This window comes from Trichocoleus sp. FACHB-591 (assembly GCF_014695845.1).
Lineage (GTDB): Bacteria > Cyanobacteriota > Cyanobacteriia > FACHB-46 > FACHB-46 > Trichocoleus.
Genome location: NZ_JACJPA010000018.1, coordinates 1 through 57,671 on the forward strand (window position 1 = coordinate 1; position 57,671 = coordinate 57,671).

52 protein-coding genes (1 of these 52 running past the window's edge) are annotated in these 57,671 nt (G+C 48.5%); 20 read left to right on the plus strand and 32 right to left on the minus strand.

The window, feature by feature from the left end; genetic code table 11:
- Window positions 1-380 precede the first annotated feature (380 nt).
- Window positions 381-797, plus strand: a complete 417-nt coding sequence (locus tag H6F90_RS02170; protein ID WP_190549835.1) for a response regulator — start codon at window positions 381-383, stop codon at window positions 795-797.
- A gap of 1,017 nt (window positions 798-1,814) precedes the next feature.
- Here H6F90_RS02170 and H6F90_RS02175 read toward each other — a convergent pair.
- Window positions 1,815-2,630, minus strand: coding sequence for an SDR family oxidoreductase (locus tag H6F90_RS02175; protein WP_190549836.1), 816 nt, complete (start codon window positions 2,628-2,630; stop codon window positions 1,815-1,817).
- Between the two features lie 381 nt (window positions 2,631-3,011).
- Complete coding sequence (locus H6F90_RS02180; protein WP_190440185.1) at window positions 3,012-3,596, minus strand: dual specificity protein phosphatase; 585 nt, start codon at window positions 3,594-3,596, stop codon at window positions 3,012-3,014.
- A gap of 421 nt (window positions 3,597-4,017) precedes the next feature.
- Here H6F90_RS02180 and H6F90_RS02185 point away from each other — a divergent pair, with 421 nt between their 5' ends.
- Window positions 4,018-5,496, plus strand: a complete 1,479-nt coding sequence (locus H6F90_RS02185) for an SLBB domain-containing protein (RefSeq protein WP_199295666.1) — start codon at window positions 4,018-4,020, stop codon at window positions 5,494-5,496.
- A gap of 47 nt (window positions 5,497-5,543) precedes the next feature.
- Window positions 5,544-7,889: a polysaccharide biosynthesis tyrosine autokinase gene (locus H6F90_RS02190; protein ID WP_190549839.1), complete on the plus strand. Its 2,346-nt coding sequence runs from the start codon at window positions 5,544-5,546 to the stop codon at window positions 7,887-7,889.
- Window positions 7,890-8,003: 114 nt separating this feature from the next.
- Here H6F90_RS02190 and H6F90_RS02195 read toward each other — a convergent pair whose 3' ends face one another.
- Window positions 8,004-9,347, minus strand: a complete 1,344-nt coding sequence (locus H6F90_RS02195) for a glycosyltransferase family 4 protein (RefSeq protein ID WP_190549841.1) — start codon at window positions 9,345-9,347, stop codon at window positions 8,004-8,006.
- 514 nt (window positions 9,348-9,861) lie between these two features.
- Here H6F90_RS02195 and H6F90_RS02200 point away from each other — a divergent pair.
- From H6F90_RS02200 to H6F90_RS02215, 4 genes are all read left to right on the plus strand, one after another.
- Window positions 9,862-10,167: a hypothetical protein gene (locus H6F90_RS02200; RefSeq protein ID WP_190549843.1), complete on the plus strand. Its 306-nt coding sequence runs from the start codon at window positions 9,862-9,864 to the stop codon at window positions 10,165-10,167.
- Window positions 10,168-10,212: 45 nt separating this feature from the next.
- Window positions 10,213-10,545: a cytochrome c6 PetJ gene (petJ, locus tag H6F90_RS02205; protein WP_190549846.1), complete on the plus strand. Its 333-nt coding sequence runs from the start codon at window positions 10,213-10,215 to the stop codon at window positions 10,543-10,545.
- Between the two features lie 203 nt (window positions 10,546-10,748).
- Window positions 10,749-11,021 carry a hypothetical protein gene (locus H6F90_RS02210; RefSeq protein WP_190549848.1) on the plus strand — a complete coding sequence of 91 codons (273 nt, stop codon included), beginning with the start codon at window positions 10,749-10,751 and terminating at the stop codon, window positions 11,019-11,021.
- A gap of 349 nt (window positions 11,022-11,370) precedes the next feature.
- On the plus strand, window positions 11,371-12,687 hold the full coding sequence (locus H6F90_RS02215; RefSeq protein ID WP_190549850.1) for a serine hydrolase: 1,317 nt from the start codon (window positions 11,371-11,373) through the stop codon (window positions 12,685-12,687).
- 108 nt (window positions 12,688-12,795) lie between these two features.
- On the opposite strand, the gene H6F90_RS02220 is transcribed toward H6F90_RS02215, so the two are convergent.
- From H6F90_RS02220 to H6F90_RS02235, 4 genes are all read right to left on the minus strand, one after another.
- Window positions 12,796-13,089 carry a hypothetical protein gene (locus H6F90_RS02220; RefSeq protein ID WP_190549852.1) on the minus strand — a complete coding sequence of 98 codons (294 nt, stop codon included), beginning with the start codon at window positions 13,087-13,089 and terminating at the stop codon, window positions 12,796-12,798.
- Window positions 13,071-13,937 carry a 2-succinyl-6-hydroxy-2,4-cyclohexadiene-1-carboxylate synthase gene (menH, locus tag H6F90_RS02225; protein WP_190549854.1) on the minus strand — a complete coding sequence of 289 codons (867 nt, stop codon included), beginning with the start codon at window positions 13,935-13,937 and terminating at the stop codon, window positions 13,071-13,073. Before menH ends, H6F90_RS02220 begins: the two co-directional genes overlap by 19 nt.
- Window positions 13,938-13,988: 51 nt before the next feature.
- Complete coding sequence (locus H6F90_RS02230; protein WP_190549857.1) at window positions 13,989-14,807, minus strand: S-adenosyl-l-methionine hydroxide adenosyltransferase family protein; 819 nt, start codon at window positions 14,805-14,807, stop codon at window positions 13,989-13,991.
- Between the two features lie 123 nt (window positions 14,808-14,930).
- Entirely contained in the window at window positions 14,931-15,440 is a 510-nt protein-coding gene (locus H6F90_RS02235) for a hypothetical protein (protein WP_190549859.1), read from the minus strand.
- Between the two features lie 382 nt (window positions 15,441-15,822).
- Here H6F90_RS02235 and H6F90_RS02240 point away from each other — a divergent pair, with 382 nt between their 5' ends.
- Window positions 15,823-18,066, plus strand: coding sequence for a PAS domain-containing protein (locus tag H6F90_RS02240; RefSeq protein ID WP_190549861.1), 2,244 nt, complete (start codon window positions 15,823-15,825; stop codon window positions 18,064-18,066).
- Window positions 18,067-18,139: 73 nt separating this feature from the next.
- On the opposite strand, the gene H6F90_RS02245 is transcribed toward H6F90_RS02240, so the two are convergent.
- From H6F90_RS02245 to H6F90_RS02280, 8 genes are all read right to left on the minus strand, one after another.
- Window positions 18,140-18,541 carry a peptidoglycan-binding protein gene (locus H6F90_RS02245; RefSeq protein ID WP_190549863.1) on the minus strand — a complete coding sequence of 134 codons (402 nt, stop codon included), beginning with the start codon at window positions 18,539-18,541 and terminating at the stop codon, window positions 18,140-18,142.
- A 113-nt stretch (window positions 18,542-18,654) separates the two neighbouring features.
- On the minus strand, window positions 18,655-20,622 hold the full coding sequence (locus tag H6F90_RS02250; protein ID WP_190549865.1) for a response regulator: 1,968 nt from the start codon (window positions 20,620-20,622) through the stop codon (window positions 18,655-18,657).
- Complete coding sequence (locus H6F90_RS02255) at window positions 20,615-22,783, minus strand: ATP-binding protein (protein ID WP_190549867.1); 2,169 nt, start codon at window positions 22,781-22,783, stop codon at window positions 20,615-20,617. Before H6F90_RS02255 ends, H6F90_RS02250 begins: the two co-directional genes overlap by 8 nt.
- A 1-nt stretch (window position 22,784) precedes the next feature.
- A complete protein-coding gene (locus H6F90_RS02260) occupies window positions 22,785-23,804 on the minus strand; it encodes an ATP-binding SpoIIE family protein phosphatase (RefSeq protein ID WP_190440158.1) in 1,020 nt (339 codons plus the stop codon).
- 7 nt (window positions 23,805-23,811) lie between these two features.
- Window positions 23,812-24,192, minus strand: a complete 381-nt coding sequence (locus H6F90_RS02265; RefSeq protein ID WP_242024290.1) for an anti-sigma regulatory factor — start codon at window positions 24,190-24,192, stop codon at window positions 23,812-23,814.
- A gap of 4 nt (window positions 24,193-24,196) precedes the next feature.
- Complete coding sequence (locus H6F90_RS02270) at window positions 24,197-24,619, minus strand: STAS domain-containing protein (protein ID WP_190549871.1); 423 nt, start codon at window positions 24,617-24,619, stop codon at window positions 24,197-24,199.
- A 13-nt stretch (window positions 24,620-24,632) separates the two neighbouring features.
- On the minus strand, window positions 24,633-25,478 hold the full coding sequence (locus H6F90_RS02275) for an STAS domain-containing protein (protein ID WP_190549873.1): 846 nt from the start codon (window positions 25,476-25,478) through the stop codon (window positions 24,633-24,635).
- Between the two features lie 463 nt (window positions 25,479-25,941).
- Complete coding sequence (locus tag H6F90_RS02280) at window positions 25,942-27,153, minus strand: AbrB family transcriptional regulator (RefSeq protein WP_190549875.1); 1,212 nt, start codon at window positions 27,151-27,153, stop codon at window positions 25,942-25,944.
- Between the two features lie 473 nt (window positions 27,154-27,626).
- Here H6F90_RS02280 and H6F90_RS02285 point away from each other — a divergent pair, with 473 nt between their 5' ends.
- Together H6F90_RS02285 and H6F90_RS02290 are read left to right on the plus strand one after the other, a co-directional pair.
- On the plus strand, window positions 27,627-28,730 hold the full coding sequence (locus H6F90_RS02285) for an AI-2E family transporter (protein ID WP_190549877.1): 1,104 nt from the start codon (window positions 27,627-27,629) through the stop codon (window positions 28,728-28,730).
- A gap of 11 nt (window positions 28,731-28,741) precedes the next feature.
- Window positions 28,742-29,506, plus strand: a complete 765-nt coding sequence (locus H6F90_RS02290; protein WP_190549879.1) for a TIGR04283 family arsenosugar biosynthesis glycosyltransferase — start codon at window positions 28,742-28,744, stop codon at window positions 29,504-29,506.
- On the opposite strand, the gene H6F90_RS02295 is transcribed toward H6F90_RS02290, so the two are convergent.
- The 3 genes from H6F90_RS02295 to H6F90_RS02305 all read right to left on the minus strand — a co-directional run bounded on the left by H6F90_RS02295 (window position 29,488) and on the right by H6F90_RS02305 (window position 32,520).
- The gene (locus H6F90_RS02295; protein WP_190549881.1) at window positions 29,488-30,198 is read right to left on the minus strand and encodes a DUF547 domain-containing protein; all 711 of its coding nucleotides are present in this window, start codon (window positions 30,196-30,198) and stop codon (window positions 29,488-29,490) included. The genes H6F90_RS02290 and H6F90_RS02295 overlap by 19 nt on opposite strands.
- Window positions 30,199-30,228: 30 nt before the next feature.
- The gene (locus H6F90_RS02300) at window positions 30,229-31,230 is read right to left on the minus strand and encodes a cation diffusion facilitator family transporter (RefSeq protein ID WP_190549883.1); all 1,002 of its coding nucleotides are present in this window, start codon (window positions 31,228-31,230) and stop codon (window positions 30,229-30,231) included.
- A gap of 63 nt (window positions 31,231-31,293) precedes the next feature.
- Window positions 31,294-32,520 carry a patatin-like phospholipase family protein gene (locus H6F90_RS02305; protein ID WP_190549885.1) on the minus strand — a complete coding sequence of 409 codons (1,227 nt, stop codon included), beginning with the start codon at window positions 32,518-32,520 and terminating at the stop codon, window positions 31,294-31,296.
- 609 nt (window positions 32,521-33,129) lie between these two features.
- Between H6F90_RS02305 and H6F90_RS02310 the strand changes: the two genes are divergently transcribed.
- Together H6F90_RS02310 and H6F90_RS02315 are read left to right on the plus strand one after the other, a co-directional pair.
- Window positions 33,130-34,536, plus strand: coding sequence for a sugar porter family MFS transporter (locus tag H6F90_RS02310; RefSeq protein ID WP_190549887.1), 1,407 nt, complete (start codon window positions 33,130-33,132; stop codon window positions 34,534-34,536).
- Window positions 34,537-34,657: 121 nt separating this feature from the next.
- Window positions 34,658-35,002 carry a hypothetical protein gene (locus tag H6F90_RS02315; RefSeq protein WP_190440127.1) on the plus strand — a complete coding sequence of 115 codons (345 nt, stop codon included), beginning with the start codon at window positions 34,658-34,660 and terminating at the stop codon, window positions 35,000-35,002.
- 12 nt (window positions 35,003-35,014) lie between these two features.
- Here the strand turns inward: H6F90_RS02315 and H6F90_RS02320 are convergent, their stop codons facing one another.
- The 3 genes from H6F90_RS02320 to H6F90_RS02330 form a co-directional block, all read right to left on the minus strand.
- Window positions 35,015-35,344: a hypothetical protein gene (locus tag H6F90_RS02320; protein WP_190549889.1), complete on the minus strand. Its 330-nt coding sequence runs from the start codon at window positions 35,342-35,344 to the stop codon at window positions 35,015-35,017.
- A 78-nt stretch (window positions 35,345-35,422) separates the two neighbouring features.
- Complete coding sequence (locus tag H6F90_RS02325; protein ID WP_190549891.1) at window positions 35,423-36,247, minus strand: zinc-dependent peptidase; 825 nt, start codon at window positions 36,245-36,247, stop codon at window positions 35,423-35,425.
- 34 nt (window positions 36,248-36,281) lie between these two features.
- A complete protein-coding gene (locus H6F90_RS02330; RefSeq protein ID WP_190549893.1) occupies window positions 36,282-36,890 on the minus strand; it encodes a DUF4126 family protein in 609 nt (202 codons plus the stop codon).
- 221 nt (window positions 36,891-37,111) lie between these two features.
- Here H6F90_RS02330 and H6F90_RS02335 point away from each other — a divergent pair, with 221 nt between their 5' ends.
- The 3 genes from H6F90_RS02335 (at window position 37,112) to H6F90_RS02345 (ending at window position 40,723) form a co-directional block, all read left to right on the plus strand.
- Window positions 37,112-38,533, plus strand: coding sequence for a serine/threonine-protein kinase (locus tag H6F90_RS02335; protein WP_190549896.1), 1,422 nt, complete (start codon window positions 37,112-37,114; stop codon window positions 38,531-38,533).
- Between the two features lie 196 nt (window positions 38,534-38,729).
- Window positions 38,730-39,545 (plus strand): phytanoyl-CoA dioxygenase family protein, encoded by an 816-nt coding sequence (locus H6F90_RS02340; RefSeq protein WP_190549898.1) that lies wholly within the window; start codon window positions 38,730-38,732, stop codon window positions 39,543-39,545.
- Window positions 39,546-39,676: 131 nt separating this feature from the next.
- Window positions 39,677-40,723, plus strand: a complete 1,047-nt coding sequence (locus H6F90_RS02345; RefSeq protein ID WP_190549900.1) for a glycoside hydrolase family 43 protein — start codon at window positions 39,677-39,679, stop codon at window positions 40,721-40,723.
- A 5-nt stretch (window positions 40,724-40,728) separates the two neighbouring features.
- Here H6F90_RS02345 and H6F90_RS02350 read toward each other — a convergent pair whose 3' ends face one another.
- Window positions 40,729-41,157 (minus strand): hypothetical protein, encoded by a 429-nt coding sequence (locus H6F90_RS02350; RefSeq protein WP_190549902.1) that lies wholly within the window; start codon window positions 41,155-41,157, stop codon window positions 40,729-40,731.
- A gap of 103 nt (window positions 41,158-41,260) precedes the next feature.
- Here H6F90_RS02350 and H6F90_RS02355 point away from each other — a divergent pair, with 103 nt between their 5' ends.
- A complete protein-coding gene (locus H6F90_RS02355; RefSeq protein WP_190549903.1) occupies window positions 41,261-43,456 on the plus strand; it encodes an AAA family ATPase in 2,196 nt (731 codons plus the stop codon).
- Here H6F90_RS02355 and H6F90_RS02360 read toward each other — a convergent pair.
- From H6F90_RS02360 to H6F90_RS02385, 6 genes are all read right to left on the minus strand, one after another.
- Entirely contained in the window at window positions 43,449-43,739 is a 291-nt protein-coding gene (locus tag H6F90_RS02360) for a hypothetical protein (RefSeq protein WP_190549904.1), read from the minus strand. The genes H6F90_RS02355 and H6F90_RS02360 overlap by 8 nt on opposite strands.
- Before the next feature lie 122 nt (window positions 43,740-43,861).
- Window positions 43,862-44,608, minus strand: a complete 747-nt coding sequence (locus tag H6F90_RS02365; RefSeq protein WP_190549905.1) for a lycopene cyclase domain-containing protein — start codon at window positions 44,606-44,608, stop codon at window positions 43,862-43,864.
- 187 nt (window positions 44,609-44,795) lie between these two features.
- Complete coding sequence (locus H6F90_RS02370) at window positions 44,796-45,596, minus strand: hypothetical protein (protein ID WP_190549906.1); 801 nt, start codon at window positions 45,594-45,596, stop codon at window positions 44,796-44,798.
- The gene (locus tag H6F90_RS02375; RefSeq protein ID WP_190549907.1) at window positions 45,593-46,717 is read right to left on the minus strand and encodes a DUF3419 family protein; all 1,125 of its coding nucleotides are present in this window, start codon (window positions 46,715-46,717) and stop codon (window positions 45,593-45,595) included. Before H6F90_RS02375 ends, H6F90_RS02370 begins: the two co-directional genes overlap by 4 nt.
- A complete protein-coding gene (locus tag H6F90_RS02380) occupies window positions 46,692-47,441 on the minus strand; it encodes an iron-containing redox enzyme family protein (protein ID WP_199295667.1) in 750 nt (249 codons plus the stop codon). Before H6F90_RS02380 ends, H6F90_RS02375 begins: the two co-directional genes overlap by 26 nt.
- A complete protein-coding gene (locus H6F90_RS02385; RefSeq protein WP_190549908.1) occupies window positions 47,435-48,460 on the minus strand; it encodes a fatty acid desaturase in 1,026 nt (341 codons plus the stop codon). Before H6F90_RS02385 ends, H6F90_RS02380 begins: the two co-directional genes overlap by 7 nt.
- A gap of 202 nt (window positions 48,461-48,662) precedes the next feature.
- Between H6F90_RS02385 and H6F90_RS02390 the strand changes: the two genes are divergently transcribed.
- The 3 genes from H6F90_RS02390 to H6F90_RS02400 all read left to right on the plus strand — a co-directional run bounded on the left by H6F90_RS02390 (window position 48,663) and on the right by H6F90_RS02400 (window position 51,005).
- Window positions 48,663-49,304, plus strand: coding sequence for a hypothetical protein (locus H6F90_RS02390; RefSeq protein ID WP_242024293.1), 642 nt, complete (start codon window positions 48,663-48,665; stop codon window positions 49,302-49,304).
- Window positions 49,301-49,600: a hypothetical protein gene (locus H6F90_RS02395; RefSeq protein ID WP_190549909.1), complete on the plus strand. Its 300-nt coding sequence runs from the start codon at window positions 49,301-49,303 to the stop codon at window positions 49,598-49,600. Before H6F90_RS02390 ends, H6F90_RS02395 begins: the two co-directional genes overlap by 4 nt.
- Before the next feature lie 334 nt (window positions 49,601-49,934).
- Window positions 49,935-51,005, plus strand: coding sequence for an agmatinase family protein (locus H6F90_RS02400; protein ID WP_190440093.1), 1,071 nt, complete (start codon window positions 49,935-49,937; stop codon window positions 51,003-51,005).
- A 176-nt stretch (window positions 51,006-51,181) separates the two neighbouring features.
- Here the strand turns inward: H6F90_RS02400 and H6F90_RS31350 are convergent, their stop codons facing one another.
- Window positions 51,182-52,831, minus strand: a complete 1,650-nt coding sequence (locus tag H6F90_RS31350; RefSeq protein ID WP_199295668.1) for an AAA family ATPase — start codon at window positions 52,829-52,831, stop codon at window positions 51,182-51,184.
- Between the two features lie 126 nt (window positions 52,832-52,957).
- Between H6F90_RS31350 and H6F90_RS02410 the strand changes: the two genes are divergently transcribed.
- Window positions 52,958-53,449 (plus strand): hypothetical protein, encoded by a 492-nt coding sequence (locus H6F90_RS02410; RefSeq protein ID WP_190440090.1) that lies wholly within the window; start codon window positions 52,958-52,960, stop codon window positions 53,447-53,449.
- 10 nt (window positions 53,450-53,459) lie between these two features.
- Here the strand turns inward: H6F90_RS02410 and H6F90_RS02415 are convergent, their stop codons facing one another.
- From H6F90_RS02415 to H6F90_RS02425, 3 genes are all read right to left on the minus strand, one after another.
- Window positions 53,460-54,959, minus strand: coding sequence for a S10 family peptidase (locus tag H6F90_RS02415; protein ID WP_190549910.1), 1,500 nt, complete (start codon window positions 54,957-54,959; stop codon window positions 53,460-53,462).
- 389 nt (window positions 54,960-55,348) lie between these two features.
- Window positions 55,349-57,079: a glycosyltransferase family 39 protein gene (locus H6F90_RS02420; protein ID WP_190549911.1), complete on the minus strand. Its 1,731-nt coding sequence runs from the start codon at window positions 57,077-57,079 to the stop codon at window positions 55,349-55,351.
- On the minus strand, window positions 57,076-57,671 hold the 3' portion of the coding sequence (locus H6F90_RS02425; protein WP_190549912.1) for an NAD-dependent epimerase/dehydratase family protein. Its footprint extends 337 nt past the window's final position; only the last 596 of its 933 coding nucleotides appear in the window; its start codon lies off the right edge, out of view — the gene reads right to left on this strand; the stop codon is at window positions 57,076-57,078. The genes H6F90_RS02420 and H6F90_RS02425 overlap by 4 nt, the downstream gene beginning before the upstream one ends.

The window sequence follows — 57,671 nt, forward strand, 5'->3', positions numbered from 1 at the left end:
GCGACAACCGTGCTCGGAGCCTGCCTAGGCGAGGTGGTTGTTGCCCTGTTGCTTCAGGAAGTTGAGCAAAAGCGCATGCTGTTACAGCAGCAGGGGTGGGAGGTTCAGATTACGAGGTGCAAGATCTGAGAAAAGCTACAAATCGATAGATGCTGACAGATGCTCTGCCTCGAAATAGTTTGTAGAAGCGAATTGGGCATCTCGGTTTATAGTTGAGTTACGCGATCGCAAAGCCTATTGGGGCAAGTCAAGCAACTCAAAACAAGGGTTGAAATTTAGTCCATTTTTAGTCCAAACTGCTTAAGACAGCAAACAAAAGCCTTATCTACAGGTAACTCTGGCTTTTTGAATAATTGCGTACACCGCAACACATCAACCCGATGAGTGAAGCGCCAAGTACTCTAGAACTCCTCAACGACTTGTCAATCTTGGTCGTTGAAGATGACTCGGACACAGCAGAATTGTTCAGTCTGCTTTTGAGTCAGGCGCGAACTCAGGTGAGGGTAGCAGGCACAGCCCGCGACGCTCTAGAAGTACTGCAATCTTTTGAACCCGATATTCTCATTACTGATATCCAACTTCCCGATGGCGACGGTTACGATCTGCTCAAGCAAATCAGAAACTTGCAGAGAAATTCTCCTAAGATTTTGCCAGCGATCGCGATGACGGGTTACAGTACCAAGCTTTCAGAGCGAGCCTATAACGAAGGAGCATTAGTATCCGGTTTCCAGAAATATATGGTCAAACCATTAGACATTTATGAACTGCTGGATGCGATTGCCGAACTCACAGCATGAGTTTAAAGAGATTCGCTTTGCCAGAAGTGCTTGGAGAAGGTTCTGATGACAAACCACAAAGCTAAACCGAACAATTCCACGCCGACTAAAAAAAGAATCTCAGGTAAGCAGGGAGGAGCGACGTTAGAGGTGAAGTAGCCAAATAAGGTTGGTCACTAAAAACGAGGTTTAGTTAAACCTCACACGGACATAAGGCAATGCGATGTTTAACCAGACCACCAGAAGCCCAATATCTAATACCAATTCCTAAAAATCGGGCTTCAAATGATATTCGTAGGGGCGAACGGACGTTTGCCCCTACGAATATCTGTAAATAGAATTTAGAGAATTGGGATAACGCTAAACAACCGCCAGGCAAGTTCCTTCTTCCAAAATGGAGCTGCAGCAGTTATCCGCCATCTCGAAAAACACTTGTCTCTTTTGTGGATTTTGAGTCTCGCCATGAGTCTATTTGCGAGTCTTATCGAGCCTACTTGAGACCAAGCTTTCGTGTCATGCAGCACGCCCTGAAATAAAAAACGAAACAAAAAGGTATAGCTCAATCCTGCTTGGAAAATGCTGACTGAAATTCAATGCCAGTTCCTAGTTGGTAATTCATAATTTGGAACCCTAGAGTTCATCCGAGTTTTTTAGTTTCAATCCATAGCACAGGTGCAGGGAACTGATATAACCCTGTAAGTTTGTTCTTTCTTGGACTAAGAGTCTCACCTTTGGTCTAGATGTAAGTCTTGAAAATCAATTATGAGACCAAGACCTGACTAATTAGTCTCATCCTGAGAATCATCTATCAAGTCCGCTCACAAGCGGCTTATAACAGTGACGCTACTGCCTTTAAGTTCGTGATTGCTGTGACTAGCTCCGCCAGGTCAATGGGTTTAGCGAAGTGCGGTTTGAAGCCAGCCGCTACTAGAATGGCGTTCTGGCCATGTAGCGTTATAGCCAGAACGCCATTCTTTTAATTCAAGAAGCAGCGATCGCCTCAAGTGCTTGACTAGTGCCTGACTTTAACTGTTCACCTCAAGCTAGTTGGGCGAACAGTTCTGTCCAACTGAGAGCTGGTGGTCTCGTGCCTTGATTCACAATTTCAAATACTTTCCTGACTGTTGCTGCACTGCTCAGACATTCCACACAAGCAGCCGCCACATCAATCCGACTCGTCTGCCCCGATAATCGATCTCCTGTTCCTAGTACCACTCCCTGCTTACCTCCGGTGGTTGCCTTCAGCAAGGTATTGAGATCATAGGAAGTATAAGGACCATCAATCAGTCGTCCCGGTCGGATGATGGTGTAGGGTAAACCTGATCGGGCGATCGCTTGTTCTCCCTTATCCTTCGCATCCAATACGCCATAAGCATTCAATAAGTTGTAGGGCGGTTTATCTTTATGCTCTACCCCACAAGAGGAAACAAAAACAAATCGCTGGAGGTTTTTAGGGGCCGCATTAACTAGATGGCCAACCCCTTCAGCATCTACTTTTTCAGGATTGTTTTTGGCTTTGGTATTGCGATAATTGGCATCGAAATAAATCTTGCCCCAGGCTTGTAGGCGCTGCAACTGATTTTGTGGAGGCAAATCAAATTCCCAGCGAGCCGAAGGAAAAGCGGTGGTTCCAGTACAACAAATGATGTGAGTAACATCTGGCATTGCCGCAGGCAGCGTTTCTGCTTGACGAATATCGCCCACTGCTGTCTCCACGCGATCGCCAAAAATTTTCTGAGCTTTGGCAGAGTTACGAGTTAGGGCTCGCACAGAGAATCCTTTCTCCAGTAGTTTGGCTACAACTAATTGCCCAACTCCTCCTGTGGCTCCAACAACCAGTACTCGCTCCGACATTCTTGCTCCTTGTCTGCCAAAACATTTCCTGCATCAGCCTTAGGATACTTGAGAAGGCCAATAATGCTGAACTGCTGAAAGGAGTAAAGCGTAACTAAAACTTAGTGAAGCTTTTACCTACACATAGGTAAAAGCCAAAAACTATGTGATTAATCAAACAAGTAGCAATTAAAACATATCGCGATCGCCCCTGATCAACTGATCAAAAATAACCCCGAAACTGAAGTTGCATTACTTTGCTCTCAGGGAAAAGTTTAAGGACAATCAAGAATTGCATCTCTACAAAAATGCTTGATTTAAGCGATGCCAAACTTAGCAAAAATTTAATAAAAATAATTTTTAAATCTAGACTGAACAAGTTAAGACTTGTTAAAAAACTTGTTAATTCTGCCTGACTTGCAAAAACTCCCGGAGGGTTCGCAGTTGTGACTCATTAGGCATAGTTGAAGGGTGCACCTGCTTAAGCCAATTTAACGCTTCCCACAGCTCCAAATTTTGGTAGAGGCAGAGATAGGCCAGACAGACGGTTGGCGATCGCTCGATTCCCGCTAGACAGTGGACATAGATGGGGAGCTGGTTCTGCACACTCTGATGCACAATCTCTACTGCCTTAGCTAGTTGATGCACCTCTAACTGAGTGGTGTAGTAGCGATCTGGCAAAATGAATCGCAGACAATTGAAATCTTGAATAATCTTTTCTGGTAAGCAACCTTCAATCTCAGCACAGAGAGACAGAACTACCTTGATGTTGGCCGCAACCAAGCGGGGGTGATCTTCTGCTTGTGGCAAACCTCCGACGGCTAGTCTACCGGGGATCACCCAACTAAAGGGAGTCTGGCGCTGGTAGAAAGAGCGTTGTCGGGGTTTTCCTGACAACCAGCCTTGCAACCGGAACCAGATGGTCTTGATGAGCCGTTGAACCTGCCGTAATACTTGTCTCACCTGATTTTCTCGATGCTGACCCAATTGCTGTTCTCAGTGATCCAGGGACTACTGCTAGGAATCCGGATTTGCCTTGCCATGCCCGAACTAGTAACGAGTATAGGGGAGCTAGATCCGAAGATTCACTAGGGATGTTTAACTAATTCTAAATAGTTGAACTATTTCTAAATAACTCATCTAGTTTTGCAAAAGTATGCCATTGTTTATTGAAAAGTCTTGATGCTGCCAAATCGTCTGCTATCCCTCTGCCCTAATTAAGCGACAAAGCTTAAGCACCAAAGCCAAGGCAACCCCTCAAAATTTGATTACTGGTAGCAACTGGTTAACCATTACAGCACTTTAGGGCAGCGTCATGATTAACTAAGTCCAGACATTTACTAAATATTTATCAGGTGCGATCGCTATCTCATATAAACCATGAAGGAAAAAGGGCAGTCGGCTTCCAATGGGTCAAAACGACAATAACATCAGTTTTCCGCTAAGTCAGATTACTTTTAGCTTGTTGCTGCTCAGCAGTGCAGCAGCTCCAGGATGGGCCCAAATGTCCCTCCCCATACCTGCAACGGCTTCTCCGAGCTTAGCTCCTGCCAGTCTAACCCCCGCCAACGCGGCTCCTCCGAGCCTAACCCCTACCTATTCCACCCCTGATGGCTACCAGTTAGGAGCAGGGGATCGCGTTCGTTTAGATATTTTCCAAGTTCCGGAGTATAGCGGAGAACACCAAGTCCTCTCGGATGGTTCGTTGAATTTACCGCTGATCGGCACCATACCCGTTCAAGGCATGACTCTGAAGCAAGCCTCTGCCGTCCTTTCGGCTAAGTATGCCCCAATTATTAAGCGGCCCATTGTCACAATTACTCTCCTAGGAGCGCGGCCCTTAAAAATTGCGATCGCGGGAGAGGTCAGCCATCCCGGTTCCTACACAGTGTCTCCCAGTGGGGAGCAAGGGGTGCCTACGGTCACTCGCGCGGTGCAATTGGCGGGGGGGATCACTCAAGCCGCTGATACCCGCCAGGTACAAGTGCGACGGGCTCGTCCGCTCAATGTTGGTGGGGAGCAAGTGTTGACAGTCGATCTTTGGCAACTCCTGCAAACAGGAGATTTACGGCAGGACCTGCTGCTGCAAGACGGAGACACCATTTTTATCCCCACTCAAAAAGTTGTCAATTTAGCGGAAGCCAACCAATTAGCGGCTGCCAGCTTTGCGGCCAGTAAAGCCGAGCCTTTACGCATTGCGGTTGTGGGGCAAGTGAATCGTCCCGGACCTTATACCTTGACTGGAAACATGGATGGGCAGGTCGAGGCAGGTGGTGGCGTACAAATGCCAACTGTAACGCGAGCCATTCAGGTAGCCGGAGGGATTACCCAGTCAGCAGACATTCGACGGATTCAGCTACGACGGTTGACCAAAACGGGGGCCGACCAAGTCATTGATGTTGATCTCTGGAAGCTATTGCAGGCTGGAGATGTGCGTCAAGATATCCCCCTGCAAGAAGGAGATACCATCGCGATTCCTACCGCGACCGCCATGACTCCCACGGAAGTAACAGAGCTAGCTTCGGCTAGTTTTTCGCCTAACAAGATCACAATCAACGTTGTGGGTGAAGTGGTACAGCCCGGTGTGGTAGAAGTGCCCCCCAATACTCCCCTTAACCAAGGACTGCTCGCCGCAGGTGGCTTTAACCGCCGAGCCAAAAAGGGATCGGTAGAACTAATTCGGCTAAACCCTAACGGCACTGTGTCCAGGCAGCAAGTTGCGATTAACTTTTCCAAGGGATTGAACGACAAAGACAACCCGCCTCTTCGGAACAACGACACCATTGTTGTGAAGCGCTCAGGCATTTCTGGAGTTTCAGACGCGATCGGGACTGTACTTTCACCCCTTACTGGTGGTTTTGGTTTATTTCGGCTCCTCGGCTTGTGATTTCGGCTTGATTCATTTCTAGGGTAAATAGTAGGCAAATTATGCAGATGGAACCATCCCCCTATTCTTTAGTACCAGGAAATCTCCAGCCACCTGGCGAACTACAACCTCAGGCTCTGCCCCTGACATACTACGCTCCCCAGCCCTACTATGCCCCCAAGGACGAGCTTGATCTTAAAAGCTTTCTAGAAGTTTTACGCCGTAGAGCGTTGATTGTGGCGAGTGTGGCGATCGCAGTCACAGCAACTACTTGGGGATGGACTTGGAGTCAAACCCCGATCTACAAGGGTGACTTTCAAGTTTTGGTGGAACCTGTCACCGATACGCCATCTCCCCAGCAGTTATTACAAGAGAATCAAAACGCCCTCCAACCCACCTTTGACTACGCGACTCAAATTGAGGTGCTGCGCAGCCCTGGATTATTAGCTCCGGCAGTATCAAAGTTGCAGAAGCTATATCCCGACCTCAACTATGGTTCCTTAGTGAGTAATCTCACCATTACTCAGCTCAGCAACACCAAAATCCTTCTAGTCAGCTACCGCGACTCCGATCCCAAGAAGGTGCACACGGTCCTTGAAAGCTTGTCAGATTTGTACCTCAACTATGGTGTGCAACAGCGACAAGTTAGCTTGCAGCAAGGCACTCAGTTTGTCGATGGACAATTGCCAAAGCTGCGTAAACGAGTTAGTAGCCTGCAAGAAGAGCTGGAAAAATTTCGTCAAAGATACAGTCTCATTGATCCAGAGTCACGAGGCAATGAACTATCTGAACTCATTAGTGATGTAGAAAAACAACAACAAGAAGCTCGCACGCAACTCATTGAGGCTCAATCCCTCTACGGCACCTTACAAAATCAAGTAGGATACCGCCCGACGGAGGCGATCGCTGCTGCCTCTTTGAGTGAATCTCCCCGCTACCAACAACTGCTCAATCAAATTCAGGAAGTGGAGGCTCAAATCGCGGTTGAGTTAGCTCGGTTTCAACCAACCAGTCCTAATATTCAAATCCTAGAAGACAAGAAGCAGCAGTTAGAAGCCCTTCTGGGCGAAGAATCCCAAAAGGTCTTGGGCAACCAGGCGCGACCCAGCGGTGCGGATGGTAATTTAACCTCTATCTCTTTAGACCTCAGTAAGCAGTTGGTGAATACAGCCAATCAAGTGCAAGTGCTGCAAATGCGGAATTTGGCCCTTGCAGAAGTAGAGCGCAACCTAAAGCAAAACTTTGAGCTTGTACCAGCGCTGGCCAGACAATACACTGACTTACAGCGAGAACTAAAGGTTGCCACCGAAAGCTTGAATCGCTTCTTGGGCACAAAAGAAACGCTGCAAATTGAAGCATCCCAGAAAGCAATTCCGTGGCAAGTTATTTCGGCCCCTCAAGAACCACAGCAACCGATTTCGCCTAATACTCCTCGCAATTTAGCTTTGGGTGTTGTCGCAGGCTTACTTCTGGGAACTGGAGCCGCGTTACTCACCGAAAAGCTAGACAACGTTTTTCATTCTCCCACCGACCTAAAAGATTTGACCCGGTTACCACTGCTAGGAGTCGTGCCGTTTCAAAAACGTTTACCCGAACCTGCGTATGGTGTTGTGGCTCCTCGCTTCACCTTACCAGAGCAGAACCTTGCTCCTGAGTTTAGTGACCAATCGCAATTAGAAACCTTCAATCTGGAAAATGCCCCCATTGCCAGTCCTAGCCATTACACCACTTCTCCTTTCTTAGAATCCTTCCGATCGCTTTATACAAATGTTCGTTTATTAGGATCAGATACTCCTATCCGCTCCCTAGTCGTAGGGTCGGCAGTTCCTGCGGAAGGCAAATCCACGATCTCCCTACAACTGGCAAAAGCAGCCGCAGCGATGGGTCAGCGAGTCTTATTGGTCGATGCTGATATGCGCCGCCCCCAAGTCCATACTTACTTGGGCCTAGCCAATATGCGAGGGTTGAGCCACCTAATCGCTACCAATGTGACTGCTGAAGAGGTGATTCAGCGATCGCATAGTGACGAAAATCTCTTTATCATCACCGCAGGACAAATTCCGCCTGATCCTACGAAGTTGCTCTCCTCCAAAAAGATGCAAAACCTGATGGAAGAGTTGCAGGAGAGCTTTGACTTAGTGATCTACGATACCCCTCCCGTCTTAGGGCTGGCAGACAGTAGCATCTTAGCCACCTATACCGATGGAATTATCATGGTAGTAGGACTCGGAAAAACCGATCGCTCAACCTTGGTCATGGCTTTAGATAGTCTCAGGATTTCTTCCACCCCCGTCTTAGGCATTGTGGCGAATGGCATTAAGGGCTACACCACTCAATCCTATGACTACTACAATCGCTACTACACCCAAAAGCGCGATTCTGTCCCCCTAGAAGTTCCTGCAAACCTAAGTTAGGCATCGTGTAGATTACAGATCTCCATTTAGGGGCATAGTATTCAGCTCAGAGAGTTACTGGCTAGATACTATGCCCCTAAATGTTTTTGCACTTTTTCATTCTTCATCCTTCCATCAAGCTTTTCTAGAGAATCCTAGTCTAGATAACCAGCTATGATTCAGCTTGAAAGATAAAGAGAGAGGAGCTTTTACGGTTACCGGGCAGGAAATCTTCGTTTGAGCCTTGATCACATTAGAGTATTGCTTGGCAATAATCTCTGGCGTAAAGTGAGTTAAAAGATAACGCCGCCCTGCTGCCCCTAACTTCGCTGATAGTTCGCGGTTCTGAACCAAGTCACGAATAAAGTGAGCTAAACCGCTACCATCTCCATTCTCAAACGCTTGGCCACAATCAGCCGCTGCTAGCATCTGACGGAGATAGGAGTGGGGTTCACAAATAATGGCGACAGGACGCCCAGCGGCCAGCGTGCCATAAAGTTTACTAGGAGCGACTAATCCTTCCATTCCAGGACTAATGCTCACCAAGGACAAATCGCAAGCAGTTAAGGAGTAAGGCAAGGTCTGCTTATCTTGATAAGGCAGAAACAAGCAATTATTGAGACCTAGGCTTTGAGCCTGATCAATGCAACCTTGATACTGGGCTCCACTACCAATAAATACAAATTGAACAGCCTCATTTTTGAGCTGATCTGCCGCCGCTAAAATTGTTTCCATATCATGGCAGCGACCAAAATTGCCCGAATAAAGCACTGTAAATTTTTCAGTTAAATGGTGCTGCGTTGCAAACCAATTATCTTGCTTGGCGATCGGCACAATTGTATTAGGATTCGCCCAGCTATGAATCACTGAAATTTTATCGCTTAAAGCTGGGTACCGATCAGCAATCCGCTGCTTCATGGTAGGACTCAAGACAATAATCTGCTGCGATCTACTCCAAACAGCCCAATTAATTGCATGCCAAATTTGAGCTAACCAGTGTTTTTGCGAAACAACATTCAGCTGAATCGCGACGTCAGGATATAGATCATAAATTAGACAAATATAAGGCAGCTTAAAGCATAAGTTAGCAAAGAGACCTAAAACTGGCAAATACGGAGGTGCTGTGGTAACGAGAAGAATATTTCCTCGTCGAGAATTCTTTAGTAAATGTAGTCCAGAACGCAGACAAAATAGCAAACCACTAACTACTTTTCCCCGGATGCGCTGCGGCCAAATTTGGGTAGTTCGCGATCGCCGAACTAGGACCCGCTCAACCTTCTCAGTCGCTGGAGCCGATTTAGCTTGAAAAGCGTATCCCGGTTGACCCGTAAAAACCTGAACTTCAATTCCTTGATGGCTTAATTGAGAGGCCAGTTCTTCAATCAGTTGTCCGGTAGCAGCATAATCGGGGGGATAAAACTGCGTAATAATCGACAAATGCAGCGATCGATCAAGGTCTAAAGGGCTACCGTTCTTCATGTCTGGCTACTACTAGGGAGCTGATACAGTGATTGCTTGCTCAACCGAATTCCCTTTCAACTCTGGACATTAAACTCTCAAAATCCTAAATTTGTTAATTTCATCTGAGAATTATACTCACCAAAATCTAATACTAATCATTTATCTCCAAGACTCTGGTAGATGTCAAGGAATATTTAATATGATTAAAGCAATGGGAACCCTTCATAAAAATTTCACTTTTTTTGATACAGATCGCAGCCAATATATTGATTTGCTCCTTGGTTTATACCATTTTTCAATGTTTAGGAGCTACTAAAACAGCTCTATTTTGAGTCAATCCATACTGTATTACTAGAAAAATTTGCTTTATCAGAAAAATTAGAAACTTTTTTGGGAACGCACGATAAAAATTTGCATTTATTTACAATGAGCGCGAAATGAATGAAAGTATTGTTGGTGATAAAACCTTGCTTAATCTAAGCTCAAGTGAGGGATACTAAATTAATGCAGGTGCTTAAAAATACTAAGTGTGATGTTCAAAGTTGTTACCCGTAACTTCTCTCAAGAGTTTGGCCGTTGGACAGATGCCTTAAACACTGCTAAATCTCTGCAACCGCAATGCAAAAGCCTATTGCAAGATATCCGAATTTTTGAGGGAGAAGACTTGGTCTGGGTTTATAGTCGCTCCCATACTTATCCACAATTTGTGGGGCCTGGTGCTTACAAACGTTTAGCCATACGCTTTCTCCAAGAAGCGATCGAGAATGGAGAAGCATGGGCAATGGGAGAAGTAGCCGAAACAAGCTCAGAAACTAGCTCGGAAACGGGTGATGACTAAAACTTTCTTCTCTTGCTTAGCCCAGATTGTAGGAAAACTTGATTTATGAGGCAACTAATAGCTCTCCTTATAGTGATCCTCATTATTTTGAGTGGTGCCCCTAGCTCCGCTGCGGCTGCGGATTTGAATCAGGGAGCAGAACTTTTCCAGATTCACTGTGCTGGATGTCATGCCAATGGTGGCAATATTATCCGTCGCGGTAAAACTCTGAAGCAGAAAGCACTGAAGAAATATAAAGTAGACTCCTTGGAGGCGATCGCGGCTCTCGTAACTAATGGCAAAAACAACATGCCTGCCTTCCAAGAGCGTTTAAGTGAGCCGCAGGTTCAAGCCGTATCAGCTTATGTTTTAGAGCAAGCAGCTCAAGACTGGCCTTGAAGCGAGAAGCGATCGCCATGCAACTTATTCCTCAAAAGCGAAAAAATACTTAAAGATTTTTGAGAGGAAAATGTTGGGCTGAGTACTTACGCACTTTTGCCGTATTCTTCATCAAAAATCCCTAATTCTACTGAACTAAATGCGCTATGAACTGTGAGACAACTATGAAGTAATCGTGAAGCAAGCATGAAGCAAAGGATTTTATGAAGATTGACTTCAAAAAGCAAAACATCAAAGTGACTGCAACTGCACCTGGCTCCTGGCATTTTCAGGTTAGTACCGCGACTCAACAACAATTTGCCATTGAAGTCAGCGCTGCTTCTACGGGCTTTTGGCAATCAGAAATTCGTGACAGCCAGCAACGCCTGCTCGGATGCACCTGCGATCGCGCCCCCGAAAATGTGTTTGCTAAAGCGATCGCGCTCCTCCAAGCATTTCTCACTGAGCCAGGTCTCACAGCCAACGCAGTAGTTTAAGCCTAGAGCTTATAACTACTACTAACTACAGTCGCAACTAGTTAATTAAGATTTCAGTTCCAGTGATTTAAACCTAGCGGGTTAAAACTTCCGGTTTATTCAGATTTTTTGATCAGATTTTTTGAGATTCCTGGTTCGCTGCATCTATTACCAGGAGCATAATTGTAGATTAAAGATTTAGTCGAGACGGTGGAACAAACGAGGAACGAGATACGACTCATAGGCAGTTCCTCCAATTTATTCAGGGATGCGATCGCGCCACAATCATTGTTCAATAGCTAGGGGGATGGCTCCTTCGCTTTCACCTTGATTTTCCTCGCTCCTGCTCACACGTTTTCCTACCCTCGACATGCAAACAGTTGCCAAGTTTCCCTGGTTTGTGCCCGGTTTAGTCGGTACGCTTTTACTTTCAGCTCCTGCCCACGCCGATGTTTTGCAATCTTGGCGGTTTGACGCCCGCCAGAATCAGTTAGAGATTAGCACTGATGAAGGAGTGCAGCCAACGGCTCAACTGATTGCCAACCCTAGCCGTGTTGTAATTGATCTACCTGGTATCCGCTTGGGACGACCCAAAACCAGCCAAGTGATTGGAGGTACCGTACAAGCAGTGCGGACGGGTCAGTTCAATGCCCAGACAGCCCGATTCGTCGTGGAATTAGCGCCGGGATATACGGTGGACCCGCAGCAAGTTCAGGTTAGAGGCAGTTCCTTAACCCGGTGGACGGTGAAGTTGCCCACGCCTCAACCCACGACTGCGATCATCGCCAATCCTCCGAGTAATGTGCCACAGGCGATCGCCACTGTCGCCCCGCCTCCTGACACTTTCGGTGGTCTGATCCCGGCAGGGAGACCTCTAACTTGGTTACAACAGCGAGTATCCTCGCTCCGTACCTCTAAATACTCATCTCTTCGCTCCGGAATTTCATTTCTGGATATGGAGACTGGCAATTATTTGGATTTGAACGGAGACAAAGTCTACGCGACTGCCAGCATTATTAAATTGCCCATCTTGATCGCCTTTTTTCAAGATGTAGATGCTGGCAAAATCAAGCTCAACGAAACTTTGACCATGACGCGAGATATGGTTGTTGGCGGTTCAGGAGAGATGCAAGATCTCCCTGTGGGCAGCAAATTTACGGCGTTGGAAACTGCCACGAAGATGATTACCATCAGCGACAATACCGCGACCAACATGATCATCAAGCGCATGGGTGGCATCCAGATGCTTAACCAACGTTTCCGCAGTTGGGGCTTGGAGAAAACTGTGATTCGCAATTGGCTCCCCGACTTACGCGGGACCAATACCACCACGGCCAAAGAGTTGACTCGCCTGTTGGCTATGCTAGATCAGCAGAAGCTGCTCTCTTCTAAAAGCCAGGCCCAAGCGATCGGCATTTTGCAACGAGTCAAAAACCGGAAACTCCTGCCTGTTGGCTTGGGACGAGGAGCCACGATCGCGCATAAAACCGGAGATATTGGCTTCCTTCTAGGAGATGCTGGAATTGTCGTCATGCCTAATGGCAAACACTATCTCGCCGCTGTCTTAGTGGAAAGCGCTTACGACGACCCAGCCGCTAGAGACTTTATCCAGGATGTGTCTCGCATTGTCTACAGCTACTTAGATCAGGCACCTCGTACTGCTTCGGTCAATCAACCCAATCCCTAAACAAAGCAGATATCCTTTAAGAATGTTAGTAGGGGTTTAGCATTCAGGCGTTGAGCTAGGGAAAGCCTAGTAGCTACGCCCCTACTAATATTCAATAGAACAGAATCCTTAGGATCTTCTGAGATCCTTAGTGCCTTGAGTAACTAAATAGGCTACAACTGCTCCTACCAAACCGATCGCAAGAAAGCTGACTTGGTCTTGAGAACTTCGGAATGTTTCTGAAGCAATTTTATAACCAATTGTGGTAATTCCAGCCAAAAACAGAAGTCGGAGGAGATCTACATACCAACGGCTACGGCGATCGCGGTGTTTTAGGTCTCGAAAAAAATCAATGGTATCGGTGAGCAAGAAAGAACCAACGCCTGCAAAAACAATCAATCCGGCTAAATATTGATATTGCATAGATTTTGTCTCTGGGTGTCCTTGCTAGCATCAGGTGCGATCGCCAAAAATTGTCTCAGTTGCTGAGCAAATCGGTGGGGATTTTCCCAGTGGATATTATGACCGCAGTTGGGCAAGATGCTCAATGTAGTTTTAGGACATAAGTTTGCCATTTCTGTATTGATAGCTCTAAATTTCGTATCCTGTTCACCTACTAGCAACAGCAACGGCAGTTGATTCTCTGGTAAGCGCTCCCACAAAGAAGGTTGCTGTCCTGTACTCATATAACGGAGAGATTGAGCCAGTTCCTGAGGATGATTGGCTAAGCGACATTCTACGATCTGCTCAAAATCTGGGTGCTGCTTGAGGGAGGTGAAAAGCGGCTGGTTATACCACCACCTCAGGAAATCGAAAAAATCTTCTGTTTCTAATTGATCGGCAAGTCGGGCATCATGGTCGCGGCGTTGCGATCGCTCGGCAGCAGTTTTGAGCCCGGGCGAAGCTGACTCTAACCCGACTCGATGAAAAAATTGAGGAAAATTGAGGGCTAGATATAACGCCAGCCGTCCACCCATCGAATAGCCAACTAAGGAACACGTAGAAATCTCTAATTGCTCTAAAAGCTGAATTAACCCTTGAGCAGTCTGCGGCATGGCGTAAGATTCATTTCCACCTCTGACTTTCGTTTTGCCATGTCCTGGCAAGTCCACAGCTAAGCAGCAAAATTGATTGGCTAGCAAGGAGATAACAGAGTCAAAATCATGACAGTCGCCCAAAAAGCCATGTAAAAACAAAACTAATGGTTGGCTGGGATCACCTTGGAGAGAGTAATGCCAGTGATAGTTACCCAGTGTGGTCGTTTCTGCCATGATTCGCGGCTCAGCGATCGCCTGTTCTCGGCATTATAGTGGCTTTTCGATTCAAGCCGGACTGCTATTGCCAGCCAAAATTCGCTCTCGAATTTGAATCTGTGACCCGACTGCTGGTCGGCCAAATGCTTCCCAAGCACTGTGCCCGCGCAAAAATAACTCCATCCATTGAGTTTCTTGACCTGCCGAATCTGTCCAACCGCTACTGCCTGGCGCAAAGGCGATCTGTCCTGGTTCTACAGCAAAACTACCATCACTGGCGATCGCGGTTTGCTCTGTGTCACCAATTCGCACAGAAATTGCAGAGCCAACTTCAGCTTTGCGATCGCTCTGTTTAATAGTGGTCTTTAAGTTGCCGTAACCATCAATGTAAGCGATACAGTTCTCTGGGATATCAGGAATATCCGTCGGCTCTAGAACATCATCTAGTGCTTCTGGTTGCCCTAGAGCGATCGCAGCAGCGGCTTGAGGAAAGAGATCCCGCGATCGAAACTGGGAGCCTTCGGCGGCTACTGCGGCCCAACACAACTCTGCTGCCGCATCCCGCACAAAGGAGAAAGCGTGCCCTGCATTGACCCCCATGACCCGTACTCCATTCGGCAGGCGGGCAAAAGCCAGCCTCTCCCCAGCATTTTCCGTACGAGCTTGCTCATCATCCTGGCGAGGCGCAACGTTGTGATAAATGATGGTGCCAGCGGGAGCTTCATTGAGACCTAGCTGAGCCACACAAAAGCCCGCTGCTAGCGTAGAAAAGGCGGGAACAGGGGTAAGGATCGGTTCAGCGTCTGGTAAGTAGAGTCTGATGCGCTGCACGACTTCCGCAAAAGCGAGGTCGCCTTGTCCATAATCGGCAATGATGTGGATCAGCATAGGTTTATTACGAGCTGTTTTTCAACCTTAATGCTGCGGCTAAGTTTGATCCTCAATCTAGGGGTGAGTGCTGAAGATGAGCGATCGCTACCTTCTCACCCTTCGCTCCTGACTCCTTACCTTTCATGGCTGTAATTGCTGCAATTTCTTCTGAGCTGATTGTGACAGCGCCTGGGCTTCAGCATAAGCTGTTGTTCCAGGCTGGACCTTGCCTAGCTGATCCCTAATGCCTTGCAGTTCGCTGAGGAGATAGCCCCGATTGGTAGAGAAGTTTTCCCTTGGAGCAGACGCTAAAAACGAGCGAGTCGTCCTTTGTGCTGCTTCTAGGGCTGCGGCAGAGTCTCGTTCTGCCTCTAGTCGAATCCGCACGATCGCCAAGTTTTTCTTGTAGTCTGCCAATAGAGACCGGGAGGCTACATAGCCGGGATCGGCCAAACCAGCCTGCTCCACTTGTGTAACTGCATCTTCCCACAACGCTACTATCTGCTCCCATTTTGCGGCTTGATGGGGAGAATTTTGGCCAAGCTGGGCGGCTCTCAAGGCTAACTGCATTCCAGCATTCATTAATGTATCGGTGCGGGCACTACCAGCAGCAAAACCTGTAACTTGCTCAAAATCCCGTTGACTGGCCACCAATTTAGTTTCAAAACCACTGAATTACAGTTTTCCCGATTCTGGCCAATCTACTCCAATTTTTCTCTACAGATGGAAAGGGATCTTGAAAGCTCATCACACTCTAGATCGCTCGGCTTCAACTGGACTCTAGGCAGAATTGATGAACCTGCGTGGCGGCTAAGCCCTGCCAGGGCTAGGTAACCGTAAAAATTTATAGTGCCAAAATAATTGCGAATTAATTCTTGCTCAAATCATCATAGATTCCACGGATGTTTACCCTTCTCCAGCCGTGATACTGATCAACTGTCTGCCCATCTATGGTCAGGCTGACTACGGATAGATAGAGATGCTGTAGCTACAACAGTTGTGATTAACCTAGCCTCAGAAAAAATTATTTAGCATGCCTCAGAACCTCTCTGCCCCCAACCACTTACAGCGTGAGGAACTCTGCTATCTATTTGTTGAGAATCTCCCCTTTGCTGCTGCTCTGCTCGATCGCGACATGAACTATCTCATCACCAGTCAGCGGTGGTTGAGTGACTTGGGGTTAGATCAGCTAGATATCACAGGGCGATCGCATTACGAATTTTTTCCTCAGCACTGTCATCCCTTGAGTGCTGCTCACCAACAGTGCTTAGCGGAAGTCACTGAGCTTTGTGTCGAAGAACAGTTTCAACGATCAGATCGGGCGATCGCTTGGCGACAATGGAGAATTTGCTCTTGGCAAGATCGATCGGGTGCCATCGCGGGCGTCATGCTACTGGCTGAAGACATTACCCAACGCAAGCAAGCCGAGGCAGCCCTGCGCGAAAATGAAGCAGAGTTACAGGCTATTATTGACAACTGCCCTGCCATTATTTACCTCAGGGATACACAAGGTCGGTTAACCCGTGTAAACCGCCAGTTTGAAATTTTGACAGGGATGAGCGCCGAACAGATTTGCGGCAAGAGCAGTCATGATCTCTTTCCCCAACATGTCGCTGATGAGCACTGGAGAAACGATCAAATCCTATTGACCTCTGGCAAGGCAATCACGGTAGAGGAGTTGGCACCACAGGCTGACGGGTTACATACTTATCTCTCCGTCAAGTTTCCTATTTTTAACGCTAAGGGCGAAGTTTCTATAACGGGTGGTATTTCAACAGATATCAGCGATCGCAAGCAATTTGAATCAGCTCTGAGGCAATCAGAGGCCAAGCTGAGAGAAAAAGCCCAGCGCGAACAACTGCTCAATCAGCTCACGAATCAAATTCGGAGTTCCTTAAACCTCAACCAAACTCTAGAAACGGCGGTAAGGGAAATTCAATCTTTGTTGCAGCTCGATCGCTGTTTGTTTGTCCGCTACTGTCAAGATACTACGCCTCCTTATTGGGAGATCACTCAAGAAGCGAAAGATCCTGCCTTCGACAGCTTATTAGGATTTAAAAACGTCGATGCAGACATTCTGCCCTTAGCTGAGAAATCTTTAAGACGAGAGGGTGTTCGCATTGATGATGTGCAAAGGGAGCCTGACCCAACTACTCGGGAATTCTTTACCTTTTTAGGCTACACTTCCACGCTGACGCTCCCTGTTCATACTCAATCTGGTGAGATTGGTGTTATCTGTTGCGCCATGACTCAAGCGAACCGAACTTGGGATGATTCAGAGGTGGCCTTACTGCAAGCAGTGGGCGACAATTTGGCGATCGCCATCGATCAAGCCAAACTGTACGAACAAAGCCGTGCGGCTGCGGCGACCGCCCAAGCGCAGACCAAACAGCTAGAGCAAACACTCCGCGCACTCCAGCAAACCCAAGCGCAGTTAGTTCAAACCGAGAAAATGTCTAGTCTGGGGCAACTCGTGGCGGGTGTGGCGCATGAGATCAACAATCCCGTAAATTTCATTTATGGCAACCTCTCTCATGCCGATGGGTACATGCAGGACTTGCTGCATCTGTTAGCTCTCTATCAACGACATTACCCTCAGCCTCATCCGGAGATTCAACAGGAGATGGCCGACGTTGATATAGAGTTCCTCTCAGGAGATCTGCCCAAACTACTGTCATCTATGAAAGTAGGAGCAGACCGCATTCAAAAGATTGTGCTAGCGCTGCGCAACTTCTCCCGCATGGATGAAGCCGAGGTTAAGTCAGTGAATCTCCATGAAGGCATTGATAGTACCTTGATGATTCTCCATAACCGTATTAAGGATACGCCTAACCATCGCGGCATTGAGATCATCAAAAACTACGGTAATCTCCCTCTATTGGAATGTTACGCCGGACAGTTAAATCAAGTCTTTATGAATGTGCTCTCGAATGCGATCGATGCGCTCAATGAACGAGACAGCCAGCGATCGCCTCAAGAAATCAAACAAAATCCCAGTACCATTACGATTCAGACTCGTAAGCTTGATGCTCAGCAAGTGCAAATTAGGATTGCAGATAATGGACCTGGCATCCCAGAACCTGTCAGACTGCGCTTGTTTGAACCCTTCTTTACCACCAAACCGATTGGCAAAGGCACAGGGTTAGGTTTATCCATCAGCTACCAGGTGGTCGTTGAGAAACATTTGGGTCAGCTTGAATGTATCTCTGCTCTAGGGCAAGGTGCTGAGTTTTTGATCACTCTCCCTCTCAGGCTTCAGGGGATAGAGCGGGTATAGATGTGTAGGGGAGAATGGCGATCTCCCCTGTAGAAATTTCATCTATAGCAATCCAGCTCTTAATGGAGAAAAACTAAACAACAGCACGGGCTAAGTCATTGAGACGCTGACGAACTACAAGATTGGCAACGCCATCCACGTTGTAGGCATAGCGGCGCTCAAACTCTTTAACCGCAGCGACGGTTCTAGGACCATAGAACGGTTGATTCTGAGGAATATTGGCTCGGATCACCCGGTTGAGATTATCTTGCAAAATCCGCATCGCTTGTTCTGCTTTTGCCATCGTGAGCGGGCCAGCAATGCCGTCTACCTTAAGTTTAAAGTAGGTTTGGAAGGCTCTAATAGCTTCTACCGTAGTTCTGTCAACGAGTGGTCCTTCGTAGCTGGAGATGGGGAAGTTTGGATCGGGTTCGGGAGAGGAACCGAAACCGTAACCATTCAAAATACTGCGGAATTGGGCATTGGTGTAAGCCATGATGAACGCTCTTCTCGAAGGTGTGTGGGCTTGATATTGCGATCTACAAGCTCCAAAATTGCGTTTTCGGGAACCTAGCAATAGATCACCCATCTGGGCGAATGGCGTTTGGCTTAAAGTTTTCGATTTCTTGCCGCGAGGCTAGCAATAACAGTGGCTAGTTCTGCTGGCTCGACTGGTTTAGGGATATGAATTTGAAATCCAGCCGCAATCACTCGCGTGCGGTCTTCAGTGCGGGCATAAGCTGTCAAGGCTACAGCAGGAATTGAGCCTCCTTGCTCTACTGGTAAAGCCCTAATCCGGTGGATTAAGCTGTATCCATCTTCTTCCGGCATTCCAATGTCACTAACCAGCACATCGGGTTTTTGAGCTAAAAGGAGTTCTATGGCTTCTTGAGCAGATGTTGCTGCTAAGGTTTCGGCTTCACATTGCTCTAGCACTGCTAAGAGGTAGTTTCGTGCATCTACTTCATCATCTACAATCAAGACCCTGACGCCTTTTAGAGAAGGAGGATTATTAAAAGGAACTGCTTGGGCAACGGTGGGATGAATGCGTTCTGTATTACTTTCCTCAATCCGCACCGGAATGAGGGGCAACTTGACTGTAAAAGTTGAGCCTTCTCCCGGACCAGAACTATAAGCCTCTACTGTACCGCCGTGCAACTCAACTAGATGACGGACGATCGCCAACCCCAAGCCTAAGCCGCTATAGGAACGGGTGATAGAGCTATCCGCTTGACGGAAGCGATCGAACACATAAGGAACAAAATCTGAGCTAATTCCCTGACCTGTATCGCTAACAGCAATTTCAACATGAGAATGCACTCGCTCTAAACGAATTTGCACCCGTCCACCCTTGGGTGTGAACTTGATAGCATTGGATAATAGATTCCAAATAATTTGTTGTAGACGATCTGAATCTCCTGCGACGCACCCGCTCCCTGGGTCAAGGACAGATTGCAAACGGATTTCCTTTGCTTCTGCGGCTGGCCCCGCTGTTTCTAGGGCAGTTTCAATGATTGCCTTCAGCTCAATGGGACGGACATTTAACCGCAGCTTGCCCTGAATAATCCGGGAGACATCCAACAAATCTTCTACGAGTTGAGCTTGGGAGCGGGCGTTCCGTTCAATGGTCTCCATCGCTCGTGCTGTAGTCGCTTCATCGAACTTGCGCGTATTCAGCAAACGGGTCCAGCCCAACATCGCATTCAGGGGCGATCGCAATTCATGAGAAAGTGTTGCCAAGAACTCATCTTTTACCCGGTTGGCTGCCTCTGCTTCCGTCCGTGCTTTCTGTTCTCGATTGAGTAATTGAATTCGTTCTGCTTCGGCTCGCTGACGCTCTGTGATATCTGTAAGGAGATAAACTGCGCCTGTAAAGCTATCCTCGGAGTTAAATACTGGATCGACCGTAACTAAAAACCATCGAGAATCAAACTGAACTTCTTGAATTTCTCGCTGTTGAGTCACTTGGACCCGAGCGAAAGGAGTGATGTCTGTGTAGCCTAAAAACTTTTCAATTAGGGTTTGTTGAGAGTATCCAATGATGTCTTCTACGGGTCTGCCTAAAAGTTGAGCCAGCGCCCGATTACAACGGAGAAAATTTCCCTCTCGATCGAGTAAGCCAACGCCATCACTGATCGAGTCAAAGGTGATTTGCCATTCCTTGGCCAAAGCTAGAGCGGCATCTTCTGCCCGCCGGATGCGTAACAGCGACCGAATGGTGGCAAGTAGCTCAATAGGTTCCACCGGCTGGGCCAAGTAAGCATCCGCACCACTGTCTAACCCTTGAGCCTTATCTCGGCTTTCGATAAAGCTAGCAGATAGATGCAACACGGGAATAAAAGCTGTTTTAGAGTTCGTTTTAATCTGGTGACAAACTTCAAAGCCATTGAGATCAGGAAGCTTCACATCCAGAATTACCAAGTCGGGAGATTGCTCTGTGACGACTTGCAATCCCGCATAGCCGGTTTCGGCTTCTAGGGCGATAAATCCAGCATTTCGCAGAATCCGAGAGACAATATACCGATTAGATTCATTGTCATCTACATGCAAAATCTTGATCAATGACTCCTCAGTCATGCTCGATTCCCCCCGCCTCCAGCACTAATCCCGCTTTGATCAGCGCTTCTTGGAGCTTGGCGATCGCAACCTCGGCTGAGGAATTTTCTTTAGAGAGAATAGCCACCGTCTGCTCAGCTAAAATCTGGGTCTCTTCAGCCTCTAAGAGCTGCGATGTGTTGATGATCACCGGAATACTACTCGTGGCAGGCTGCTGCTTCAGTTGGTCTAGCACTTCAATGCCACTCATCTCTGGCATGACTAAATCTAAGATGATTGCCTGAGGCTGTTCTGACTGCGCTAAGCGAATTCCTTCGTATCCATCGCTGGCTTCTAGAATCGACAGTGGTATGTGAGGCAGCAGTTGAGACAACTGTTGTTTCAACAGATAACGAGCCACTAGATCATCATCGATCAGCAACAGTTTTTGTTGTTGGTTTTGATTAATTAACATATTTAGTTGCTTGAGCAATGACAGCCTATCTACAGGCTTAACCAGGAATGCGTCCGCGCCCAGATTCCTAGTTTGTCTCTCATTATCTACCACACTCATTACCAAAACTGGAATAGATCGAGTCGCGGGATCTTGCTTTAGCTGCGTCAAAAGGGACCAAGTGTTTTCTCCTTCCAAGAGAATATCCAAAACAATAGCTATGGGTTGCACTTGGGCTAAGACCTGGCTGGCATGCTCTAGTGTACGCGCTGGAATTAGCTGGTACGTTGAACCTTCGAGATATTTTTCGTAGGTAAAAAGGGTTTCAGCATGATCTTCCACCACTAGCACGGGCGATCGCTGCGGGTCAAATTGCCAATCAGGTTGGGCGATCGGCACCCCTTCAGGCATATGAGGATAGACCAGAGGAATGGTGGCTGAAAAGGTAGAACCACTCCCTGGAGTGCTTGCTACCGCGACATCACCCCCCAAAAGTTCTGCTAATTTTCGCGAGAGTGGTAAGCCTAATCCAGTCCCCTTCACCCGTTTCTGTAAGTGCGACTCGATCTGAATAAAATCCTCAAAAATTCGTTCTAGATCCTGTGGACTGATGCCAATCCCTGTATCAGCGACCGAGAGCACCACGCGATCGCCAGCCCTCACCGCAGACACTCGCACTTCTCCCTGCTCGGTATACTTCAGAGCATTCGAGATGAAATTTCTGAGAATCTGCGCCACTTTGCCTTCATCGCTATGGATTGCCGGAATATCTATAGGTTCTTCAAAAATCAGGGAAACAGAAGAGTTATGTTCTAAAAGCGGTCGCAGCATCCCCCGCAGCGTCGCAAATAGTTCATCAACTTCAAATGTAGAGAGGTGAACAGCCGTCTTTCCCGCTTCTACCTTGGCTAAATCTAGGAGGTCATTGACCAGATCCGAGAGTCCCGCCGCTGATTTACGGATAAAAGTGACTTGTTTCTCTTGCTCCGACGTTAGATCGCCATCTGTTCGATCCATCAGCAATCGCGTCAAAGACATAATTGAGTTCAAGGGAGTCCGGAACTCATGACTCATGTTCGAGAGAAAGCGGGTCTTTAGCTCATTGGCTCGCTTCAGAGAGTCTGCCTTCTCATCTAGCTCTGTATACAGAGCTACGACTCCTCGATTGGTATCCTCTAATTCTCGGTTGAGTTGCGTTAACTGCTCTTCTCGTTTGCGGAGTTCCGCTAAGGCTTGGAGGAGTTCTTGGTTTTGCTGCTGCACCTCTTCATAGGGGTTTTGCGGCGATCGCTGGACCAACTCATTAACAATGTTTGTGATCTGCTGGCTGTTGAGAGCGGTGACTTGCCGGGGAAGCTGCTTAGCTAGAACCACAGTCGTGCCTCGTCCTGGCAAAGACTCAATTTGAAACTGATCCATCAGTTGCCGTGCCCCGACAATGCCCCGCCCTGCTCCCGTTTCAGACTGATAGCGTCCTTGCAAAACGTCCTCAAGCTGAGGGATACCTTGTCCCTGGTCGCGGATGATGATTAAGAAACTCTGGGGCGACTGACCTTCCAGGCGAAACTCAACTCTGCCACCTCCCGTATACTGAAAGGCATTGCGAGCCATTTCTGAGACAGCGGTAGCAATTCGAGTTTGGTCTTGTGCGTCAAACCCAATGAGCGCTGCAATTTGTCGAACTCGTTGGCGGGTTAGGACCACATCTTGTTCATAGCGAATTTCGAGAGTTAGCAGCACTGTACTCATCTCAGTTCACCTCACGCGCAACCAGCACGGTCACATCGTCTCGTCCTCGGTTAAAGTCTCGATAGAGAATTCCTGCAATCAGGCTGGGATGCTGGTTGACCAAGCCAGGATAGCGATCTAAGCGCCATTTTGTTCCCAAACCATCGGAATGCATAATCAGTATCCCTTTCGGCTTCCACGAGTAGGTAAAGGTCTGATTTTTTCGCATTTCGCAGCCCACAGTGCCGTTGTGAGACACCATATTGGTAGTGCGCTCAATCGGCTGGTCAGTCGCCAAAAGGCTACCCACGATATTGCCAACTCCAACGTACTGCACCCTCTGTTCCTGCAAGTTCACTTCTGCGATCGCCACTGCTGCGCCCCGCGTGCTCCGCAAAGCTGCATGCATATCCGCCATCAGCTCGGATGGAGTGCGATCGCCTGCCTCTTGAAACACCTTCACTGCTTCCAAGGAAGCTTGGGCTGCCATCGGTCCATGTCCTAACCCATCGGCAATCAGTAAGAGATGGCGATCGCCGACAAATTGGCTGCAATAGGCATCTCCTGACACCTCTTCACCCTGCATAGGCAAACAAACTACCCCAATCTCTAACTCACCCGCTGCATAGACTGGGCAGGCAGAACCCGCCCACAGTCGGCAGAAAATAGCAGTTCCTTCGGGGGAAGCAGAATAGATCTCAAACTGATCGGAGAGACGTTGGATTGCGCCTAACCCAGTTCCAGAAGTGCCACCCGTGGAGAAGCCGTCTCTGAGGCACTCGCTCACATCCCGCATTCCTGGTCCCCGATCGAGAGAGAGAATTTCTAGCCCTGCCACACCTTGTCGCTCTAGCGATCGCAGCAGCAAAGCCCCCTCTTGAGCATGTTTAATCAGATTGTTGGCTATTTCAGTCACGACAATTCCCACCTTGCCTTGCTCTACCTCACTAAAGCCGAGCTGCGTTGCTAGAGATGCGGCTCTGCGTCGTGCTTCTCCAACCTGACTCGGCTCTACCATCGAGAGAACAATGGGGTGGGTCATACTCGTTTTATTTCCATTTTGTTACCGTCACCGTAGTTCCTTTCCCAACCTGAGAAACAAGCTCAAACTCATTCACCAGGCGCTTAGTTCCGCTCAAACCCATGCCCAATCCACCTCCTGTGGTGTAGCCGTCTTTCAGGGCAAGGTCAAGATCAGGAATGCCAGGCCCTTGGTCTGCAAAGGTTAAGCGCACCCCTCGTCGGGCACCGACTTGCACAGTTTCTAAAGTCGCAGTGCCGCCCCCACCGTAGTCCAACGTGTTCCGAGCCAATTCGCTGGCTGCGGTCACAATTTTGGTTTGGTCCACCAAGCTGAGCCCGATCTCAATGGCCACCTGCCGCACTGCTTGCCGCACTAGCACTACATCAGCCGAGGATTGGATACTCATGATTTCACATTTCTCCATAGATGCCTGTAGGCTCCTCTGGCAAGACGGGTCTCTCGTCTCCATTCAAATCTTGATGCACAGCCGCTCGTAAAAGAGCCATGCCTTTTTCGACATTCAAAGCAGTGCGAATGCCAGTCAATGACAAGCCCAACTCGACTAAAGTAATTGCAACCGCTGGCTGCATCCCCACGACCACGGTTTCTGCATCTAAAACTTGGGCCATTTTGGCAATATTGCCCAAGACTCTGCCAATAAACGAATCCACAATTTCTAGGGCAGAAATGTCAATCAGGACGCCACGAGCATCAACTTGACTAATGCGCGTAGTTAGATCATCCTGCAAAGTCATAGCTAGGCGATCGTGCATATCAACTTGAATCGTCACCAACAGCAGGTCGCCCATTTGGAGAATTGGAATGCGTTCCATAGCACCTCCCTCCCTAACCTTGAGTGCGAATAATCTTCCTGCCTGTGCGCTCAAGCGCTAGCTTAAAAGCGTCGGCCAAACTAGATTTGGTCGTCACACCTGCCAGATCAACTCCTAAATAGACAATAGTTTGAGCAATCTGAGGCCGAATGCCACTAATGATGCATTCTGCTCCCATGAGGCGAGCTGCTGTAATCGTTTTGAGTAAGTGCTGAGCTGTGAGCGTATCTACGGTAGGCACACCAGTAATATCGATGATGGCAAAATCCGATCCTGTCTCGACAATCTTTTGTAGCAGCGACTCCATCACCACTTGCGTCCGAGCGCTATCCAACGTCCCAATAATGGGCAAAGCTAAAACGCCCTCCCAGAGTTTGACGACTGGAGTTGATAGCTCTAGCAGCTCTTCCTGTTGTCGCAGAATTACCTCTTCTCGGTTCTTCTGATACACCTCTGTCGTAAACAGCCCCAACTTGTCGAGGAGAGCAGTCGCGGTCCAGACATTCTCCAACAACTCTTCTCCGTCCTGGACTAGTTCCTGGCGCAGACGAGCAAACAATGGCTGCTTAAAGGAGAAGACAAAGCTAGCAGTTTCTGAGGGAGTAAAGCCTTTTTGGGAACGCATCCGAGAAATGTTACTCAACAGCCCCCGAACCTCATTCCAAGGCGCTGAATAAACGTCGCTCAAGCTATTTTGGCGTACGGCTTCACGAAACAAATGAATAAACTCTCGGCATTCCTCGCGCAGCTCTCCTTCTTTAAGCAGCCCCCGCCGATGGCTGGCCGTGATGACTTGCAGCCACTCGGTTAGTAGCTCAGCCCCATGCTGATCGAGAATGTCATGAATTTTGCTACCCATTCCTCTTTACCACCCCATCTCCAGTGACAACTCCATTCCAGGTTTTAACCTAGCTCCTTGAAGCAGCGACTGAAGAATAACGAATAGGCCTGAACTAAAATTTGACTAAAATTTTGAGTCCTATCGTTTAGTCCTTGAAGAAGTGGCCTTCGTTAGGGGAACTAAGGTAGCTTGATGCAACATCAAGCCTCACTCATTATAGAGGAGCTAGGTTCCGCTCAGAGTGACCCTCGGTGCTAGAAACCTTAAGCTATTCCCTATAGACGATTTGTCTGTTTGGTAATTAGGCAGAAACTATACCTTTAAGTAGAAATTGAGCCGCCTCGACTGTAAATTTTTGCGATCGCCACCTATTTGGGCTAGCGATCGCTTGGACACGGTTTTACTCAGGGGTTCACTATCCGAGCGATATTGTGGCAGGCTGAATGGTTTCCATGAAGTATTGGCTACGCAGGAATGAGCTTTAGCGTTGTTTGGAGGTTGGATTAGCGGCTGGAATAGATTCTAAAACTGGGGCTGGGTTGTTAACACCGTTGCTCAAGCGCTCTTCTAGGTAGCACGCTAGGGAAACTAAAGCGGGCAGGGAGAAGTTAATGGCGATCAATCTGACTAGATGACCCGCTGTGACAATCTCAACATCGTGATGTAAGACCAAAGCAATCCAAATCATTTCTGGAGAGCCTCCCGGAGCCGTCACCAACAGACAAGTGAGCCAATCCCAAGGCGTCAGCAGCATGGCAATTCCTGCCGAGAGTAAGCCTGCGAAGAAGGTCAGTATCACAGGCACCAAAGCATAGGCAATTGTAGCGCGACTAAACTTGGGATTAAGTCCCCAATATTCCCCAATTGTGATCCCTAAAAGGATTTGACCGATCACCTTAAATAAAGGTGAAAAGCTGAAGTCCATTTGGGCAGTTAGTGGCAGAGCAGCAAACGAGAAATTTAGAGCTATACCCACCACAATTGAACCTAAAAAAGCAGCTACAGGAATCTTCAGTTTGCCTGCCGCAGAAACAACCAAAGCTGTCAAGCTAAGCACCAAAACCAATAGAAGTAAGTAAGTTAAATTCAGCTTAAATAAGTCTTGAGTGAGAGTCGCGATCGCTGTATGAATGTCATAGGGATGAGAAACGTTGGCAATGAGCGGAATCGCTGAAATTAAAGTGGTAAAACGAATGAGCTGCACTAAGGAAACCAGGGCAGTGCTTTTGCCATAGTCTGCTGCTAGACTCGCCATAATCCCAATGTTGCCAGGTACAGTGGCTAGGGTAGCAGTGAGTAAATCTGTTTTCTGTAAACGAGAATAGATATAAGCAATTAAGCCCCCGCTAGCTAACAAAAATAAAGCAAGAAAAACAAAAATTGGTAGCTGAGCTGTAATGGCTTCTAGGTTATGCGGCTGAATCGAAAAACCCACCGTTAAGCCGACAATCATTTGGCCCAGCTTTCTCAAATTACGGTTAGGTTCTAGGCGATCGCTGAATCGAGCTCGGTAAATATAAAAAGCTAGGGCTCCAGCAGCAATTCCGCCCAAAATCCAAGCTCCACCACCAATGCCTAAAGCAATAAACCCAAAGCCAGCCGCGAAAGCCAGAATCGTTTCAACTAAGACTAATGAATAAGTAACAATATTTTTAGTGGCTATATTAAATTTCGCAGCAATTACTTCTATCACGAAGGCTCTCTTAACTTTATTTTTAAGCCTATCACTTCTCCCAAAAAGTGCTAAAGCCAAGGGAGAGATTTAGGAGGATTCAATGAAAAGAGAAATACGGTAACTCCGCTCGCTATTTATCTGATACTGATATTGCCTAACGATCCTTACAGATTAGTCAATCCGTAATCAATAACTCTAGTCCTCAATACCATCAGCGACAAGTCGGCAAAGTTACCAGGCCCTCTAAGAGGCGTGAAAATTCACGCTGATGTGGTTGCCCGTTTTTTGAAATCCTCAACTGCTCAATCTGTCCCTAGATAGAAAACTCCAGCTCAACCTTGCTAACTTATTTTTATCTTTGAAAGTTGATTTTAACCTTAGAGTGATATAAGGAATGGCTAGGAAGCCCGACAATACACCATAGGAAGGCTCTCACATTTCCACTTCTCACCCTCCTCTAAAGCGGTCAGCCAAAGGACTCAGCCAAAGCTATGAAAATGGGACAATGGATCGGCTTAATTGCCCTGCTAGTTTCGATGTACATCTTATGGCAGATCCGGCAGGTGCTGTTGCTGGTCTTTATGGCGGTGGTGTTTGCGACCGCTTTGAACCGTTTGGTGAGGCGATTGCGGCGATCGGGAGCGAAGCGAGGGCTTGCAGCTTTGTTAGCTATCACTTGTTTCGTAGTCTTCTTCATCGTCTTTGCTGCGGTGACAATTCCACCCTTCGTTGAGCAGTTTCAAGAACTGACCGAACTGGTTCCACGAGGACTAGAACGCCTGCGGATCTGGGTAGAAGCTTTACGAACCCAGTTACCTGGTCAGCCGCTGAGATACTTGCCTAGCGCCAATGACTTGACCCGCCAAATTCAACCTTTTGCTAGCTGGGCCTTTAACAATTTCTTTTCACTATTCTCAAATTTCTTAGCGATTCTGTTGAACCTGCTACTGGTAATGGTTTTGACCATTATGCTACTGGTCAATCCTGCTCCCTATCGGCATGGATTTGTGCTGCTGTTTCCTTCGTTTTACCGCAGACGTGCCGATGAGATTTTGGCAAAGTGTGAAATCGCTCTAGTCAATTGGATGGGCGGCATTCTGATTAATATGGTGGTCATTGGTTTGGTCAGTGCCGTGGGTCTGTGGCTTTTACGAGTGCCCCTAGTGCTAGCCAACGCCGCGATCGCCGGACTCTTGGAAGCCATTCCTACCGTAGGCCCGACGCTGAGCTTGATTCCCCCAATGGCGATCGCGCTTTTGGATGCTCCTTGGAAAGCAGGGGCTGTATTAGCGTTCTATGTAGGAATTCAGCAGCTAGAGCAATTTTTGCTGGTGCCGTTTGTCATGTCTAAACAGGTGGCAATCTTACCCGCTGTGACGTTACTCTCGCAGGTAATTTTCGCCATCTTCTTTGGCTTCCTCGGCTTGTTCCTCGCCATTCCCTTAGTCATTGTGGGTCAGATTTGGGTAGAAGAAGTTTTAGTTAAGGACGTGCTCGACCAGTGGGGTGCAGAGTCTAAATCTAGTAAAACTTCAGCGCCTGTAGAAGTGGTTAATGGTCCAGTCGAAGTGATTGATCATGCGGCGGAGTCTTAAACTTCAGTTGCATGCAAACTCGTGTTTCAATTGTGATTCCAACCTTGAATGAGGCCAACAGTCTAGAGCGCACGTTGCGTCACTTGGCCTTGTTGCATCCCCCTGCCGCCGAAATCATCGTCGTAGATGGCGGCAGTGAAGATGAGACAGTCGCGATCGCTGAAGCAGTAATAGCCTCAGGTTGTATGCCTCCTGGGACGCAACTACGCCTTCTAGAAACCGAGCAACGAGGGCGATCGCTGCAAATGAACTTCGGCGCGGAAGCGGCTACAGGAGATATCCTTTGCTTTCTCCATGCCGATACTTGGGTGCCAGACGACTTAGTTGAAGTCATGAGCCATACTTTGTCAGATGCCCAAATCGCCTGTGGTGGATTTGTTTGTTTATTGGCAGGACCGCAAACCACCCGCTGGGGCATCTCCTTACATCACTACCTCAAAACCTATTACGCACCACTGTTATTTCGACCCCGTCTCTTTTTTAAGGGATTACGTCTTTTGTTTGGCGACCAAGTTATGTTTTGTCGTCGCCAGGACTTTTGGGAATGTGGCGGCTTTGATCCAGCTTTACCCATCATGGAAGATGGGGATTTGTGTCTCAAATTAGTCCAGAAAGGACGTATCTGCATGGTTAACCGAGTCGTGCAAACTTCCGATCGCCGGGTAGCCCATTGGGGTTCGCTGAAAGCCACTGCCATCTATTCCTACATTGGTTTTCTCTGGGGATTGGGTGTTTCAGCGACCTATCTCAAGAAGTTTTATGCCGATATCCGCTGATTTAGTTGCCAATCGTAATCCAGATATTGGATTGGAGTTTCAGCATCCAGGGGTCGATCTACTTTGAGATAACGACGGATGTAGTCTGGAATGGAAGGGGCCACCTGGAGAAAGTCTTGCCGATACCACTTGAAAATTTGACTGCAATATAGCGTTTGCGTTTTTGAGTCGTAGTACACCTTATCCTCGTTGTTGATAAAACGGCTGACATCCGCCTCCAATTGCTGCTCCACGCGATCGGGCCAGTAAGCTTCATTGCGTAGTAAGGGACAACCAATCGAGGCACAAACCAAGGCAAAATGAATCCGGGGTTCCTGGAATTGCGATCGCAGAACTTTATGTTCAATATCTGCCAAGCTGTAGCGCTTCCCTGCCACCACATGAGCGGGACGAGAGAAAAACCACAGAAAAGCGGCCCAGTTCGGTAACCCCAAAATCTTCGGTTGAATCGATGGAATCGGGTAACGCTCTAAAATTCGCGCGATCGTAAAGGCATTGTAGAGATTAATCCATAATGCCAACTGCTGGTCTCGCGGCAACTCCAGACTGAAATCAGGAGATTGAAAAGTTGAGAGCCATTGATTCAGGCTATCTGGCTGGTCCCGCTGCCAAGTGCGATAGTCTACTCGGCCCTGCTCATCCACATATTGCTTGAGTAGGGCATCCCAAGGCGCAAAAGCGATCGCGACCATAATCTACTAGAGTTCTATTACCTCTATAGGTTAAACCCTATGATCTGGCTCCAAAGCACAAGCTTGGCAAGAGTTGCCCGTCTCAATTTGCAGCGTCGTATGCTCAATGCCGAAAAAATCGTGCAATTCCTGAGACATTTGAGCTAAGAAAGCATCTCCAGGATGTCCTTGTGGCATCACTAAATGCGCCGTTAAAGCGGTCTCCGTCGTGCTCATGCCCCAAATATGTAAGTCATGAACTTGAGTCACCCCTACCCGCTCAGTTAAATAAGTCCACACCGCCTGCTCGTTAATCTGGGTGGGTACAGCATCCATACTAAGGCTGAAAGCCTCCTTAAGTAATTGCCAAGTACTTGTAATGATGATTGCACTGACCACCAAACTAAAGACAGGGTCTAACCAAAACCATTGAGTCAGCAGAATTGCTAACCCCGCCAACACCACACCCAAAGACACAATCGCATCCGCCACCATATGTAGAAATGCCGCTCGAATATTCAGATCATGTTTACGGCCTGCTAAGAACAGAGCCGCTGTAGCAGCGTTAATCACAATTCCTAGGGCTGCTACCCCGATCATGGTGCTGCCTGCAACTTCCGGGAGCGGCGCTGAGCGAACCAATCGGGCGATCGCTTCCCAAGCAATACCACCCGTCACGACGAGTAAGAAAATTGCATTAAAAAATGCAGCTAAAACCGAAGAACGCCGCCAACCATAGGTATACCGTCGCGAAGGTCTCCGCTGAGCTAAGAGACTCGCTCCCCAAGCCAAAGCTAAACCCAACACATCGCTTAAGTTGTGCCCCGCATCGGCAAGTAGAGAGACAGAGTGGGCGAAAACTCCAAACACAGCCTCCGTTAGCACGAAGCCCAGATTTAAGCTGAGACCAACGACAAAGGCGCGGTTATAGTTAGCGGGGCCATGATGATGGCCAAGAGAGTGGTGATGACCGTGATGGCCAGGAGAGTGGTGATGGCCGTGATGCCCCTGATGCTGCTGATGGTCGCGATGGTGGGGAGTATGCTCAGACATAGCACCATGATAAACATTCAGACTCTGGGAACCCACCCTAAACAGGACCCAGTTCTTAGGCGATTAGGATAACCAATTGGTTTTAAGGAAATGAGTCAGTCGTCCTTGCACTTGGCTCAGGCACGCTTCCGCATCGCGCCGTAGATTTGCCAAGTTCTCCTGGCTAGCATTATCAATGCCTTCCTTTGAGTAATTCAGTTTGGGCTGAATTCTCAAGTAGTGGTCGTCAGCGATGATTTGCTGGGAGACGTAGGCATGAATGCCGGAAGGGGCATCCATCGTCACACCAATAATGCGAGCGTTCCAAGCCCAACGCAGTATCCCCCACTGTCTTGCTTCCACCCAAGGAATTGAGCCTTCGGGCTGCCCAGTCCCAATAGAGAGTACCTGAATATCTTGTGGCGCATGACCTAATCTTAGAGCTTCCGCGATCGCACAGGCGGTCGGGTTATTGGCTCCCACTCCACCATCAATGGTAGAAAACTCACCGATCAGACGGTACGTAGAAGTAGCATCGGGCACCACAGACCAATGTTGCGCCATAGTTGCCGTCTGGGTGGCAGCATCATAGCGCTCAATTGAAGCTCTTTGCCCTTTTCCTGGCCCTGCTAAGATTTCAATTTGCATCTTGTAATAATCATCTGCATCTTGCCAGGGAGTCGCTGCTAAGGTAAGCGTCTGAGGAGTGGCACCTTTAGCAGTTCCGTCTGCCCGTACTAGGAGACGATGGGCAGGAAAATAGGAGGGGGCTGAAGCAGAGCAAGCACAGATCTCCCATAAGGGCACATTGGCATACCACTTGTCATGCCGCCAACTCTTAAACACCAGTGGCATGCGCCGGATCGTGTCGTAAGTCGTGACCAAGAGTTTTTGAGATTCGCCATTAGATATCTGGGCAGAACTGATTTGGCAGAATTTGCGATCGCCTAATTCTGTTTGCAGCACTTTCAGCAAGCCTGCATCAGAAAACTTGGGCACAGAGAGAGAAGGGGGGAAACTGGTCAAACCATATTGCGCGATCAGTTTTAACCGCTGCGGCATCAAATAGCCCCACCAATCCCCATAGGGAAAGATAGTTTTGCCGCGCTCTTGATAAAGATTGATTAACCTCTCACTGCTAAAGCCTAAAGTTACACCAGCGGCCAAGAGTGAGCCTGTGGAAGTTCCAGCGATTAAATCAAAATGCTGGCTCAGAGGGCCGCCTAACTGCTGCTCCACTACTTGCAGAATGCGTGCTGCAATAACTCCCCGAATTCCACCTCCATCTAAGCTGAGAATCCGAAATGTCATAAAAATTTCCCTTAAAAATCCTAAAATCTAATGGCAGAGTACTACCTGCCTAGCCTGCCAGAGTCCGGAAAGTGAGCCTTTAACTTTAGATTCACTCACCGATCTCCGAAAAAACTTTAACTTACGATCAGGCAATATTTTGCAGTTCTGCTGTTTAGTAGGCCAAACCTATGATTCGGGTATCGCTCCATCGCCTGTTATTTGTCACCATGTTGGCTGCAACCTAGCCTGGATGCCCACTGCATAACTGAGCGATCGCAACCGTTGCAGTATGAACTACAAAAAATAGGCAACTACTATGTCTTTGGCTACGGTGGCCCAGGCAATCATTTCTACGACTTCAGGGTTCGAGTAGATTAGCTAAACCATATGTGTATCAACTGCTACTACGCCTTCGGAGGGGCAAATCTCCTTTCAACGGGGGATGTTCGAAAAAGAACATGTTCGCTAAGGCAGATGAGCAGCGAGTAGAAAGCAGGATAAGGTCAAGATCCAACAAAGAATATTAGAGCTAAGAGCGCAACGATCCTGTCAGAGGCTGGCTCCTATTTTCTGTTGGCTAACTTTGTGGCTGACCGACTTAACGAAAATTATTTAACAAGTATAGTCATGCTTTCAACAAAACAACCTACTGCTCAGAACAATCGCTCCTATATTCTGCTGATCTGTGGAGCGGCGGCACTGGGTGGCTTTTTATTCGGGTTTGATACTGCGGTCATCAATGGTGCGGTTGCGGCTTTGCAAGCTCACTTTCAAGCAAATAGTGTGTTGATCGGCTTAGCCGTTTCTTTAGCACTGTTAGGTTCTGCGATCGGAGCTTTCTTTGCAGGCCAAATCTCGGATCGCTTTGGTCGAGTCCGAGTCATGATCATTGCTTCAATATTATTCACAATTAGCGCGATCGGCTCTGGCTTACCATTCGGCATTTGGGATTTTATTTTTTGGCGAGTTTTAGGCGGTGTAGCCGTTGGTGCTGCCAGTGTGATTGCCCCAGCCTATATTGCTGAAGTCTCCCCGGCACATTTACGAGGGAGAATGGGCTCTTTGCAGCAGTTGGCAATTGTGGTTGGGATTTTTCTGGCTTTGCTTTCTGACTACTTTATTGCTGTTTCTGCAGGTTCTGCGACTGCCCCTTTCTGGTTTGGCATTGCTGCTTGGCGATGGATGTTTTGGACAGAAATTCCTCCCGCTATTCTGTATGGTGTAGCGGCATTAAGAATTCCAGAGTCTCCCCGTTACTTAGTGGCGCAAGGGCGAGAATCCGAAGCGGCGGCTGTCTTTGCCAAGGTAGATAGAACCATTGATGTAAGAACCAAAATCCAGGAAATTCGCGATACAGTGCTTCGCGATCGCACTGCTGAGTTCTCTGATCTTTTGAGTCGTAGAGGTGGTTTAATTCCGATTGTTTGGTTGGGGATGGGATTGTCTATTTTCCAGCAGTTCGTGGGGATTAATGTCATCTTCTACTACAGCAGTGTCCTGTGGCGCTCGGTTGGGTTTAACGAGGCGAGTTCGCTCTGGATTACCGTGATCACTTCAGTCACTAACATCGTCACTACCCTAGTCGCGATCGCCTTTGTGGATAAATTTGGCCGCAAACCCCTATTGGTTTTGGGGTCCATCGGCATGACACTGACGCTAGGCGCAATGGCAACTGTTTTTAGCAATGCGGCGGTAGATCCGGCGGGCAATCCAGTACTGGCAGGCTCTCAGGGCATTATCGCGTTACTGGCCGCTAACCTATATGTGTTTTGCTTCGGCTTCTCTTGGGGGCCTGTGGTGTGGGTGCTACTGGGTGAAATGTTTAACAACCAGATTCGTGCGGTTGCCTTGGCAGCTTGTGCAACGATTCAGTGGGTAGCCAACTTTCTTGTTTCAACTACATTCCCACCCTTGCTAGAATCCTTTGGTTTGGGGACTGCGTACGCTCTCTATGCTACAGCAGCAGCCATGTCTTTCTTCTTTGTGCTCTTCCTAGTCAAAGAAACTAAGGGCATAGAACTAGAAGATATGTAATCACGCAGATACTACTCAGAGGAGCGGGCAAACGCAAAGAGATTTGAAATAATAGAAGTAGGGAACCATATGAATCGGCCCTGCCTACAACTTCAAACTTTTCGATGTCTGAGGCCAACTGATGCAACGTTTAATTGCTGGCGTATTAGTAGTTTTGGGGTTAGAGCTATCCAGTGCCGCAGCGGTTCAGGCTCAGGCTGCCATTGATAGATTGGGAACTTTTAACTTTCCCAATACCAGAGACAGCCAACCCAACTACCCCAATAGTGCCCGAGTTTATTCTAATGGTGCCATCCGTTCTCCACGGGGCCAAGTGGCCTCTCCTGCCGCAACCATTAGACACAGTGACGGGTCTACGAGTTTCTATTATCGTGATGGAACTCAGATTAGGGTAGACAAAAAGGCGATCAGCCCCGTTGGCACTCCTTTGAGGTCAAGTGTGATCAATGAAGGAATGAGAAGATAGAGGGCGATCGCTCTATGTCTCAGGTGGCGCGTTCTGAAAGCATCCGATCGAATTACGATCGCACCTAGAGGGCGGATCAGAGAGCCCAAAGCGATCGAGCAGAATAGACACCCCAACTGCTAAAACCGCTCCAATCGACAGACCAACGGCAAGCAAGATCAGGTAAAGGCGCTTAAAACTTTGTTGAGTAGCTCGGAGCCGTTCTTGCTTCGCCTGTTCCGCTTCTGGTGAAGGAGAGGTAGGGGGAGCAGGCGTTGGTGGGGTTGATGGAGGTGTTTTCTGGCCTGAGCCATTATTATCATTGAGATGAGAATCGGACGGGTCGGAGGGATGCTGATTCATACCCCTGTCTTGCATACTCCCTGATGCGGCATTGTCGATCACTAGCCTCAGTCTAAACCCTTTCAGCGATCGCCATAATTAAACCCATTTCACCGGATCGAGTTGATAGTAGTGTTGTAGCTGCTCGTAAAGGGCGGGATGCGTTTTTAACAATTGCTGGGGTTTTTCAAAAAATGTTTCGGTTGCCACAGCGAAGAACTCAGCAGGATTTAGAGTGCCATAGCTATCCATCACCGTTTTGGCTCCTCGTTGCACATTCTGGCAGAGTTGTTGATACTCCTGCGTCATCACCTTTGCCCAGACTGCATAATCTAGATTTTTGGGCAAAAACGGTACTCCCTCGGCGTTGCCATCCTCTTGATCTAGCTGGTGAGCAAACTCATGCAGCACTACATTATGTCCGTCTCGCCAATTACTCGCGTCCCGCTGCACCTGCTCCCAAGACAACACCACTTGGTCACGGCTCCACGACTCCCCTAGCCGCGCGGCTCGTCTTTCCTCCACCACATAATTTCCTGCGATCGCAGTTTCATTCACAAAGTAAGTGCCGGGATACACCAGAATCGATCGCAACTTGAGAAAATAGGTTCCTCGCTCATTCAACAACAGCAAACAGGCCATTGCTGCGATCGCCAGCTTCATCTCCTCCGTGACTTGCAACCCCCCACAGCCAATAAACTGCTTCTCTTTCAGAAAGACTTGGATATGTCCCTGTAATCGTCTCCTTTCAGTAGCAGAGAGACTGGAATAAATAGGGAGATAATTCTCTACTACCGCATCCCAAAGGGGTGGAAATGGGCGTTCTTTGAGGCGATCGCGGCGTCGTTTTACCAAGAGAGGACTGGCAAAAATCCCAACCACAACCAGGCCGATCGCCAGAAGAAGAATAACTGCTGCAACCATGTACTGTCGCGATCGCTGCGAGGGCGGCTTGGGATTAAGACAAATTTTCTGGGGTGCTTTGCGGCGTTCTGAAACGAGAGAAAAATCGCCACAGTTTCGCGATCGCAAATCCCAGAAATGTGATCACCACAAGAATGGCAACAACTGGCAAAGTGATCGCTAAAATCGAGAGCGCGATCGCCACGACTAATTCCACTGTCGCCACAATTGGGTTCGCTAAGCCGCCGGAGGTTGCAGTTGAGGTAGCTCGTAACAGATTGGTCAAGCTTTTGGTGATGCCTGCTGCTCCTCCCCCTGCGACTAGAGCTAGCGTCCATTGCGCCACGGGGTTAAGGTCAGGAGCCAGCGAAGCTGTGACAATTGTGCCCGCTAAAATTGCTGCTGGCGTTGCCACCACATCGAGCAGATGGTCGAACCAGGGGATGTAGTAGCCACCTACCTCTAGCACTGAGGCGATCGCAAACACAGCTAATGCCTGCGGGCTTTCAATCCAGTCAAAGTCAGTGGGTAAGTTGGCATGGCCCAGCACAGCCGCCGCACTGAGTGTTAGGAGTGGTACAAAGACTCGGAAGCCAGAAGCCGCACTCAAACTCACGCCTAATAATAACTCGATCAAAGTGTTGAAATTCAAGAGCTGATCCACAAGCTCCTCCCCTGTTGCTGTACCTAGTCCTAAATTTAGGATAACGTTTGCCCTCCTATCCCTAGCCTGAGTCTAAGGGTGGTTATCAGAACCATCTAGCTTTTAGGAAAGTGCATGTGAGCCTGTGTATCTATAGAGTCGGTAGGATCAGGGCCTCATTTTAGAGGTTCTCCTCGCTACTTGGGGATTACTACAGCTAAGGAGATGCTCACCTAACTTCTATGCTAGAACCCGAACAAGTTCTCCACATTCGCCAAGGAACGCCAACTGAAGCGCACTACCGACTGAAACAAAAACTGGGGCAAACGGCTGGACGGCAAACTTGGCTGGCAGAAGATTTAGCAGCGCAGCCTCCAGAACTAGTAGTGATCAAGCTCTTGGCATTTGGCGATCAAGTGCAGTGGGACGACCTAAAGTTGTTTGAGCGCGAAGCTCAAGTGTTGCGACAACTCAAGCACTCGCAAATCCCCAAGTACCGCGATTATTTTTCCATTGACGATCGCCTGCTTTGGTTTGGACTGGTGCAAGACCATATTGCTGGCGCTTCCTTGAAGCAACTAATCGCTGGAGGTCAACATTTCAGCGAGCGGCAAGTGCGGCAGATGGCAGCGAATCTGCTGCATTTATTGATTTATCTTCACGAACTCAGCCCTTCGGTATTACACCGTGACATCAAGCCCAGCAATTTGATTTTGGGCAAAGATAATTACATCTACCTAATTGATTTTGGTGCGGTTCAGGATAAGGCTGCGGCTGAAGGTAGCACGTTTACAGTTGTGGGAACTTACGGGTATGCCCCAATGGAGCAGTTTGGGGGCCGAGCTGTTGCCGCTTCTGACCTGTACGCGCTGGGAGCAACCCTAATTCACCTCCTCACAGGGGTATCCCCAGCAGAGTTACCTCAGAAAGATCTGCAAATTCAGTTTGCCGATCGCGTCAGCTTAGACCCTGACTTTGTCTGGTGGGTGGCTAAACTGGTACAGCCTGACGTAGCGAAACGGTTTCAAACGGCTCGACAAGCGCTAGAAGCTTTGCGATCGCTAGAAGCCAGTAAAGCCGTACCGCCCTCGACTTCCTCCCGACAGCCTAACCCATCTCGTGAGCGATCACCAGCACTTCAAAGAGAGCGATCGCTGGTGCCTCATTTTGATACTCGAATTCAGTTGCATCAAACTGCTGATGAATTGCTGATTCAAGTCCCAGGTGCAAACCCCTGGAATTTGCTCTACTTAATTCCGGTTGGCATTGGGCTAGCGATCTTCGGTCAGATATGGGCACCTGTGATGGCTAGTATGAGCTGGCAGTTTGGCAATACTCTCTTTTTCTTCTTACCAATCGTGCTGCTAATTGCTGCTTCGACCTATTGGGATTTTCTACCAACTTATGTGCAATTTACTCCAAAGAAATTTGCAATTTACAAATCTCCCTTTGGCTTCTCCTTGACGATGATTCAAGGCTCAAATGCAGAGATTCACAATATTTTTCATACCCTGAGAGCCTTCCGGGCGGGCAAGCAAACTTATGAAAAAAGGGTGGTCACGATCCAGACCTACAGTAGCGAAAGTTTCTTTGCTAAAGGATTTAGTTGGGACGAATGCAACTGGCTGGTGAAGGTGATTAAAGAATGGTTACGGATGACTTAATCCAGCTGACTCTTCACAATTTGTTAATTATTTTGTTTAGCATTTTGCTGTTATCCTACCTCTTCCTCAGGGCAGAATAGAAGTGTAAAGCTCGACACATTTTACTCTCGATAAAAACATCACGCGATCGCCCATCCCGCTTACTGTCGAGAGCCCCCCTCAACTCCCACATTCTGCCCCAAGGAAGGACAGCAAAATGGTTCAAAGTCTCAATACCACTGGTGTTAGCAAATTCACAGCAGCGGATTTAGATCGATTTGCCGAAATGCTTAATCGAGATGGAATTTGTGTCATTCCCGAACTCTTCGATCGCGAGTTGGTCCAAGAGTGGGCAACAGCATTTGATGCACTCTTTCGGGAGCGTCAACAGCGGCCCGGTGGGTTAGCCCCTCGTGAGAAAAACCGTTATTATTTGACCTTGCCTTGGGTACAACCCTTTGCTAACACTGAGGTGTTTGCCAATCCTACGATTTTGGGTGTGCTCGATCGCGTCTTCTTCCAGGAATACCGCTTGGTGCAACTAGGGGCAGATACGCCCTTCCAAGACTCGGAATACCAAGAACTGCACCGGGATTTCCGTCCTCTCTTTAGTGATCAGATTGTCACGCCACTCTATGCTCTAGCAGTTAACTTTCCCCTAGTCGAAGTGACGGAAGACAACGGCCCCTTCCAAATGGCACGAGGCACCCATGTCATGCCCCGTGAAGAAGCATTGGTGAAAATTAGAGCGGGTGAGATTCCCGTTGAGTCTTTCCCCATGCAACTGGGTGATGTGATCATCCGATCGCCTTTGGCAATCCACCGAGGTTCGCCCAATATCACCGCTCAGCCCCGACCAATGGTAGTGATGGGTTATGTGATGCACTGGTTGCATACCCCTGTAATGGATTTGACGGTTCAGAAAGATTATTACGAGAGCCTACCGCAGCACCTCCAAGAAATGTTGCGCTGCAATGTGGTAGACCAGTTACCAGAGAATAAGACCGAAACTTACATCAATTTTAAGTACTAAAACTTAATCTCAGAAGCTTACTCCAGATAGAGGATGATTGAACGGCGATCGCTAACGATCAAAGTTCCATCCTCTATTTTTTTGTTGCTGCATTTCCCGTGACGAGGATGGATTGCAGATAAGGAGTGAGAATGACTCAATCTGAAGCGAGATCTGGATTAGGCTCACAAGCAAACGTAGAAACCACAACCTACACTAATCCCGTTTATCCAGATTATTTTGCCGATCCGTATGTTTGGCAGCACCAAGGTGTTTACTACGCGATCGGCACTGGGCCAGCAGAAGCCGCCGGAGAAGTAGAGGAAGCTGGGCAGAGACGAGTTTTTCCGCTGTTGCGTTCTAATGACCTGATTAAGTGGGAATTTGTCCAGAATGCTTTGCTGCGGCCTGACCCCAGTTTGGGAAATAACTTCTGGGCACCGGAGGTCGCTTACTGCGACGGCACCTTCTATCTCTATTACTCGGTGGGGCATGAAGATAAAAACCACCAGTTACGAGTTGCTACCAGCCAAGATCCGCTAGGGCCATATCAAGATGTGGGCGAGCCGCTGTTAGATCCACAGTCTTGCCCGTTCGCGATCGACCCCCATGCCTTCTATGATGACGACGGGCAGTGGTACTTATTCTATGCCCAAGATTTTTTAGACACTAGCGAGAATACTAGAGCTGGCACTGCCCTAATGATCGATCGCTTGGAAAGCATGACCAAACTAGCAGGTGAAGGCCAAGTGGTGTTGCGGGCCAGATCCGGTTGGCAAAGATTTCTGGCCGATCGCCCGATGTATGGCGGCATCTACGATTGGCACACCCTAGAAGGTCCTTGTGTCCGTAAGTATGGCGATCGCTACTATTGCTTCTACAGTGGTGGACGCTGGGAAACGGATAGCTACGGGGTGGATTATGGCGTGGCGGATCACGTGATGGGGCCATACTCAGATGCAGGCAATGAAGCAGGCCCAAGAGTTTTGCGATCGCATCCCGGTTACGTCCTTGGCCCTGGCCATAATTCGATTACGGTTGGCCCCGATGGCGAAACTGATTACATCGTTTACCACGCTTGGGATACAGGCATGCAAGCCCGCCGTATGTGCATTGACCCCATCAACTGGACCACAGATGGGCCACGCTGTCCTGGCCCGACTTGGACACCGCAAAGTATTGCTATTAGCTCCAAGTAGCTCAGTTAGATCGAAGGCTGGGGGTTGCGTTCCGCATACAGGTAGTCGCAGTAAAGTGCCCAAGCAGCACCGGATAGAGCGGCTAGAGATCCAGCGATCGCGGCAGTCGCTCCCCAGCCTAGTGGACCAAGCCAATTGGTAAATTCCTTCAAAATTGCAGTACTGCCTTTCGCCACAATGTACGCAACGCCAGTCGCAGCCACGGTCACCAGTCCCACCTGGGTCAGCATTTCCATCAAATTGCTGTGGGACAAATCCTCTTCAAAATAAATCTTCCAAATTCTGGTGTACATCAGCACGTCGGAAGTGCTGAGTAGCACTTGTTTTGGCAGTTCACCGCCGAAAGTCGGCACCGCCACTGCTGCACCGCTGCCCACGGCGTAACCCGCGATCGCCAGGGCTACATCCAATCGCTTTTTCTCTAGGTTGCTCACGCTGTTCTCTCCTTAGGGTTGTCTTAGAAGACCACTAGTAATTTTGGCAGTTCTGCGAGCTATCCTAGCTTGAGACCCTAATTCCTTCCCACCCAGACTCGCCTTGAACCCGATAGCTGCCCCTCTTGCCGATCGCCTGCGCCCCCGCACTTTAGATGAATTTGTCGGGCAGGAGCATATTGTTGGCCCCGGACGACTGCTGCGACGTGCCATTCAAGCCGATCAGCTTGCCTCTGTGATTTTTTCTGGGCCACCAGGTACAGGCAAAACGACGCTGGCACGGGTGATCGCCAACAGCACTCAGGGGCACTTCATTTCGATTAATGCGGTGTTGGCAGGAGTGAAAGAAATTCGCGCAGCGGTCGAAACGGCTCAAGAACGGCGCGATCGCCACAATCAGCGAACCATTTTGTTTGTAGATGAAGTGCATCGCTTCAATAAGTCGCAACAAGATGCGCTGCTGCCTTGGGTAGAGAATGGCACCGTGATTCTGATTGGAGCCACGACCGAAAATCCTTACTTTGAAGTCAACAAAGCTCTCGTCAGCCGTTCTCGAATTTTTCAGCTCAAGTCGCTCACCGCGGCTGATTTAGTTGGAGTTGTGTACCAAGCGCTGACGGATGCCGAACGAGGCTATGGCGATCGCGCGATTCAGCTTGATCCAGAAGCCCTAGACCATCTCGTCAATGTGGCGAACGGAGATGCGCGCAGTCTCCTGAATGCGTTGGAACTTGCGGTTGAAACCACAACTCCCGATCGCACAGGGACGATTCACATTGATCTCGCAGTTGCCGAAGAGTCGATTCAGCAGCGAGCGGTTCTGTATGACAAGGAGGGAGACGCCCACTTTGATATCATCAGCGCCTTCATCAAAAGTCTGCGGGGTAGCGATCCAGATGCAGCCTTGTACTGGCTGGCTCGCATGGTCTACGCCGGGGAAGATCCGCGATTTATCTTTCGCCGTATGTTGATTTTGGCAAGTGAAGATGTGGGACTCGCAGACCCAGAAGCCGTCGCCAGAGTCAATTCCTGTGCCGCCACATTCGATCGCGTGGGGATGCCAGAAGGTCGCTACCCGTTAGCTCAGGCCGCTTTGTATTTGGCAACAGCCCCAAAATCTAACAGTGTGATGGGCTTTTTTGATGCCTTAGCCGCCGTAGAGCGAGAACGCGAAGCCGATGTGCCCTCCCATCTCAAGGATGCCAATCGAGATAAACACAGCTTTGGACATGGAGCTAACTACCTTTATCCTCATGCCTACCGCGATCATTGGGTGGCACAGCAATATTTACCAACGGCGCTGCAAGGCCAAGTATTCTACCAACCTTCGGAGCAAGGGTTTGAAGCGGGCATTCGTACCCAAGTCGAGCGTCGTCGGGAAGCCCAACTGGCTGCGATCGCCGAAGGCTTAGATGTAACGGCTCCAGAAATTCTCACCTACAGCCCCACCAATAAAGCTCAAGAACGTTGGCTACAACGCACGCTATCTCAAACCGGAGAACGCTTGGCACAGGTCCGCGATCGCCTGTTTGAAATGGCTCAACCCCAGCGGCACCACACAATCCTAGAACTCAATGGTGGCAACGGTTTACTCACTTGGGAAGCACTACGCCGAGTCCCAGAAGGTGGTGTCTACGTACAGGTGCCAACCTCAACAGACGTAGAACGCTTACAAGCTCAAGTAGAAGCTTTGCCAGAGTTGCTACGACCGACAATTCTGCAAGGCTCTGTGCAACAACTACCCGCTTTATTAACGGCTCAGGCACCCGACATCCGGTTCGATCATATTGTGGGCCGCAACGTCTTAATGGCAGCAATAGATAGACCTGGCCTAATTCGCGTCTGGGTATCTCTCTTACAATCCGGAGGCCAAATCACATTGGCGGAAACAATGCCACGCCATAGCCAACGATTGTATCGATTGCTAGACCCAGCTCACGTTGAGCCTGATCTGTATCAACGATTAGTGACTGCTGAAGAAGCCGTCTACGCAGACACAAGCGATCCTAAGATGAGTTGGGACCACACAGACCTAAAGCTTGACTTTGAGCAAGCAGGATGTAGGGCTCAAACCGAGACAGTTCAGACAATTGCGGAAATGTATATCTCTGCCGCTTTAATCGAGCGATGGTTTGCGATTGCAGCTCATCCGCCTACTTATGCCAATCACCTCAGTCATTATTTGTCAGAATCTGAGATAAATTGGGTCGGCAAGCTGTTTCAGCGCTACTTACAAGAGAAAACTGTATCTTGGGTAAGCACAATTGCGTTTGTACAGGCAGAAAAATCGCTTACTTGAAAGGTCTTTGGCGATCTAAACCGTTGTACATCATGGTCATCATGGGATCGGTCTCAGACCGAGAGTTGGACTGATAGCGCTCTGCTTTAATGAATTTTTGGCTCAACATGAGACCCAGGAGCAAAGCCACCAACTGCAATTGCCAGGGTGCCAGAATAAGACCAAAAAGGACGCCTGTAATGGCTGCAACCGCTGATAAAATAGCGATCTCATCGCAGGATCGTTCGTAGATGAAAAATGCAGTAATTGCAATTCCCAAAGGAGCTAAGAACAACCAAGACATAGTCAATACGTTGTAAACACTGCTAGTTAAGGTGACTTAACTATTGAATCAAGTTAGCATAATATTTGTTAATCTCTCTCCGTACAACGAAATAAGTTTCAAGGTAGAAGCGGTCTAGAAACTCAAAACTCGCTCTCCGTCTGCAGGAAGGGCTTGTCGGCTTTACTGAACACTAAGAGCAACAATAACCCTTGTACTACTAAAAAGTTTGTTACAAGGAAAAACGTCGCTTCCTCAATAGGTAGCCCAAATAAATGCAGTCCAGTGGTATACACCTCTGATATGCTCCAAATGCCTTGGCCAATGGCAATGCGATCGGCTATCCAGAGGTACAGAGTGGGGACTAAAGTGGCGGTGAGCCAAAGACGTTTGCGAACCCAAAGCTGTGCTCCGCCCACCAACCATTGCAAGGCTAGGATCGGGCTAGCCCACACCAAAATCAGCCCCAGATAAACGCCAAAATCGCGTTGTAGTAACCAACCACCCGCGAGACCTAAACCTGCCCAGATAATCGCTCCTCCTATATTGGCTGCGGGAGAGGATTTGAGTTCGCTGGGTTCCTCGGTATGAGCTAACAACCGATATAGCCATAACCCGGTCAGAATTGGCTGTAGCACAAAAAATAAATACTCTTCGATGGGCACATAGCCCACAGTACCTATTACGCGATCGCGGCCATAGTGCCACACATCGCGCCAAATTAGATAATTGTCCCAAGGTGTCGTGTAGATAAACGCTACAGCAGCAATCAAGAGCAGAGAGAGCCCAGCTTTACGACCTCCCACGCCTGCTAGAGGTTGCGGTTGCTGCAAGGCGAGCAACAAAATGGGCGGCAAGATAAAAATCAGGTGAAACAGTGAGTAAGTCATTTTTATGAAGTTATTTTTAAGGATTAGTCAAGCTCATAATAATTTTCAGCCAGGGGTATCAACAATAAATTCCAGCGGTAGAGCGATCCTTCTATTAACGAATGCATTCCCGAGTTTATTGCTGAGTTCCGGTCCTACATTAAGCGTGAAATGTTCTAGCAGCATCCTTCCAGAGGCTTGAATCGAATCAAATATCACTAGTTAAAATAAATCGCCAGTCGCTTTGCATCCCATGACTCACAACACTAGCGGTTGCACTAGGATATACTTCGAGCCTTGACAGTTCTGTGGCTAGAGCATCTTCTGTAGGAGCACAAAACATATGAGTGTATCCAGGTTGGGGAACTGCGATCGCTCCTACTTTGCCTACTCCCCACTGCACATGGAGTAGAGGCAATATTTGGCCTGTGCTCTGCAATCGCAGGTCTTTTACTCCCTGGAGGGAGAGATAAGTAATAGGGCCACGATGCTTTGCTAATAATGGTTTCAGCTTCTGCATAGTCATGGCATCACAGCTATAGATACCAAGTGTCGTTGCCCGACAAAAAGCAATTTGATCAAATCGCTCTAGAACGCGAACCCAGCGACTGGCACTGCCATCTTCGGTATTCATGGAGATGGTGTATCCTGCAACACAAGTTGGCAACCCATCCGCGATCGCATGGCTAAGAATTCGCATCGAAAGCTGCTGTCTTTGGTAAAGGGGATTAACTTTCAAGTCACACAGATACCAAGCTGGCTGCAAAGCTTCTGCCCGCCGAGCTTTTACCTGTCGTAAAACTCCTGCTCCCACAGCCGCTACGCGATCGCCATCAAGCGCCACATAGTAATTGACAGATCCTAAGCGGTCAAAAAAAGCGAAGTAATCCGATCCGTGGTCTAACTGAAAAAAGTCATCTCCCAAAGGGTAGCTAGCCATCTGCTCAAGGGCAGCAATACCAGATTGCCACTGTAATCGTTCCTCTAAGCTCAGGCGATGAAACTTCATAGCCGCACTCCTGCAACCACTTCCCGATAAAAGTATGAGCGATCGCTAGCCAGTAATTCAGCGCTGAGCTGCCGCTCGACTGCAACATGCTCGGCCATCATTGCCGCCAAATCATGATCACCGTTCAGACGCCTGCCCAGCAATATCCCTCCTGGTCGCAAACTTGCTGCCGCTGTAGCCAGCATTTGGTGTAAATCAGAAATGGGCATCCAATCAGAAATATTGGAGAATTGAATCAAATCGTAAGCATCCTGCTGAACCAGCCTTGATAAAACTTCTGTAAACGGCCCTAGATGCAGTGCTAACCGTGAAGTACCTAACTGATGAATTGATTCTTGCACCGCAGCTTGGAGATAAGAAGGCACGCCATCCGAGCCAAGCGCATAGCGATCGCGCCATACCTGCGTCAAGAAGTAGTTCTGATTAGGGGCAAATCGTTGCAAAGCTTGAGCAAACACATCCGCAAAGTGCTCGCTAAAACTCCGATCCATAGAATAGCTCACTGCTGCGGGGCCAAAAGTCTGCATTAGTTTGTCTCGCTCGAATACAGCTGCAAACACTGCTGACCAGTGAGGATGAGCCATTGCTGCTTGGGGATTACGAAGTGGGTTTATTCCCAGTTCAGCAAAGAGAGTCGCTAGCTCCCTAAAGAGTTGCTCAAACTTGCCAATTCGATTCACTCCAAAAGCGATCTGGTCCGGACGAGCATCCCAAAAGAGACGAGTTGATTCAGGGAGGTGAGTCTGTAAACGTTGGTATAGTTGGAGGCGATCGCTTGCTTCTGCCCCTAGTTCAGATCTCCCTGCGGCATCAAAAACTCGAAGAGAATCAGATACTGCCCCTAACAACCGCCACTGCTCTGGTAGAGAGAGATGTAATAAAGCTGTCAGTTTGAGCGTGACTAAATGCAGTTGAGCAGGGTTGAGATCAACCGCATCAATCTGCGCGATCGCGGGATGGGCTAACAAACTCAGCGCTGTACAGCCTCCAGAAGCAACTAATAAAATTCGTAATGGATGCCCCTGTTGTTTTGCCAATCGCTCCACCAGCTGCCATTCAGTCAAAGGATCTTCTCGAACCTGGGAGAAAGCAATTTCAGAGGGAGGGCAGCAAATCGACATATAGTCTCCAAAAGTAATGTGCCCCTAATAGCAAGGCTTGAGCTAGAGCCAGACGAGATCGAGAGTCTTGCCAACCACGGCTCGCTAGTTGCAATAAGTCACGAGCATGTTCAGCATCTAGCTTTTCATGTACGGCATAGTGCGATTGGCTACCTGGCGCAACCCATGCTCGCTGGGTCAGGGTTTGAGCGATCGCAGCACTAATGCCCACATATAGAGATTCGATCATCCCTAGCATCGCTGCTCCTACCTCCGCAGGTTGGGTAAGACAGTAGTTCAGGATAGCCTGATTGAAAGCTAAAACAGGGGTGGGACAGGGCTTTTGCAATTCAGTGCTAGTAGCTCCCAATGCCTGTAAATACTGCCGAAATGTGTATTTGTGAGACCGCCAGCGATCGCCATGCCCATGTTCTTCAGCCACATTTTCTGCGATCGCCAATCGCATTTCTAAACTGGGAATTCTAGCCAAGACGGCTGCCAGAGCCTGAGAGAAGGACTCTACAGCAAATCGGAACGGCAATTGGCTGTCGCAGAAAGCCTCCCGACTAGTCGCGGAGGCCACCATCCAGCAGAAATAGGGATGATGTGGAAAATCATATGCGGCTGCAACCTGGGCGACAGCAGCATCTAACGTGGTGAACTGGATCAGATCTTCGCAAACCAATGTGGGTGCAGATGGCATCAAGGAAGACAGCGTTGACAGTTTGGTCGGCAGCTCTAGCATGACTGCTTTTCTCCTTGCAGCGTTGCCAGCGCGACGCTACCCACAGAAGTCCGGCGAATACTAGCAACCACAAACTCGCGAACAAAAGCGAAATATGAAGGGAGATAAGGTGCACCGCGAGATTCTAATTCTGCTTGCAGCTCTTTGTGGAGTTGAGGAAGATGATACCAAGGGACAGCAGGATACAGATGATGTTCTAAGTGATAATTTTCATTGCACATAAAGAACCGAGTAACAGGGTTAGTTAGAAGCGTTCTCGTGCCTCGAATTAAGTCAGTTTCATGCTCTAGTAGAGTATGCTGGCTCATGCCTCGAATATTGACCATCCCATTGATCAACAACATAGGTATGAGCCAGCCATGTATTAAGAACGATCGCGGGATAGGAGAAAGTACCGCACCTGAAATCAGCAATCCGAGCAACAGAACTTCTAACCCAATCCACAGGCGATCGCGGCGATTTCCCTGCCAAAACCCCAACAAAGGAATTGCGACGATATAAACGGGATAACCCACTAATAAACGTCCCCAGTGCATCAAGAAGACTAACCAACTCCAATGAGTATAGTTTTTATAGTGGTCAGGATCACCCTGATCACCCAGATGCTTGTGATGTTTGAGGTGCAATACCTTGTAGGCTGCATAGTTCTGCAAAACTGGCATCGCACAAACCATACTTAGCCCCCGATTCCAATGGGGATGAGGAGACAGTACACTATGCACCCCTTCATGGGTAAACAAACTGATGCCATGCAGAGCAGCAGCGGCCAGAATGTAGAGTGGCACACAGGCCCAGAGGCACCAAAAGCTACCCCAGTGAGTCGCCAAAACCCAAGCTGCAGCCGCAGCAAAGCTATAGAGGCCCATAAAGACTCCTAAACGGCTATGGTGTGCTGCTTCTAGAAGATGCAGCGATCGCAGCAGATCGAGAGCAATTTTAGGACGGTCGCGATCGCTCAACGGACTCTCTACCGTCAGTTCTGTAAAAGTTAATTTAGGTACTAATGACTCGACGGTCATAGAGAAGTCACATAAAGTAGTGGATTAATTTCTACTATGGCTGTCTTGAGAAGTTTTCTCTCACTTGCATGTGTAGGTTCATAGACTGAACAGCGGACAGAGGCGATCGCAGGCTCAACCTAGAACCATCAACTTCAGGGTTCTCTGCCAGCAGCAGGTTTGTCGTAAGATAGTCATTGGTGTATGTGAAACCAAAAGCCGCTTGAACAGCAACTCGACCATTCTTCAGCAAGCTGCCTTGGCAGTGCTTGAGCGCTCTCGTCAGCGTCCCACTCCTGAGCAGGTGGTTCAGGCACTGTTAGCTGTAGAAAAAGCGAACAAGCAGCAAAAAATTCGTTACTCCTTGAACGATATTACGGGTGACTGGCGGCTTTGCTTCATCACAGGTACTCGCAAAACTCGGCAGCGGGCTGGAGTCGTGCTAGGAGCAGGTCGCTACGTACCATCTTTGATCACGATCTCTCTAGCTTATGCCGCATCCCCTTTAGCTGCATCTCCTTCAACTGCGACAGATAACGCGTCCTACAGTACATCTTTTGAGACAGGTAACGTCACCAACCGAGTTCACCTGGGTCAGCTTCAAATGGCACTGTCAGGCCCAACTAAGCTGTTGAGCAAAAACAACATCTTGGCGTTTGACTTCACAAGAATCACTTTGCAACTGTCTAAATTCTCCCTATATCAGGGTACAGTTCGCGGTGGAGAAACCAGTGAAGCCAAGTTCTATGCGGCGAGTGTGGGGGTGGAGAAGCAAGCTTTTTTCAACTACTTCTTAGTGCAAGAAGATATCATTGCAGCCAGAGGTCGAGGTGGGGGACTGGCTCTGTGGGGACGACAAGCATGAAGTCCTCTTTCATTACTTTTCTGTTGCTACTCGTGTTGTCACTCTTCCCTGTTTCACCAGTAGAGGCAAAATCGTTTTGTCGTTTGCTCAGCGATCGCACCATCTGTATTCTTAGCATTCAACGCAGCGCCAAGAATTATTGGGAATACAGAGCCGCTGTGAGTGTGAATGGAGTCGCTAGACCGATTGAGATCTATAACTGTCGCGATCGCCTGCGAGTTCGTCAAAATGGAAAAGTAGTGCCATTTAAGCCGGAAGGGGTAGGAGAAGTAATTTGTAGTCTCATGCAACGATGAGAATGGAATCAGCGACATGAGGCGTGTAGGAGCACAATCAATGAACGACCAATTTTTGCTATCTGCCAATCACTGGCAAGATTGGGCGACAGTACTAGGTTACTTAGCCTTTACTCTCTTCATCGTCTGGCGTGTGCTTAGTCCTCGGTAGCCAGCGATCGCTTTCATGGGTTTTGCTCAGCAGGTACGGGATTCCCATCTCTTCTACGCTAATCCACCCTGTTTCTTAACTTAAAGGAAATATAGACTGGGAGAGCATTCAGTTTGGTGAAGCGATTCTCGTCTCTGTCCTATCACTCAAGTTACTAACCCACGTTGCTCCAGGAACTTCCCTATGCCTACCAGAGAAGACATCTTACAGAACTTTAATCCCAATGATATTGGCCTTGACAACGGTAACTTGTTGGGTCTCCCTTTCAACTACGAATCTGCCCAAACCATCGTATTCGGTGTGCCCTGGGAAGTGACGGTCTCGTATGGTGCGGGTACAGCCGCAGGCCCTCAGCGCGTCCTAGAAGCTTCTCGCCAACTAGATATCTACGATTTCGATCATCCAGAGGGTTGGCAGCAGGGCATCTTTATGGCTCCAATTCCAGAACATATTCAGCAGAAAAATGAGAGTCTACGGCAGGATGCCACTCGCATCATTGCCCACATGGAACAAGGAAGGCAGATTGAAGCTGATCCAGACTTGGCAGACCTACTGCAAACCGTGAATCAGGAATGTGAAGCGGTAAACCAATGGCTCTTTGAGCAAGCTAAAGCAGCGATGGCGCAAGGAAAGCAGGTCGCAGTGATTGGCGGCGATCACAGCGTTCCCTTGGGCTGCATTCAGGCCTTGGCTGAGCGTTATTCAGAGTTTGGCATCCTCCACATTGATGCTCATGCTGATTTACGCCAAGCCTATGAAGGGTTTCAGTACTCTCATGCCTCCATTATGTTTAATGCCCTAAAAGTGCCTCAAGTCTCAAAGCTGGTTCAAGTAGGGATTCGTGACTTCTGCCATGATGAAGTCAGTTTAATTCAGCAGTCAGGCGGGCGAGTCTCCACCTACTACGACCCTCTACTGAAGCAAAAGCTTTATGCAGGCGTGCCTTGGCTAGAACTCTGCAAGCAAATGGTGGCCGAGCTTCCCCAACACGTTTACATTAGCTTTGATGCTGATGGCTTAGACCCCAAACTTTGTCCTCATACCGGAACTCCAGTGCCCGGTGGGCTGGAATTAGAGCAGGCGTTTTGCTTGTTCCGTGAAGTGGTCAATAGCGGTCGGAAAATTATTGGTTTTGATGTGTGTGAAGTAGGGGATGATGAATGGGATGGCAATGTTGGCGCTAGAGCTGTTTATAAGCTTTGTAACTTGATGGCCTTATCACGATCTGCTCTGGCTACCTCAGTGTGGGCTTAATGCTAGTTGGTCAAGAAATTTAACTGATTGAGCATACTAAGGCAAGCTTTGATTTTGCCACCTATTTTGAACCAGGGGGTGCGGGGGTTGCCTTTCTAGACAGGATAAACCCCGACAACCTGTTCAAGCATCAAAAAGGATTGCTGTAGCAAAGAACATATAATCCAAAGCCCCACTCAGCGAGAGGGTACAGTGAGGTTTTGCCATTCAACCTTACCAGCATGGACTTTGACCGTCTCAATAGGGATATCCTCGGGAAGTAATGTCGTGAGAACCTCATCATTTAGGGATGTCAGCACAGCCAATCGATTCGCTTGTTGCTCGATGCTCTTCTCAAACAGATTACGCGCGACTCTAGCATTGCCAAACGTTGAGTTTCGGTTCGCATAAAGCTCTGCAAACATCGTTTGTAGTTTATCTCGCGTGGATGGAGTCAAGTGAAAATGACTTTTGCCACACATCTTTTCAAAGATGGCAAGCAGTTCCTCCGGTTTATAGTGGTTGAAGTAAAAATAGCGATTGAAACGAGATTTCAAGCCAGGATTAGATTCAATAAAAGTGGTCATTTCGTCGGTGTAGCCTGCCACAATAATTACTAGGCGATCGCGGTAGTCTTCCATGCGTTTCAGCAAAATATCGATCGCTTCCTGACCAAAGTCACGTCCTGCTTCTTTAGGCACTAGGGCATAAGCTTCATCAATAAATAGAACGCCATCCAGCGCTGAGTTAATTAATTCATCTACTTTCTGAGCCGTTTGGCCGACATAACCCGCGACTAAACCTGTGCGATCGGTTTCTATCAAATGTCCTTTTTTCAGAAATCCCAGGCCGTGATAAATCCGCCCCATCAAGCGCGCCACGGTAGTTTTGCCAGTTCCCGGTGGCCCACAAAACACCGCATGGAGTGATACCGAAGTTTGAGCTAAACCCCGCTCAGCTCGGACTTTCTGGATTTTGAGAAAGTTGGTCAGGGTTTTCACTTCTTCTTTAATATTTTCCATTCCAGTCAAATCATTGAGTTCCGCTAGCGCTTGCTCTAAAATCTCTTCTGGCTGCTCTGGGGCGGGAGTCGCAGCAGCTTGTGGCGCTACTCCAGAGTTTGTACCAGGATTTGATGTGGGACTTGGTCTGGTGGGAGCAATCTGAGAGACAGCTTGTAATCCTGCTTGATAACTCTCTAGTTTCTGATAGGAATGGAGCAGTTGCCAAATCAGAGACAAAGATTCCAAATCTTGTAAATCCACCGTGTCATCTGCTTTGATGATGGCTTGGGCAAATTTGTAGATGGCATTGATCACATCTCCTAAATAATTGGTGCCTTTTTCCTCATCTAGTTGATTCAAAATTGAGGGTAATATCAACTGCTCAGGTTTTTGGTCTTTGGTGAAATCTAAAAGAAGCTGCAACGTGATTTTTTGATACTGCAACTGCACTTCCGAGGAAGCTTCCCAAAGATTAACAGCAGCATTGAGTTTCTCTGCATCTTGCTTAACCAGAGCATAAACCACTAGATAGGCCATTAGTTCAGCAGAGCTTAACTTCCCAGTGCTACGGCCACAGAGCTGCACAATTTTGGCTAAATCTATCAAGATTGCATCGGCAAATCTAGCATCTACGCTTAGCAGTGGCGAGAGAGACTTATAGAGCAGATTAGCCTCTTTTCGCAGCAGTCTAAAATTCACAAAGTGTTTGAAATCCACAAAAGGCTCCTCTGTTGGCGATCGCGGGGCAGCTAGCAACGCTTCATGCTGCTGAATTTTAATCTGTTTGGCTTTGGGCGTCAGCATCATTGAGAGCGAATATCGCTCTGTTCTGAATTCGTTCACCGTTAAATCTCACCCGGTTGGATGATCTATTTGGGTCGTGACACCACCTAACAATCTTGCCTATTCTAGATGCATCAGTTAATCATCCAAGCTAATTCAGCGAATATTCATCCTTAGGAGGCACTTATGCTACATCATCTTTCTGTTTCCGTTAAAAATCCTCAGCACGTTGCTAGCGTCTTAGCAGAAGTTCTCCAGGGTCGGATGATGCCATTCCCTCCTAACCCTGGCAGCTACATTGTCTTCGCCGCTGATGAATTCGGGACTGGAATTGAGCTGTATCCTTTGGGAAGTGAACTAATTCCCGATGCCTGGGAAGGGCAGGCAGGCTTCCAACTCAACGAACAGCAGTCTTCTCAATACACGCCTGTCCATGCTGCTTTTTCTGTATCCCTCAGCTTAGAAGAGATCGAACGCATTGGTGAGCGGGAAGGCTGGCGGGTGCTTCCAGCCAACCGAGATGGCTTGTTTGACGTGGTTGAGTTTTGGGTAGAAAACCGCTTGATGCTGGAATTCTTCACACCTGCGATGGCCCAAAAGTATATGGATGTTTTTAGCCCAGCAGGCATCGAACAGGCTGCCCAGCAATTTGTCACGACCGCAGAAGCCCGTCGATAATAAGTTTTTCTCAGGCGATCGCGTCTCGGTAGAAGGTCTGCATCTCCGCAAACCATTGCTGGCGTGAGTCATCCCAGCTATAAAACATATGTCCACCTTGGAAATGTTTTAGTGTCAAGTTGGGGCGAATCTCAGGGTCAAGTTTCATCAAATCTGCCAGATGGTTTGAGGCAAAGTAAGGAGTGACCAAATCAAAAAATCCGTGGGTGATATACACCTGCATATAAGGATTCAGTGTCATTCCTATACGCAAATCATCTACTGCACCAATAAATCCTTGTTTCAGTTCTCCTTTGAGATCAAACTGCCAAGCCTTAAAGGTTTCCATATTCAGGAGGTGGTAGGTCAAATCTGTTTCCAGACCCAAGGTATCGCGCAAGTGGCTGTTGATTGCTCCTGTAAACAGGCGATCAAGTCCATCTAGCGTCGGGTCAATCCCTTGATAAACGGTGCGATCGGGGAAGGGATCGATCGCGGTGATTGAGGCATCATACAACCCCACAATCCGCTGGCGATCGCGCAACAGTTCTCTCGAAAAAACTTCAATATCAACCCGCCCAGCCTGTCTCTCTACCAAAGACAGCGGCAACCCAATCAAATTGGCGATCTGTTGATAGGCTGATTGGCGTTCCTCAGAAGTTAGCGCATTTCCCATCGCCAGTAGTGGAATCAGCGTCCTACGGGCAAAGAGTTCGGCTACGGCCATATGGGCAGATAGATCTCCGGGTTCTCCAGCCCACTGAGCGCGTCCATGATGAGCTGCTGCCGCGGCCAGGGAAGGTAGCAATGTGGCCCAAGAAGTGAGATTGTAATCATTTCCACCCAGCAAGCTGAATTCTAAGGCGGGAGAGATTAAAATCGCTCCGGAAAGACCGATGCCAAACTCCTGTTGCAGCTTGCGAGCCAACTTAGCAACCCGGAAGCCACCATAACTTTCCCCTGCAATAAAGATAGGGGATAGCCAGCGTTTGTGGCGCGAGAGAAATCTTTGGATAAACTCTCCCAATGCCTTTAAATCCCGCTCCACTTCCCAGAACTCTACTTCCTTGGGTTTCTCCGATTCCGTGCTGCTAGCTGTCTCACTCGATTTGTCCTGCTGATTTTTGTCAGCTGGCAAACTACGGCTAAATCCCGTTCCGATCGGATCAATAAACACCAAATCTGTAAAACTGAGCCAACTTTCGAGGTTGTCGACCAATCGCACCGGAGGTTTCGGCAAGCCACCATTGGCATCAAAATAGATCCGTTTTGGCCCTAGCGCACCCATGTGGAGATAGGCAGAAGCAGCCCCGGGTCCACCATTAAACACAAAAGTTAGGGGACGAGTCGTTGCTTCATCTGTTTCAGCTAGATAGGCAACGTGGAACATTTCTGCCACAGGCTTTTCTTGTTCAAACAGCGTTTGCCACTCCGCTGAGGCGGTATAGCGAATCCGGCGATCGCTCAGCGTCAGGGCATGTTCGGTGATACTGGATTTGCGAGCTACGGGGGAATTAGGAGTGTCAGACATAAGTTCAGGTTGGGCAACAGCTTAGATGGAGGTAGTTCTTAAACTAACATTCAGAATAATTCCTGAAAATCGGCAATCATCACTGCCTCAAGTATCAAGAGAAAGATCAGACTAACCCAGGAAAGCCGGTTGCATAACTGGCTTGGATGACGTTGCCGTCTAAGCCTTAGGGCTATGCTACAAATCTGTAGAATTGCAGCCAGGAGCAACAACCCTAGTAGCCATAGAAATCCAGGACCAGGACCATAAAGCAAAAAGCCAGTGAAGTCCAGCGGTCTGACTCCCGGTGCCATCCCTAAGAGAATGAGGGAAAGAATCAGTAGACTGCCAACTAGAGCCAGCAGCCAAAACAAAATCCTAATAATTAGATTCATAGGCTAAGTAGCACGTTATCTAGCAGCGCAACGATAGAGTTGGTAAGGCACACCAATACGATGGTAGTTTTCTTCATCGCGATCGCAAGCCACCGTTTCCCCTCCTGAATTAGCTTGGCTTGGTAACCTCAGCTGCTCTGGAAATTCTCTTTGCCTCAAACCACTGCCAACAATCCACAAATTAGGTGGAGTGGAGACAGGCGGTTGCACGTTGGCTAAATTCTGCCAAAGCTGGTTGTAGGTGGGTTGGCGGCTCAAGAAACCAAAGGAGATGTTTTGATTGAGTGCTGGAGAAGTGAGCGATCGCCGATGCACTTCCAAGTCGAAGCTCAACCCTAGAGCAACTTCCAAGAGTGTGTCATAACCTGTCACCACCATCAGAGGTTTAGTGGGTTCCAACATTAAATTCTGAGCTACCTGTTGCGGCTGGTAAGGTTTTTGAAAGATGAAACCCAATCCTAAAAATATACAGCTAAGGAGACCAACCACTAAAACGCTGATCTGGACTCGGTAAGCACTCCAGTAGTGAGGCCAGGACATTCTAGGAGGCAGAGAGCTGTTTTGGGATAGCTGGGTTAGGCTTGCTCCTAATAAAGCACAGACCGCTGGATAGTAGACAAAGTTGTAGCGCGGCACTACCGTAATGTCTTTGCCTAACACATAGACAATCCCCAGAAATTCTAACAGCACGCACAGAATAAAGCTGGTCAGAGTGATAGTTGCTAAATGAGTCTCTGGCTGTACCCAAAGCTGCTTCAAGCCTCGGATGGCATGGCGCATGAGCCAAATTGCAAACACCAGCATCAACAGAGCCGCTGGAATAGCGATCCAGAGTGGCTGATTCTCCACCGGGAAGGAGATCACCATGATTAGCCAAGCCGCAGGCAGTTGATAGAGCGGTGCTAGCTTGTCGAGCCAACTGGATTGAAAGGGAGATAGCCAATCGGTTTCTGGGCGGCCTGTGTGGCTGAGTAGTGTGGGTAACCAAGGGAGATAGCTCAAAGCCACTCCAGAAATAGCTAGTGCGATCGCCCCCCAGTGGTAGCGGGAGATTCTGGAGCGTTGCCAAACTGCCATCCCCACTAAGGTAACCACTTGCCCCACAAACGCCAACAAGAAAAAATAGTGGATATAGAAGCCAATGCCATTGACCAACATCCAACCGAGCCAAGGCAGCGGTCTGAGCCGTTGAGATTGCCACAAGTCTTGCTGTATCTGGACTAAACCCAACAGTGCCAGCGTAATCAGCAACATTGGCAAGGTATAGTGACGGGCCTCCTGCGAGAGATACACCGCAAAAGGAGACACCGCCATCAAAGCTGCTGCCATCAAGCCTGCCTTGGGAGCATAGGCAACGCGATTTAGTCCATAAATAGCTACGATCGCTGCAACCCCAAACAACGCCGGGAGCGATCGCAACTTCCACACCCAAGACTGGGCCAATGGGTTGATCCACTGCAACCAGCCATGCAGCAAGCAAAAGAACAGCGGCGGATGCACAGACTCAGTGCTAACAGTTTGGGCGATTTGCGGACAACTAACACCCGATTTGAGCGTGAAGACCTGATCCAGCACCGTATGTGGAAACAGCACATTTAGCGGCACATCATAGTAGCTGCGACCAAAGCTAAAAATCGCCGTAATCACTTCATCCAGCCACAGAGGTTTGGCATCCAAGTTCCAGAAGCGTAACGCTGTGCCCAACGCGATCGCCCCGACCAAAGCCAAGTAGTGTAAACGTTTCATGCGCCCAAGATCTCGTCATCCACTGAAAAGTCTACTGCCGCTGTGTCTCGACCGGAGGCGAGATAATCTTGGTGAAACGAGTCTTGCAGCCCAGAAACCAAATCGAACTTAGGTTGCCAGCTGAGTTCAGCGATCGCCTTCTGTACCGAGGCAAAGAAGTGTTGGGTCCGCAGGGGAAAGGCTTTGCGCTTACCGAAATCAAATTGCTTTGGGTCGTAGTGTACAAGTTCAACTGCATCCGCCGATTTCCCCACAGCCACTGCACAAGCACGGGCTAAGCCATCGAACGTGACATAGCGATCGCCAGAGATATTGTAAACTTGCCCGATCGCTGTCGAATTACCCAACATATTTGCCATTGCTTGAGCCAAGTCTTGCACATGCCCCAATTGCGTCAGGTGCAGACCATGACCCGGAATTGGAATCGGGCGATCGCGAACAATACGATCAAAAAACCAAGCTTCTAAGTCGTTGTAGTTTTGCGGGCCGTAGATGTAGGTGGGGCGAATTGCAGTAAAGGGCAATCCCTGCTCCGCCAGATAAGCTTCTGTTTCATGCTTTCCACGATGCCGACTTTTGGGGTCTACCACAT

Bases quoted from the DNA above. Each gene is read 5' to 3' on its own strand.
- H6F90_RS02285 (WP_190549877.1), top strand. From the start codon at position 27,627: ATGAAAATGGGACAATGGATCGGCTTAATTGCCCTGCTAGTTTCGATG.
- H6F90_RS02185 (WP_199295666.1), top strand. From the start codon at position 4,018: ATGGGTCAAAACGACAATAACATCAGTTTTCCGCTAAGTCAGATTACT.
- H6F90_RS02410 (WP_190440090.1), top strand. From the start codon at position 52,958: ATGCTACATCATCTTTCTGTTTCCGTTAAAAATCCTCAGCACGTTGCT.
- H6F90_RS02340 (WP_190549898.1), top strand. From the start codon at position 38,730: ATGGTTCAAAGTCTCAATACCACTGGTGTTAGCAAATTCACAGCAGCG.
- H6F90_RS02345 (WP_190549900.1), top strand. From the start codon at position 39,677: ATGACTCAATCTGAAGCGAGATCTGGATTAGGCTCACAAGCAAACGTA.
- H6F90_RS02385 (WP_190549908.1), bottom strand. From the start codon at position 48,460: ATGACCGTCGAGTCATTAGTACCTAAATTAACTTTTACAGAACTGACG.
- H6F90_RS02265 (WP_242024290.1), bottom strand. From the start codon at position 24,192: ATGAGTATCCAATCCTCGGCTGATGTAGTGCTAGTGCGGCAAGCAGTG.
- H6F90_RS02250 (WP_190549865.1), bottom strand. From the start codon at position 20,622: ATGACTGAGGAGTCATTGATCAAGATTTTGCATGTAGATGACAATGAA.
- H6F90_RS02210 (WP_190549848.1), top strand. From the start codon at position 10,749: ATGAAGATTGACTTCAAAAAGCAAAACATCAAAGTGACTGCAACTGCA.
- H6F90_RS02170 (WP_190549835.1), top strand. From the start codon at position 381: ATGAGTGAAGCGCCAAGTACTCTAGAACTCCTCAACGACTTGTCAATC.
- H6F90_RS02255 (WP_190549867.1), bottom strand. From the start codon at position 22,783: ATGAGTACAGTGCTGCTAACTCTCGAAATTCGCTATGAACAAGATGTG.
- H6F90_RS02270 (WP_190549871.1), bottom strand. From the start codon at position 24,619: ATGGAACGCATTCCAATTCTCCAAATGGGCGACCTGCTGTTGGTGACG.
- H6F90_RS02305 (WP_190549885.1), bottom strand. From the start codon at position 32,520: ATGACATTTCGGATTCTCAGCTTAGATGGAGGTGGAATTCGGGGAGTT.
- H6F90_RS02310 (WP_190549887.1), top strand. From the start codon at position 33,130: ATGCTTTCAACAAAACAACCTACTGCTCAGAACAATCGCTCCTATATT.
- H6F90_RS02415 (WP_190549910.1), bottom strand. From the start codon at position 54,959: ATGTCTGACACTCCTAATTCCCCCGTAGCTCGCAAATCCAGTATCACC.
- H6F90_RS02320 (WP_190549889.1), bottom strand. From the start codon at position 35,344: ATGAATCAGCATCCCTCCGACCCGTCCGATTCTCATCTCAATGATAAT.
- H6F90_RS02295 (WP_190549881.1), bottom strand. From the start codon at position 30,198: ATGGTCGCGATCGCTTTTGCGCCTTGGGATGCCCTACTCAAGCAATAT.
- H6F90_RS02215 (WP_190549850.1), top strand. From the start codon at position 11,371: ATGCAAACAGTTGCCAAGTTTCCCTGGTTTGTGCCCGGTTTAGTCGGT.
- H6F90_RS02365 (WP_190549905.1), bottom strand. From the start codon at position 44,608: ATGACTTACTCACTGTTTCACCTGATTTTTATCTTGCCGCCCATTTTG.
- H6F90_RS02315 (WP_190440127.1), top strand. From the start codon at position 34,658: ATGCAACGTTTAATTGCTGGCGTATTAGTAGTTTTGGGGTTAGAGCTA.
- H6F90_RS02245 (WP_190549863.1), bottom strand. From the start codon at position 18,541: ATGGCTTACACCAATGCCCAATTCCGCAGTATTTTGAATGGTTACGGT.
- H6F90_RS02260 (WP_190440158.1), bottom strand. From the start codon at position 23,804: ATGACCCACCCCATTGTTCTCTCGATGGTAGAGCCGAGTCAGGTTGGA.
- H6F90_RS02220 (WP_190549852.1), bottom strand. From the start codon at position 13,089: ATGCAATATCAATATTTAGCCGGATTGATTGTTTTTGCAGGCGTTGGT.
- H6F90_RS02240 (WP_190549861.1), top strand. From the start codon at position 15,823: ATGCCTCAGAACCTCTCTGCCCCCAACCACTTACAGCGTGAGGAACTC.
- H6F90_RS02275 (WP_190549873.1), bottom strand. From the start codon at position 25,478: ATGGGTAGCAAAATTCATGACATTCTCGATCAGCATGGGGCTGAGCTA.
- menH (WP_190549854.1), bottom strand. From the start codon at position 13,937: ATGGCAGAAACGACCACACTGGGTAACTATCACTGGCATTACTCTCTC.
- H6F90_RS02335 (WP_190549896.1), top strand. From the start codon at position 37,112: ATGCTAGAACCCGAACAAGTTCTCCACATTCGCCAAGGAACGCCAACT.
- H6F90_RS02360 (WP_190549904.1), bottom strand. From the start codon at position 43,739: ATGTCTTGGTTGTTCTTAGCTCCTTTGGGAATTGCAATTACTGCATTT.
- H6F90_RS02300 (WP_190549883.1), bottom strand. From the start codon at position 31,230: ATGTCTGAGCATACTCCCCACCATCGCGACCATCAGCAGCATCAGGGG.
- H6F90_RS02375 (WP_190549907.1), bottom strand. From the start codon at position 46,717: ATGTCGATTTGCTGCCCTCCCTCTGAAATTGCTTTCTCCCAGGTTCGA.
- petJ (WP_190549846.1), top strand. From the start codon at position 10,213: ATGAGGCAACTAATAGCTCTCCTTATAGTGATCCTCATTATTTTGAGT.
- H6F90_RS02325 (WP_190549891.1), bottom strand. From the start codon at position 36,247: ATGGTTGCAGCAGTTATTCTTCTTCTGGCGATCGGCCTGGTTGTGGTT.
- H6F90_RS02290 (WP_190549879.1), top strand. From the start codon at position 28,742: ATGCAAACTCGTGTTTCAATTGTGATTCCAACCTTGAATGAGGCCAAC.
- H6F90_RS02200 (WP_190549843.1), top strand. From the start codon at position 9,862: ATGTTCAAAGTTGTTACCCGTAACTTCTCTCAAGAGTTTGGCCGTTGG.
- H6F90_RS02190 (WP_190549839.1), top strand. From the start codon at position 5,544: ATGGAACCATCCCCCTATTCTTTAGTACCAGGAAATCTCCAGCCACCT.
- H6F90_RS02195 (WP_190549841.1), bottom strand. From the start codon at position 9,347: ATGAAGAACGGTAGCCCTTTAGACCTTGATCGATCGCTGCATTTGTCG.
- H6F90_RS02370 (WP_190549906.1), bottom strand. From the start codon at position 45,596: ATGAAGTTTCATCGCCTGAGCTTAGAGGAACGATTACAGTGGCAATCT.
- H6F90_RS02230 (WP_190549857.1), bottom strand. From the start codon at position 14,807: ATGCTGATCCACATCATTGCCGATTATGGACAAGGCGACCTCGCTTTT.
- H6F90_RS02175 (WP_190549836.1), bottom strand. From the start codon at position 2,630: ATGTCGGAGCGAGTACTGGTTGTTGGAGCCACAGGAGGAGTTGGGCAA.
- H6F90_RS02420 (WP_190549911.1), bottom strand. From the start codon at position 57,079: ATGAAACGTTTACACTACTTGGCTTTGGTCGGGGCGATCGCGTTGGGC.
- H6F90_RS02400 (WP_190440093.1), top strand. From the start codon at position 49,935: ATGCCTACCAGAGAAGACATCTTACAGAACTTTAATCCCAATGATATT.
- H6F90_RS02380 (WP_199295667.1), bottom strand. From the start codon at position 47,441: ATGCTAGAGCTGCCGACCAAACTGTCAACGCTGTCTTCCTTGATGCCA.
- H6F90_RS02395 (WP_190549909.1), top strand. From the start codon at position 49,301: ATGAAGTCCTCTTTCATTACTTTTCTGTTGCTACTCGTGTTGTCACTC.